This window comes from Kitasatospora sp. NPDC088779, assembly GCF_040685395.1.
Classification (GTDB): Bacteria; Actinomycetota; Actinomycetes; order Streptomycetales; family Streptomycetaceae; genus Kitasatospora.
The window spans coordinates 1-55735 of record NZ_JBFBHW010000005.1 but is presented as its reverse complement, the minus strand read 5'-3'; the positions used below and the strand labels follow the sequence as shown (position 1 = coordinate 55735).

Sequence of the window (55735 nt, the reverse complement as noted above, 5' to 3'; positions counted from 1 at the left end):
CATCTTGACGGCGGAGAAGCGGGCGAGCCGCAGGACGACCGCGAGCAGGACGGTGATCGCGATGAGCGCCGAGAGCTTGCTGTTGGAGCCCTGCGAGACCATGCCCCAGACGGCGACGAAGTAGGCCGGCGCGATGCCGAAGCTGATCAGGTCGGCCAGGTTGTCCAGTTCCGCTCCGAGGGCGGAGGAGCGGAGCTTGCGCGCCACCAGCCCGTCGAAGAGGTCGCACATGGAGCCGATGAGCAGCAGCGTGACCGCGGTGGCGGCGCTGTGCCGGTCGGGTGCGGCGTCCGGGTTGGTGATGTGCGGGACCAGGACCCCGGTGGTGATCGAGTAGATCGCCAGGAAGCCGCAGACGGCGTTCCCCAGGGTCAGGAAGTCGGCGGTGGACAGGTGCTGGGGAGAGCGCGGGGCGCGCAGCTCGCGGTCGCGGGCCCAGCGGCGACGGCGCAGGGCCGTCTCCTCGTCGTCCAGGCCGACGATTGTCTCAGGATCAGTCACGGTCAAGGCGCGTCACCCCGGCTGTGGTCTTCTGGCCGACCTCGACGCCGACCTCGACGCCGGCCGGCAGGTAGGTGTCGACCCGGGAGCCGAACCGGATCAGACCGATCCGGTCGCCCTGCTCGACCTTGGTACCGGCGGCGACGTACGGCACGATGCGACGGGCCACGGCCCCCGCGATCTGCACCATCTCGATGTCGCCGAGCTCGGTGTCGAAGTGCCAGACGACCCGCTCGTTCTGGTCGCTGTCCTTGTTGAACGCGGGGACGAAGCCGCCCGCGACGTGCTCGACCGACGTCACCGTGCCGGGCAGGGGCGCGCGGTTGACGTGGACGTTGAGCGGGCTCATGAAGATCGCGACCCGGGTGCGGCCGTCCGGCCAGGCGTCGATGCTCTGCACCACGCCGTCGGCGGGGGAGATCACTCTGCCCGCGCCGATCTCACGCTCGGGGTCGCGGAAGAACCACAGCATGCCCGCGCCGAGCGCACAGGCGGGTACCGCTGCCAGGGCCCACTTGCCGCTGCGCCGGGTGAGGGCGGTGGTCACGGCGGCCGTGGCGAGGGTGGGGACGAACCAGGGGGTGGCTCCGCGCGCGATGGTCACGCGGGGTCGCCGACCGGCCGTCGTGGCTGCGAGGGCATCGCGGTCCGTGACGGAGGTGTGAGGGGACGGGCTGATGGGCATCGAAGACCTTTGTCGCGGGGGATCATGGCCGCTGGACGGGGGCCACCGCGGGATCGGGTAATAGAGGGACGGCTTGCTGTCCCGGTGGATGCTATCGGGAGCACACGGTGGGTGGGCAACCCGCCTGCTCGTTCACGTGTCCGGTGGAAGCGCGTGTGCGCGTCCCACCTCTACGACCGTAGCTCGCCCCGGTCCGGTTCCCAAGGGACCGGACGGGGCTGGTGACACTTGTCTCAACAGGCCTGTCGGCGGAACCCGGTGGGCGGAACGGGCCGTTCGCGGTCGCCGGGGGTGCGGGACACGGCCCGTCGAGGGTGTGCGGAAGCGGCCGCGGGGCGTGTCGCCGCAGCTGTACGCCCTGCGGCCGCTTCCGGAGGGCCGTGCCGGACCCCGGCGGACCAGGCCGGGGCCGTGATGGCACGGCGGGTGGCCGGGACGGGCCCGCACGCCCGTCGACCGGCGGTTCGGAAGGGGTCGTCCAGCCGGCCCGGAGCGCCCCGGGGGCCGCTCGTCGAGCCGGGGTGACCCGGTGCTCACTCCGCGATCCGGTACTCCTCCAGGAGTCGGCGTCCGACGATCATCTTCTGGATCTCCGCAGTTCCTTCACCGATGAGCAGCATCGGGGCCTCGCGGTAGAGCCGCTCGATCTCGTACTCCTTGGAGAAGCCGTAGCCGCCGTGGATGCGGAACGCGTCCTCGACGACCTCCTTGCAGTACTCGGAGGCGAGGTACTTGGCCATGCCGGCCTCGAGGTCGTTGCGCTCGCCGCCGTCCTTCTTGCGGGCGGCCATGACCATCATCTGGTGGGCGGCCTCGACCTTGGTGGCCATCTCGGCGAGCTTGAACTGGATGGCCTGGTGCTCGGCGATCTTCTTGCCGAAGGTGGAGCGCTGCTGGGCGTAGGAGATGCCGAGTTCGAAGGCGCGGCGGGCGACGCCGCAGCCGCGGGCGGCGACGTTGACGCGGCCGACCTCGACGCCGTCCATCATCTGGTAGAAGCCGCGCCCGGGGACGCCGCCGAGGACGCGGTCGGCCGGGATCCGGACGTCCTGGAGGACCAGTTCGGTGGTGTCGACGCCCTTGTAGCCCATCTTCTCGATCTTCCCGGGCACGGTGAGGCCGGGGACGGTCGGGTTCGGGCCGAATCCGGGGGTCTTCTCGATCAGGAAGGTGGTCATGTTCTTGTACGGGGTGCTGCCGCCCTCGTCGGTCTTGCACAGGACCGCGACGAGGGTGGAGGTGCCGCCGTTGGTGAGCCACATCTTCTGGCCGTTGAGGACGTAGGACTCCCCGTCCTTGACGCCCTTGGTGGAGATGGCCGAAACGTCGGAGCCGAGGCCGGGCTCGGACATCGAGAACGCGCCGCGGATTTCCCCGGCGGCCATCCTCGGCAGGAAGTGGTCCTTCTGCTCCTGGGTGCCGTGGGCGTTGATCATGTGCGCCACGATGAAGTGGGTGTTGACGATGCCGGACACGCTCATCCAGCCGCGGGCGATCTCCTCGACCACCAGGGCGTAGGTGAGCAGCGACTCGCCGAGGCCGCCGTACTCCTCGGGGATGGTGAGGCCGAAGAGGCCGAGCTGCTTCATCCCCTCGACGATGGCGGTCGGGTACTCGTCCTGGTGTTCCAGCTCGGTCGCGACCGGAATGATCTCCTTGTCGACGAAATCCCGCACGGTGGCGAGGATGTCCCGCTGGATCTCGGTGAGGCCGTCGGTCTGTGCCAGGCGTCCCATCGTGCGGCTCCGAAAGGTTTAAGGGGGCGGGGGGGGGGGATTGCCGGGGGCCCTGCCGGCGTGGCTGCGGCGGCAGGGCCCCCGTTCCGGGTGGGGGCCGGCCGATGACGGCGGCCGGCCCCTCCGGGGTCTCAGGGGATTCGGGGCCCTAGGAGAGGGGAGTCGGGCGGCCGGGCTGCTCGCCGCCGCGCTCCTTGACGTACGTCTCGGTCGGCACCATCACCTTGCGGCGGAAGATGCAGACGACCGTGCCGTCCTGCTTGTACCCCTTGGTCTCGACGTACACGATGCCGCGGTCGTCCTTGGACTTGGACGGCCACTTGTCGAGGACGGTGGTCTCGCCGTAGAGGGTGTCGCCGTGGAAGGTCGGCGCGACGTGCCGCAGCGACTCGATCTCCAGGTTGGCGATGGCCTTGCCGGAGACGTCCGGGACGGACATGCCCAGCAGCAGCGAGTAGACGTAGTTGCCCACCACCACGTTCCTGCCGAAGTCCGTCGTCCGCTCGGCGTAGTTGGTGTCCAGGTGGAGCGGGTGGTGGTTCATGGTGAGCAGGCAGAAGAGGTGGTCGTCGTACTCGGTGACGGTCTTGCCGGGCCAGTGCTTGTAGACCGCGCCGACCTCGAACTCCTCGTAGGTGCGTCCGAACTGCATCGCGTCGGGCCTCAGCTTTCCGGGATCTCGAACTTGGTGGTGCGCTCCAGGCCGGCGGCCCGGCCCTTACCGGCGATGACCAGGGCCATCTTGCGGCTGGCCTCGTCGATCATCTCGTCGCCGAGCATCGCGGAGCCCTTGGCGCCGCCCGCCTCGGAGGTGCACCAGTCGTAGGCGTCGAGGATCAGCTCGGCGTGGTCGTAGTCCTCCTGGGAGGGCGAGAAGATCTCGTTCGCGGCGCCGACCTGGTCGGGGTGGAGCACCCACTTGCCGTCGAAGCCGAGGGCTGCGGCGCGCCGGGCGACCTCGCGGTAGCCCTCCTGGTTGCGGATCTGCAGGTACGGGCCGTCGATCGCCTGGAGGTCGTTGGCGCGGGCGGCCATCAGGATGCGCATCAGGATGTAGTGGTAGGCGTCGGCCGGGTAGCCGGCCGGCTGCTCGCCGACCACCAGGGACTTCATGTTGATGGAGGCCATGAAGTCGGCGGGGCCGAAGATGATGGTCTCCAGCCGGGGCGAGGCCTCGGCGATGGCGTCGACGTTGACCAGGCCCTTGGCGTTCTCGATCTGCGCCTCGATGCCGATCCGGCCGACCTCGAAGCCCATGGTCTTCTCGATCTGGGTGAGCAGCAGGTCGAGCGCCTTGACCTGTTCGGCGTCCTGGACCTTGGGCAGCATGATGCAGTCGAGGTTGGGGCCGGCGCCCTCGACGACGGTGATCACGTCGCGGTAGGTCCAGTGGGTGGTCCAGTCGTTGACCCGGACGACGCGGGTCTTGCCGCCCCAGTCGCCGTTGTTGAGCGCGTCGACGATGTGGTGGCGGGCGCTCTCCTTGGCCAGGGGGGCGCAGGCGTCCTCCAGGTCGAGGAAGACCTGGTCGGCGGGGAGGCCCTGGGCCTTCTCCAGGAAGCGCGGGTTGCTGCCGGGCACGGCGAGGCAGGAGCGGCGCGGGCGCAGTCGGTTGAAGGTGGCGGCGGGCGACGGGTGGGCAGACATGAGGGTGGGTCGGTTCCTTCCCAGTGGTCAGCTGGTGGGCGCGGGTGCGGGCGTCCAGGGCTGGAGCTTGTTGGCGAGCCGGATCTCGTCCACGATCCGGCCGATGATGGTGGTGATGCCGAAGTCCTTCGGGGTGAACACGGCGGCGACGCCGGCGGCCTTGAGGGCCTCGCCGTCCGCTGCCGGGATGATGCCACCCACGATCACCGGGACATCCTGCACCCCGGCCCGGCGCAGCCGGCGCAGGACGTCGGGCACCAGCTCGCAGTGGGCGCCGGAGAGGATCGACAGGCCCACGCAGTGCACGTCCTCCGCGACGGCGGCGGAGACGATCTGCTCGGGGGTCAGCCGGATGCCCTGGTAGACCACCTCGAACCCGGCGTCGCGGGCCCGGACGGCGATCTGCTCGGCGCCGTTGGAGTGCCCGTCCAGGCCGGGCTTGCCGACCAGCAGGCGCAGCTTGCCGGAGCCCAGCTCCTCGGCGGTGGCGGCGACGGCGGCGCGCACCGCGGCCAGTTCCCCGCCGGGTTCGGCGGACACCGCGACCGGGGCGCCGCCGACGCCGGTGGGCGCGCGGTACTCGCCGAAGACCTCGCGCAGGGCGAAGGCCCACTCGCCGGTGGTGACGCCGGCCCGGGCGCAGGCGAGCGTGGCCGGCACCAGGTTGGCGTCGGTGGTCGCGGTGGCCTTGAGCTCGGCCAGCGCGGTCTGGACGGCGGCCTCGTCGCGCTGTCCGCGCCAGGCCTCCAGGGCGGCGAGCACGGACTGCTCGGAGGCCGGGTCGACGACCATGATGGCGGTGTCGAGGTCGGCCGTGAGCGGGCTCTCCTCGGTGGTGTCGAAGCAGTTGACGCCGACGATCCTGTCCTCGCCGGACTCGATCCGGGCCCGCCGGGCGGCGTGCGAGGAGACCAGGTTGGACTTCAGGTAGCCGGACTCCACGGCCGGAATCACCCCGCCCATGGCCAGCACCTTGGCGATCTCCGCCTCGGCGCCGGCCAGCAGGTCGGCGGTCTTGGCCTCGACCACCTCGGAGCCGTTGAAGAGGTCGCCGTACTCCAGCAGGTCCGACTCGTAGGCCAGCACCTGCTGGATCCGCAGCGACCACTGCTGGTCCCAGGGCCGGGGCAGGCCCAGCGCCTCGTTCCAGGCCGGCAGTTGGACGGCGCGGGCGCGGGCGTCCTTGGAGAGGGTGACGGCCAGCATCTCCAGGACGATCCGCTGGACGTTGTTCTCCGGCTGGGCCTCGGTCAGGCCGAGCGAGTTGACCTGGACGCCGTAGCGGAAGCGGCGCTGCTTCGGGTCCTGGACGCCGTAGCGCTCCAGCGTGACCTTCTCCCACAGCTGGGCGAAGGCGCGCATCTTGCACATCTCCTCGACGAAGCGCACGCCGGCGTTGACGAAGAAGGAGATCCGGGCGACCACCTCGCCCATCCGCTCGGCCGGCACCTGGCCGGAGTCGCGGACGGCGTCGAGCACCGAGATGGCGGTGCACATCGCGTAGGCGATCTCCTGGACGGGCGTGGCCCCGGCCTCCTGCAGGTGGTAGCTGCAGATGTTGATCGGGTTCCACTTGGGGATGCGGCCGACGGTGTAGGCGATCATGTCGGTGATCAGGCGCACCGAGGGGCCGGGCGGGAAGACGTGCGTCCCGCGCGAGAGGTACTCCTTGACGATGTCGTTCTGGGTGGTGCCGGTGAGCTTGGCGATGTCGGCGCCCTGCTCCTCGGCGACCACCTGGTAGAGCGCCAGCAGCCACATCGCGGTGGCGTTGATCGTCATGGAGGTGTTGGTCTGTTCGAGCGGGATGCCGTCGAACAGGGTGCGCATATCGCCGACGTGGCCGACCGGGACGCCGACCCGGCCCACCTCGCCGCGGGCGAGGAGGTGGTCGGAGTCGTAGCCGGTCTGGGTCGGCAGGTCGAAGGCGACGGAGAGGCCCGTCTGGCCCTTCGCCAGGTTCCGCCGGTAGAGCGCGTTGGAGTCGCTCGCGGTGGAGTGCCCGGCGTAGGTGCGCATCAGCCAGGGGCGGTCGCGCTTGTGCTGATCGGTCATCGGATCGGCCTCAGACGTTCCGGAAGCGGTTGATCGCCGGCAGGTGCTGCTCGCGCAGCGCGTGGTCGCGCACGCCCAGGCCCTCCTCCGGCGCCAGGCAGAGCACGCCGACCTTGCCCTGGTGCTTGTTGTGGTGCACGTCGAGGGCGGCCTGACCGGTCTCCTCCAGGGAGTAGACCTTGGACAGGGTCGGGTGGATCCGGCCCTTGGCGATCAGGCGGTTGGCCTCGAAGGCCTCGCGGTAGTTGGCGAAGTGCGAGCCGACGATGCGCTTGAGCGACATCCACAGGTAGCGGTTGTCGTACTGGTGCATGAAGCCGGAGGTGGAGGCGCAGGTGACGATGGTGCCGCCCTTGCGGGTGACGTACACCGAGGCGCCGAAGGTCTCCCGGCCCGGGTGCTCGAAGACGATGTCGACGTCCTCGCCGCCGGTGAACTCGCGGATCTTCGCGCCCAGGCGCTTCCACTCGCGCGGGTCCTGGGTGTGCTCGTCCTTCCAGAACCGGTAGCCCTCGGCGGAGCGGTCGATGATCGCCTCGGCGCCCATGGCGCGGCAGATCGCGGCCTTCTGGTCGTTGGAGACCACACAGATCGGGGTGGCGCCGCCGGCCAGCGCGTACTGGGTGGCGTACGAGCCGAGGCCGCCGCTGGCTCCCCAGATCAGCACGTTGTCGCCCTGCTTCATGCCGGCGCCGTTGCGCGAGACCAGCTGGCGGTACGCGGTGGAGTTGACCAGGCCGGGGGAGGCGGCCTCCTCCCAGGTGAGGTGCTTGGGCTTGGGCAGCAGCTGGTTGGTCTTCACCAGGGCGATCTGGGCCAGCCCGCCGAAGTTGGTCTCGAAGCCCCAGATGCGCTGCTCGGGGTCCATCATCGTGTCGTTGTGGCCGTCCGGGGACTCCAGCTCGACGGAGAGGCAGTGCGCGACGACCTCGTCGCCGGGCTTCCAGGCGTTGACGCCGGCGCCGGTGCGCAGCACCACGCCCGCGAGGTCGGAGCCGAGGACGTGGTACGGCAGGTCGTGGCGCTTGGTGAGCGGCGACAGCCGGCCGTAGCGCTCCAGGAAGGAGAAGGTGGAGACCGGCTCGAAGATCGAGCTCCAGACGGTGTTGTAGTTCACCGCGCTGGCCATGACGGCGACCAGCGCCTCGCCGGGGCCCAGCTCGGGCAGGGCGACCTCGTCGAGGTGAAGGGACTTGCGGGGGTCCTTGTCGCGGCTGTCGAGGCCCGCGAACAGCTGCTCCTCGTCCTTGTGGAGCGTCACCGCTCGGTAGGACTCGGGAAGCTTGACGGCGGCGAAGTCCTCCGACGTGGCGTCGTTGCTGAGGATCGCGTCGAGGATTTCCTGCATGGCTGCCTCCGAAGGCGTACCTGTGTGAGGGCACAGGGCGTCTGGGGTAGCCGGGAGCGGACACCGGCTTCGCTGAGGTGGGTGGTGGGTGGTCGGGCTGGGCGCCCGGGGTGGACCGGGCCGAACGCGCACTGCTCCCGGGGTGTGGGAACGCCGGACGACGGCGCGCCGAGGTGGGGAGCCGCGGCGCCGCGACTGGTGAGTAACAAGGTAGTGGCACCCTGTGCCACTCGTAAAGACACCGGGTGTCACGAATTCCGGCGCGCTGGAGCGGCCCCTGAACGCGCTGCGGCGGATATCGAAAGGGCCCGCGTCGACTGCTCGACGCGGGCCCTCGATATCGCCCTGAACTGGCTAAATGATGGGCTCAGGACTCCCTGGCGCCACTCAGTGCGGCCCGGATGCTGTCCACCACCACGTCCAGCGGAGCGTCCGTCCGGGCGACTGTGATGAGTACCTCACCTCCAGGACTGGCACTCAGTGCGCTCTCGGCCAGCACGTCACCGGGAGCCCCATTGGCACCCGGTGCCACCAGGGAGCCGCGGCGTCTGGCACCCGGCGTGCTGGAGGCCCAGAAGGTCCGCCGGATCACCTCGAAGGAGTGGTCCAGCTGCGCCTCCACGTCCCCGCGCCCGCCGGCCCGCAGCCAGCGCCGCAGCACGTGGTTGTGCGCCGCGACGACCGCCGCCGCCGACACCTCGGCCAGCATCGAGTCGTCCTCGCCGCCGCGCTGCCAGCCCGACGGGATGGACTCCCCGGTGTCGAAGCGGCCCAGCAGGTACCGGGTGAACAGCCGCTCGTACCGGGCCACCACGGCGATCTCCCGCTCGCGCAGCGCCGGGACCTGACGGATCAGCTGGTACCGCGCGACCGACACCCCCGGCGTCGAGGCGTACATCCGCAGCACCTCCTTGATGCCGCGGCAGACCACGTCCAGCGGGTGCTCCTCCGGCTCGGCGCTGGCCAGCAGGTCGGCCACCCGGACGAGGGTGTCGTCGTGGTCCGGGAAGATCGCCTCCTCCTTCGACCGGAAGTACCGGAAGAAGGTCCGCCGGGCCACCCCGGCGGCGGCCGCGATCTGGTCGACCGTGGTCTCCTCGTAGCCCTGCGAGGAGAACAGCTCCATCGCGGCCGTGGCCAGGTCCTGACGCATCTGCTGGCGCTGCGCCGCCGCCCGGCGGCTGCCCGGCCCCCCTTCCGGCCCGGTGCCCCCGGTCGAGGAGCCCGTCCGGTCGGCGCCGCGCGGTCCGGCGGAGTGCTGCGGGGTGGCTGACTGAACCCGATCCATGTCCGGAACGCTACACGGCCCCGGCGGTTCGGCCGCGGCCCTTCCCCGACGGACCGGTGCGACCGGGCCGGTGACGGCCGGTCTGGGCCAGCGCGCGGACACCGTCCCCGGGCTCCAGCCCGGTCTGGCCGGGCCGGACCCGGTCCCGGGCGGCGCCGCCTCGCGCGCGGCGGCGCCCCCGGCAGCCGGCGTGGTCACCGGCGCGCGTGGTCGCGGAAGCCGCGGCCGGTCTTGCGGCCCAGGCAGCCGGCGGCGACCAGGTGCTCCAGCAGCGGCGCGGCGGCCAGGCCCGGTTCGCGGAACTCCTGGTGCAGCACCTGCTCGATGGTCAGCGAGACGTCCAGGCCGACCACGTCCAACAGCTCGAACGGGCCCATCGGGTAGCCGCAGCCCAGCTTCATCGCGGTGTCGATGTCGTCCACCGTCGCGTAGTGCTCCTGGAGCATCCGCACCGCGTCGTTCAGGTAGGGGAAGAGCAGCGCGTTGACGATGAAGCCGGCCCGGTCGCCGCACTCCACCGGGTGCTTGCGGACCTCGGCGGTCAGCTCCAGCACGGTCGCGGTGACGTCCGGCGCGGTCAGCACGGTGGAGACCACCTCGACCAGCTTCATGGCCGGCGCCGGGTTGAAGAAGTGCATGCCGATCACGTCCTGCGGCCGCGAGGTGGCCGTCGCGCAGCTGATCACCGGCAGCGAGGAGGTGGTGGTGGCGAGCACCGCTCCCGGCCTGACGATCTTGTCCAGGGTGGCGAACAGCTCGCGCTTGACCGCCAGGTCCTCGGCCACCGCCTCGATCACCAGGTCCACCTCGGCCAGCTCGGCGTACTGGCCGACCGGGGTGACCAGCGCCAGCGCGGCGTCCCGCGCCTGCGCGCTCAGCCGGCCCCGGTCGACCGCGCGCGCCAGCGACTTCGCCAGCTGCGCCTTGGCCCGGTCGGCCTTCTCCTGGCTGCGGGCGGCCAGCAGCACCGGGCGGCCGGCCTTGGCGAAGACCTCGGCGATGCCGGTCGCCATGGTGCCCGAGCCGCAGACGCCGACCGCGCGGACCTCCCGGCCCGCCACCGCGGCCCGCGCCGGGCCGGCCGCCGCGTCGACGGCCCTGGACGAGCCGGGCGCCTCGTAGGTGTAGAAGCCGCGGCCGGACTTGCGGCCCAGCAGCCCGGCCGCGACCAGCTGGCCGAGGATCGGGGCGGGCGCGTGCAGGCGGTCCCGGGACTGCTCGTACATCGCCTCCAGGACGGTCCGCGCGGTGTCCACGCCGATCAGGTCGAGCAGCGCCAGCGGGCCCATCGGCAGGCCGCAGCCGAGCCGCATCGCGGCGTCGATGTCCTCCCTGGAGGCGTACTTGGACTCGTACATCGCGGCGGCTTGGTTCAGGTACGCGAACAGCAGGCCGTTGACGACGAAGCCGGCCCGGTCGCCGGCCGCCACCGGCTCCTTGCCGAGGTCCCGGGCGAACGCGGCGGCGTCCTCGGCGACCTGCGGGGAGGTCAGCACCGTGCGGACCACCTCGACCAGCTTCATGCTGTGCACCGGGTTGAAGAAGTGCAGGCCCAGCACCCGCTCCGGGCGGGCGGTCGCGGCGGCGATCCGGGTCACCGAGAGCGCGGTGGTGCCGGTGGCCAGCACCGTCTCCGCCGGGCAGATCCGGTCCAGTTCGGCGAAGAGCTCCCGCTTCAGCTCCAGCTGCTCGGGCACCTCCTCGATCACCAGCTCGGCCCCGGCGGCGGCCGACAGCTCGTGGCCGACCGAGATCAGCGCCAGCAGCGCGGTGCGCTCCCCGGCGGTGATCCGCTCCCGGTCGACCGCGTGCGCGGTCGCCTCCTCGATCCGGGCCAGTGCCCGGGCGGCCGAGTCCTCGGTGGCCTCGATGCCGATCACCCGGCGGCCGCTCCTGGCGACGGCCACCGCGACACCGGCACCCATCGTGCCGAGGCCGACGACGGCGACCGTGGAAAAGGGACGCTCCATCTGTCCTGACTCCTAGTCCTGAAGGGCCCGCGCACGCCCCGGCGGCCGGGCCGCCGCGCCCGCGCGTGCGGCGGGGGCGGCCGCCGCCGGGGGAGGGTCCGCGCGCGGGGCTGGGGAGATGACGGGTTCCGGCACACCGCCGCGGCGGCCGGTCCGCTCCGGCCGAACTGAGGGGTGTGCCGTGGTGCTCAGGCGCTCAAGGGTGAAAGGAAGCGGCTCTGATACGAGGAAGGAGACCCGGCCCGCCGCGGTTCGCGGCGCCGGCCGGTGAATGACGCACCGCGCGCCCGCCGTGGACACGGCGACCGCAGGCCCCCGCCGGTGCGGCTCCCGTAGCCCGGCGGTGGTGCGTCCGGCCACTGTAGCGAAGCTACCCGCGAGTAGGAAGGGGTGCGGGCGTCACAAAAGGCATCGGGACGGCGGGTCAGGCGGGCGGCGGTGGTCCGAACGGGTGAACGGGCGGACGGGCGTCCACGGGGACCACTCGATAGGGGAGTTACCCGGCCGCGACGGGCGGGGCAACATGGGGGCATGACCCTCGGAACCGCCGCCGGCCCCGCCGCGTCCGCCACCGGCTCCACCGGCCCGGCCGGAGGCCTCGGTGGGCACCTCGCCGCCGTCACGCTGCCCCCGTGCGCCGCGCGCGTCGAACAGGCCGAGGCCGCCGTCGACCGGCTGCGCACCGCCGCCGTCGACGCGGTGGCCGTCACCTGGGTGGACAATGCGGGCATCACCCGGGTCAAGGCCGTCCCGCTGGGCGCCCTGGTGCACGCCGCGCAGTGGGGCGTCGGCGCCGCACCCTGCTTCGACGTCTTCCTCGCCGACGACGGCATCACCACCAGCCCGAGCACCGGCGGCCCCACCGGGGACCTGCGGCTCTACCCCGACCTCGACCGGGTCGTCCCGCTGGCCGCCCAGCCCGGCTGGGCCTGGGCCCCGGGGGACCGGCACACCCAGGCCGGCACCCCGCACCCCGGCTGCCAGCGGCTGTTCGCCCGCCGGATGGAGGCCGCCGCCGCCGAGCGCGGGCTGACCCTGCGGGCCGGCATCGAGGTCGAGTGGGTGGTCGCCCTCGCCGGCGGCCCGCAGGACGAGCCGCAGTACCCGACGCACGGCCCCGCGTACGGGATGCACCGGCTCACCGACCTCGCCGACTACCTGCGGGACGTCCTGCGCGCCCTCGGCGAGCAGGGGCTGACCGTCCTGCAGATCCACCCCGAGTACGCCCCGGGCCAGTTCGAGGTCTCGGTGGCCCCCGAGGGCCCGGTCGGCGCCGCCGACACCTCCGTCCTGGTCCGGCACACCGTGCGGGCCGTCTCCGCCCGGCACGGCCTGCGGGTCTCCTTCGCCCCCGTGGTCGAGCCCGGCGCGGTCGGCAACGGCGGGCACCTGCACCTGAGCCTCTGGCGGGACGGCCACAACCTCGGCCACGGCGGCCCCGGCCCGCACGGCCTGACCGCCGAGGCCGAGGGCTTCCTCGCCGGGGTGCTCGGCGCGCTGCCCGAACTCCTGGTGCTGGGCTGCTCCAGCCCGGCCGGTTACCTGCGGCTGGTGCCCTCGCACTGGGCCGGCGCCTACCAGTGCTGGGGCCTGGAGAACCGCGAGGCCGCGCTGCGCCTGGTGACGGGCTCCACGGGGGAGCGGGCCGCCGCCGCCAACGCCGAGGTCAAGTGCTTCGACGCCAGCGCCAATCCGTACCTGGCGGTCGGCGCGGTGCTCGCCGCCGGTCTCGTCGGTCTCGACCGACACCTCTCGCTGCCACCGGAGTTCACCGGGGACCCGGCCGCCGCCGAGCCCGGTTCGGTGCCCCGGCTGCCGACCGGCCCGGCGGAGGCGCTGGCCGCGTTCGAGCGATCGGCGGTGCTGCGCGAGGCGCTCGGCGGGCCGCTGTACGAGGCGGTGCTGGCGGTGCGCCGGGCCGAGGGCGAGCAGTACGCCGTCGCCACCCCCGAGCAGCTGGTCGCCGCCACCCGCTGGCGGTACTGACCGGTGCCCGCCGGGGCCCTGGCGTTGCCCGGGCTGGTCGACCACCACTGCCACAGCGTGGTGGCGGCCGACCTCGCCGACGACACCCTGGCCGGGCTGCTCACCGAGTCCGACCGACCGCCCGCGCCCGGCTGTTCGCCCTTCGACAGCGCGCTCGGCCTGGCCGTCCGGCGCTGGTGCCCGCCCGCCCTCGGCCTGCCCGCGCACGCCCCGGCCGCCGACTACCTGGCCCGGCGGCGCGAGCTGGGCGGCGCCGAGGCCACCCGCCGGCTGCTGGCCGCCGCCGGGCTGGACACCTGCCTGGTGGACACCGGGCTGACCACCGCCGCGGGCCTTCCGCTGCTGCCGCTCGGCGAACTGGCCGCGGCCGCCGGGGCGGTGGTGCACGAGGTGGTCCGGCTGGAGTCGGTGGCCGAGGCGGTGGCGGGCCCGGCCGAGTCCTGGCCGCAGGCCGTCGGGGAGGCGCTGGCGGCCGCCGCCGCGGGTGCGGTCGCGGTCAAGTCGGTGCTCGCCTACCGGCACGGCCTGGCCGCCCCCGCCGAACGGCCCGCGCGGGCGGCCGTGGTGGCCGCGGCCGGCGCCTGGCTGCGCGGCGGGCGGGGCCGGCTGGCCGACCCGGTGCTGCTGCACCACCTGCTCTGGACGGCCGTGGACGTCTGCGCCGGGCTGGGCCTGCCGCTCCAACTCCACACCGGCTTCGGCGATCCCGACCTCACCCTGCACCGGGCCGATCCGTCGCTGCTGACCGGTTTCGTGCGCGCGGCCGAGCCGAGCGGCGTCCCGCTGGTGCTGCTGCACTGCTACCCGTACCACCGCCAGGCCGGGTGGCTGGCCCAGGCCTTCCCGACGGTGTACACCGACCTCGGGCTGACCGCCTCCTACACCGGCCCGCGGGTGGCGGCGGTGCTGGGCGAGATGCTGGAACTGGCGCCGTTCGGCAAGCTGTTGTTCTCCACCGACGCGTACGGGCTGCCCGAGTTGTACCTGGTGGGCGCCGCCCAGTTCCGGTACGGGCTGGGGGCGGTGCTGGCCGACTGGCAGGCGGGTGGCGCCTGTTCGGCGGCGGACGCGCGGCGGCTGGCCCGGCTGGTCGCCGCGGACAACGCCCGCGCGCTGTACTCACTGCCCGGCGCACCGTAGCACGTCGGCGAACCGTCACTTTTTAACACTCTTCAACTCTGTTGACGTGTTGGGCCTCCGGACTCCTCGGTTCCGATGTTGGCCAACATGTGACGATTAGATGACTACCTCTTGCGCTTATCAGCGAATATTCATTAGCGTCCCGATCATTCCAGGCGCACCTGCCACACCGCAGCTGCCGCATGACGACTCGGGAGGGCCAACCCCTATGAGAGTTCCTCGGATCAGCCGGACCCGGTTCGCGGCGGTGGGCCTCGTGCTCGCCACCGCCGGCGCCCTCGCGCTCCCGGCCGGCACCGCCGTCGCGGCCCCCTCGGCGGGCTCGACGACCGGTCCGCTGCTCAGCTACGTCGTCAACACCAAGGCCAACCACGGCCAGGTGCAGAAGGTCGAGAAGGCGATCACCGCCCTCGGCGGCTCGGTGGTGTACTCGTACGAGCAGATCGGCGTCGTCATCGCCCGCTCGGACGACACCGCGTTCGCGCAGAAGCTGCGTCAGGCCAAGGGCGTCGACTCCGTCGGCGCCAGCCGCACCAAGGGCATCACCGCCGCCGACCAGGCCAAGGCCGAGGTCGCCGCCGAGCCCGCCGGCGCGCCCGCCGCCGGTCAGGAGCCGTACGAGGCCAACCAGTGGGACATGCGTCAGATCGGTGTCGACAAGGCGCACAAGCTCTCGCTCGGCAACCGCAACGTCACCGTCGGTGTGCTGGACTCCGGCATCGACGCGACGCACGAGGACCTGGCCGCCAACGTGGACGCCTCGCAGTCGGTCTCCTGCATCGACGGCGGCAAGCCGAACACCGACTGGAAGTCCTGGCAGCCCACCACCAGCGACCACGGCACCCACGTGGCCGGCACGATCGGCGCCGCCAAGAACGGCAAGGGCGTCGTCGGCATCGCCCCGAACGTGAAGCTGGCCGCGGTCAAGGTCGTCGACGACGGCGGGTTCATCTACCCGGAGTACGCGATCTGCGGCTTCGTGTGGGCCGGTGAGCACCAGTTCAAGGTGACCAACAACAGCTACTACGTCGACCCGTGGATGTTCAACTGCCCGAACGACAAGGACCAGGCCGCGATCAGCGCCGCCGTCCGCAAGGCGGTCTCGTTCTCGCAGCGCAAGGGCGTCCTCAACGTCGCCGCGGCGGGCAACGAGAACATCGACCTGGCGCACAAGACCGTTGACGTCGCCAGCCCGGACGACACCACCAAGGTGACCCGCCCGGTCACCAACGACTGCCTGTCGCTGCCGACCGAGCTGCCCGGCGTCATCGCCGTCTCCTCGGTGGGCGTCAAGGGCGACAAGGCGTACTACTCCAGCTACGGCAAGGGCGTCGTGACCGTCGCCGCGCCGGGTGGCGACGCCCGCTACCAGATCCCGGACACCCCGGACAAGAACGGCCGGATCCTCTCCACCATCCCGGGCAACAAGTACGGCTACATGCAGGGCACCTCGATGGCCACCCCGCACGTCGTCGGCGTGGTCGCGCTGCTCGCCAGCACCTTCCCGTGGGCCAACCCGGACGAGCTGACCGAGCTGCTCACCAACCAGGCGGAGTCGCACCCCTGCCCGACCGGCGAGTACAACCCGGGCGGCACCGGCGCGTACAAGGCCACCTGCGAGGGCGGCGCGGACGACAACGGCTTCTACGGCGCGGGCATCATCAACGCCGAGAAGGCGGTCCAGTGGTGGCGCTGACGCGCTGACCACGGCGACACCTGAACACTGAGCCGGGGAGCGGGCCCATCCGGGTCCGCTCCCCGGTCGCTTCCTGCCCGGGCCCCGCCCGGCCGACCTCTCCGGGCGAGCCCCGGCCCGCTCACTCGACGTGCTGGTCCCAGCCGGTCTCCACCGACGGCTTGCCGTGCAGGTCCGGGACTTCCTGGAGCCAGGCGGGCCGGCCGGCCCGGGTCCGGGCCTCCCGGCGGCGTTCGGCCTCGCGCAGCTGCTCGGGGGTGGCGAAGCCCTCCGGGAGCCACTGCGCGGAGAGCACCACCCGGGCGGCCAGGTGGGACACGTAGGCGTGCCGGACGGCGGCCGCCGAGTCGAAGCCGGGCTCGTCGGCCAGCCACTCGTCCGGGACGAGCGCCAGCACTTCCTCCAGCAGGCCGACGGTGACCAGCGGGCCGAGCTCCTCGTCGGCCAGCCGGACGTCCGGGGCCGAGCCGCCCAGCGCGTGCGCGCTGAGGTCGTAGCGCCTGCCGACCGCCGCCTCGGCGGTGGTCCAGCGGTGGTGGAAGATCAGCGCGGCGCCGTTGTCGATCAGCCAGAGCCGTCCGTGCCAGACCACCAGGTTGGGGTTGTGGACGGTGCGGTCGACGTTGCCGGTGAGGGCGTCCAGCCAGACCATCCGCCCGGCCTCGGCGGAGTCCACCGGGATCATGCCCGGCCGGTAGTCCCGCGCGCCGGGCAGCAGGTCCATCCCGAGGTTGAGGCCGCCGCTGGCCTTGAGCATGTCCTGGATCTCGGTGTCGGGCTCGTCCGCGGCGACGGCCGGATCGAAGTCCACCAGCCGCAGCTCGGGGACGCGCAGGCCGAGCCGCCGGGCCAGCTCGCCGACGATCACCTCCGCGACCAGCGCCTTGCGGCCCTGCGCGGCGCCGGTGAACTTGACCACGTAGGTTCCCAGGTCGTCGGTCTCCACCACACCGGGGACGGAGCCGCCGGACCGCAGCGGGTCGACGTAGCGCACTGCTGTCACCAGATCGAGCACACCGGCCACCCTATCCCGCCGCCCCGCCACCGCAGCGGCCCGTCCGGTCGGCCTCCGCCCCCGGCGCTGTGATTGGCTTGCCGGTGAGAATCGGAAGACCAGAAGACCACCGGACGAGGAGAGCAAGGCCATGGGACAGGTGCAGGCCACCACCGAGCGGGACTACGACGCCGCCCCCGAGCGGGTGTACGAGGCGCTGGCCGACTACCGGGTGACCCGTCCGAAGCTGCTGCCCCCGCAGTACAGCGAGTACGAGGTCCGGGTCGGCGGCACCGGCGCCGGCACCCAGGTGCACTGGAAGCTCCAGGCCACCGAGAAGCGCGTGCGGGACTGCCTGTTCACCGTCTCGGCGCCCTCGCCCGACCAGCTGGTGGAGAAGGACGCCAACTCCAGCATGGTGATCACCTGGACCGTCTCGGCGGCCGGTGAGGGCCGGTCGAAGGTCGTCGTCTCGGCCACCTGGCAGGGCGCGAGCGGCATCGGCGGCTTCTTCGAGCGCACCTTCGCGCCGAAGGGCCTGAACCGGATCCACGACCAGGTGCTGGCCAACCTGGCCGCCGAGGTCCGCTGAGTCCGCGAGCTCACTGAGTCCGCGAGCTCACTGAGTCCGCCGAGCTCACTGAGCTCGCCGAGTTCGTCGAGTTCGCCTTTCCCGCGGCAATTCGCCCGGGAATTCGAGCGGCCCGCCCACCCGTACGAGCGGAAAGCCGTACGGGTGGACGGCCCGCCACCTCCGGGTGACGAGGGCCGCCCGGCGCGGGGGAGCCACCCTAGGCTCGCCGCCGTGCATATGACGATCCTTCACATTTCACAGCCCGTGGACGGCGGAGTCGCCCGCGTCGTCGCCGATCTGGTCCGGGGGCAGCGCGAGGCCGGTCACCGGGTGCTGGTCGCCTGCCCGGGCGGCGGCCGGCTGGCCGAGGAGGCCGCCGCCGTGGGCGCGCTGGTCCATGACTGGCCCGCCGGGCGCTCGCCGGGCCCGGGCACCGCCGCCGAGGCGTGGCGGCTGCGCCGGATCGTCCGGGCGGCCGCGCCCGACGTGGTCCACCTGCACAGCGCCAAGGCCGGGCTGGCAGGCCGACTGGCGGTGCGCGGCGCGGTGCCGACCGTCTTCCAGCCGCACGCCTGGTCCTTCGCCGCCGTCGAGGGCCCGATGGCCACCGCCACCCTGCACTGGGAGCGCTTCGCCGGCCGCTGGGCGCACCGCCTGCTCTGCGTCAGCGTCCAGGAGCGGGCCGACGGCGTCGCCGCCGGGGTGAGCGCGGACTGGGCGGTGGTGCCCAACGGCGTGGACGTGCGCCACTACGCACCCGCCGACCGCCGGGCGGCCCGGATCGCGCTGGGCCTGGACCTGGACGCTCCGCTCGCGGTCTGCGTCGGCCGGCTGTGCCGCCAGAAGGGCCAGGACGTGCTGCTGGCGGCCTGGCCGGAGGTGCTGCGGGCGGTGCCGCAGGCCCGGCTGGCGCTGGTCGGCGGCGGCCCCGAGGAGAACCGGCTGGCGGACCTGGTCCGGGAGTCGGCCGAGCCGTCCCGGGTCCGGCTGGTCGGGGACGTGCCGGACCCGAGGCCGTGGCTGGCGGCGGCCGACCTGGTGGTGCTGCCCTCGCGCTGGGAGGGCATGGCGTTGGCCCCGCTGGAGGCGATGGCGGTGGCCCGTCCGGTGCTGTTGACCGACGTGCCGGGCGCCCGGGAGTGCCTGCCCCAGGCCGAGCGGGGGCGGGCGGTGGTGCCGCCCGAGGACGTGACCGCGCTCGCCACCCGAATGGCGGAAGCGCTGTCCGATTCGATCGAGTGTGAGCGACGCGGGGCGAGGCTGCGCGATCACGTGGTCGCCCGGCACGACGTCCGCACGGTGGTCGAACAGGTGGACGCGCTGTACCGCCATCTGCTGGGTGCCGGTCCGGAGGCCGGGCGGCGCCGGGCCCGTGTCCCAGAGCGGATCTGATCGTTTCACATGCCGTGAATGCCCGCCGATCCGGCGCCGTCGTATTCGCACCCTCAACCGGATAGGGACGAGGCGTCAAATCCGAAATACCTATTAATGGGCGGCTGGAATGAAACGGCAAGTCAACTTCCAGCCTACGCAGCCAGGTTATGTATTGTCGGATTTCGCCTGCTTCGTTTCGATTTCACGCCGGGAATTCGCGACTGAGCCCTTCATGGTCGCGCCTCGCGCGGCCGGGCCCGGTGCGAGAGGACCGAAAGCCGCCAGCGGTAGCAGGTGCTGTCAGGACCGCGCCCACCGGGCCGGGACGGCCGCTCCGCGCCATCCGGTGCCGGGGCGCCGTCACCCCGGGCACACAGCAGGGGAGTTCGTGCGCTGATGACTATTGACCACGACAGCGTGCCGCGATCCGGTCGGTCCCTGTCCGGCCCGCGGCGGCCCGGCACCGGGCTGCTCGACCGCCCGGCCGGATCCGCCCAGACCCGGACGGTGCCGCCGCCCCGCCGGCACCGCGGGGCGGTCCGATCCCGGCTCGCCCTGCCGCTCGCGCTGGTCCAGGTCGACGCGATCGCGCTGTGCACCGCCACCGGCCTCGCCAACCGGGCCGTCGACCCGGCCGTCCCGCTCGCGCCGCTGCTCGGTGCCGCCGCCGTCCTGCCCCTGCTGCTCGTGCTCAACCTGGTCGGCGGCCTCTACCGCACCCGGCTCACCCTCTCCGTCCTGGACGAACTGCCCGCGCTGGCCGTCCGGGCCGTCGTCGCCACCGCCTTCGCCGTCACCCTGGCCGGTTGCCTGGACGGCCGCTGGCCCGACTGCGGCCCGGCCACCCCGGCCCGGCTCACCGTCCTGCTCGGCGTCCAACTGCTGATCGCCGCCGTCGGCCGCGCCGTGCTCTACCACCTGGTCCGGCGGATCCGCCGCAGCCGCCCCAACCCCGTCCTGGTGCTCGGCGCCGGCCGGCTCGGCCGCCGGGTCGCCGCCGCCCTCAGCGAGCGCGGCGAGTACGGGATGCGCCCGGTCGGCTTCCTCGACGCCGACCCGCCGCTGCTCGCCGGCGACACCGACCTGCCCGTCCTCGGCGGCCGCGAGGTACTGGAGCGCGAGGTCCGCCGGCACCGGATCCACCACGTGGTCGCCACCGCCGGCGCCGCCGACGAGGCCGAGACCGCCGCCGCCCTGCGCGACGCCGCCCGGCTCGGCTGCCAGGTCTGGCTGGTGCCCGCGCTGCGAGAGCACGGCTCGCTGCCCGCCGGCCCGCTGGCCGGAGCCGACCACCTGTGGGGCTTCCCCTGCCTGCGGGTCGGCAGCCCGGCGATGCGCCGCCCCGGCTGGGCCGCCAAGCGCGCCTTGGACGTCACCGCCGCCGGGCTCGGCCTGCTGCTGCTCGCCCCCGTCCTGGTGCTCTGCGCGCTGGCCGTCCGCTTCGACACCGGCCCCGGCGTGCTCTTCCGCCAGCAGCGCACCGGGCTCGACGGCAAGGTCTTCACCGTCCTCAAGTTCCGCACCCTGCGCCCGAGCAACGAACACGAGTCGGCGACCCGCTGGAACATCTCCCAGGACCACCGGATGGGCGCCGTCGGCCGACTGCTGCGCCGCAGCTCGCTGGACGAGCTGCCGCAGCTGTGGAACGTGCTGTGCGGAGACATGAGCCTGGTCGGCCCGCGCCCGGAACGCCCCTACTTCGTCATGCGGTTCGGCCAGGCCTACCCCGAGTACGCCGACCGCCACCGCGTCCCGGTCGGCCTGACCGGCCTCGCCCAGGTCAACGGCCTGCGCGGGGACACCTCGATCGAGGACCGGGCCCGGTTCGACAACCGCTACATCGAGAGCTGGAGCCTCTGGCAGGACGTCAAGATCCTGTGCCGCACCGCGGTCCTGATGCTCCACCCGGACGGGAGCTGACCCGCGTGGCCCTGACCCTTCCCGCCGTCCCGCGGCTCGCGTTACGCAAGGCGCTGCCCGCGCTCGCGGACCGGCCCAGCCCGCTCGCCGCGGCGACCGTCCTGCTGGTCTGCGTGCCCACCGGTGAGAAGGACGTCGCCGCCGCCGTCCACGTCACCGCCGCCGACGTGGCCTCGCTGGCCCTGGTCGCCCTCACCGCGCTCAACCTGCTGCGCGGGCGGCTGCCCGCCGTCAGCCGCGCCACCTGCGTGCTGTTCGGCGGCATCGTGGTCGCCGCCGCCGTCGCCACCGTCGGCTCGATCGACCCGGCCACCAGCCTCACCGGCTTCGTCCGGCTCACCCAGGTGTTCGTCCTGGTACCGGCCGGGGTGCTCTGCTCGCTGCGCGACCGCGTCGACCAGCGGCTGGTCCTCGGCTCCTTCGTGCTCGCCGCGCTGATCCAGGGCGTGGTCGGCGCGCACCAGTACCTCACCCGGACCGGCGCCTCCTACACCGGCCAGCCGATCCGGGCCGTCGGCACCTTCGGCGCCCTCGACATCATGGCGATGTCCACGGTCGTCAGCTACGGCCTGCTCGCCGCCCTGGCCCTGGCGCTCGCCGAGCGCCGCCCCGGCGGCGACGTCCGGCTGCGCCGCGCCATGTTCGCGGCCGCCGCCTTCCTGGCCTTCCCGCTCGCCGTCTCGTTCAGCCGCGGCAGCTGGATCGCCACCGCCGCCGCGGCCACCGTGCTGCTGCTGCGCGCCGACGCCCGGCTCGCCGTCCGCGGCGCCGTCCTCGGCCTGGCCGCCGCGGTCGTCCTGGTCGGCGGCCTCGGCCTCGGCGCCTCCGGCGTCACCGAGCGTCTCAGCTCGATCGGTTCCGTCTCCGCCGCCCCCGACCAGTCCGTCTCCGACCGCTACGACCTGTGGTCCACCGCCGGGCGGATCTGGCAGGACCACCCCGTCCACGGCGCCGGCCCCAAGGCCTTCCAGCAACTGCGCGACAGCCACGCCCCGCTGCGGCTCTCCTCCGGCAGCGACGCCGCCGACCCCACCATCGGCTTCCAGCGCGAACCGCTGCTCTCCCCGCACAACATGTACTTCCTGGTGCTCAGCGAGCAGGGTCTGATCGGCATCGTCGCCTACGCCGCGCTCTTCCTCGGTCTGCTGCTCGGCTGCCTGCGCCACTCCCGCGGCCCGGCCCTCGCCGCCCTGGCCCTGCTCACCTGGGTGCTGGTCGACTTCCTGTACGCGGACATCGGTGGCACCACCACCGTGCTGACCTCCGTCGTCCTCGGCCTCGCGGCCCGGGCCTGCGTCGCGGAGGCCGACCCGCGATGACCACCGACCAGCCGGCCCTCGCCTCCGCCGTGCCCGCCCCGCGCGGCGCCGCCGACGGCCCGCCGTCCGGGCCCGACCCGGCCCCCCGGCGCGGCTTCCTCGCCAAGGCCTTCGGCATCACCGCCGTCCTCAGCGCCGCCGGATCCGGCCTCGGCCTGCTGCGCGACCTCCTGCTGGCCCGCTACTTCGGCGCCAACCAGGGCACCGACGCCTTCCTGGTCGCCTGGACCGTCCCGGAGACGGCCGCGCCGCTGCTGATCGAGGACGCCATGTCCTTCCTCATGGTGCCCGCCTTCGCGCTCGCCCTGGTGCTGCGCGAGGAGGACCCGGACGCCCCCGACCCGGTCCGCCAACTGGTCCGCGCCACCCTGCCCTGGCTGCTGCTCGCGCTCAGCGGGCTCGCGCTGGCCGCCGCCCTCGGCGCCCCGCAGCTGGTCGAGCTGCTCGCCCCCGGCCTGGCCAACCCCGGCCTCGCCGTCACCTGCACCCGGATCACCGCGATCACCGTGCTGCCGTTCGGCGTGGCCGGCTACCTCGCCGCCGCGCTGCGCGCCCACCACCGCTTCACCGCGCCGGCCGGCATCTACGTCGCCTACAACGTCGGCATCCTCGCCGTGCTGCTCGGCTGCCAGTCCTTCCTGGGCGTGCGCTCCGCCGCCCTGGGCGTCGCGCTCGGCAGCCTGCTGATGGCCGGCCTGCTGGTCGCCCCGTTCCTGCGCCGGCTGCGCCAGGGCGCGGGCCCGGGATCGCACCCCGGCGCGGGCCGCGCCAGCCGCTCCCGCAAGGCGCTGGTGCTGATGCCGTTCGCCCTGCTGCCGGTGGCCGCGTTCACCCTGACCCGCCAGTCGCAGGTCTTCGTCGAGCGCTACCTCGGCTCGGCGCTGCCGCCCGGTACCATCTCGCACCTCAACTACGCCGCCAAGGTCTCCCAACTGGCCATGACGGCCGGCATCCTGATCTGCACCGTCACCTTCCCGCTGGTCGCCCGGGCGCTGGCGGCCGGGGACCTCGCCGCCGCCCGGGACCGGGTCGAGAAGGACCTCGGCCAGGCCGCGGCGGTCGTCCTGGGCGGCACCGCCTTCCTGATGGCCTGCGCCCCCTCGGTGGTCTCGCTGCTCTTCCAGCGCGGCGCCTTCGGCCCGCAGGACACCGCCGCCACCGCCGCCGTCATCCGGGTCTACAGTTTCGGCCTGCCCGCCCAGGCGCTGATCGGCGTGATGATCCGCCCGTACTTCTCGCTGCGCCCGGTGGTCCGCCGGGCCGACGATCCGGGCACCGAGGACGGCGGCCGCCGGCTGCTGGACTGGTTCCCGGTCGCCGCGATGCTGCTCGGCCTCGGCGTCACCGTCGTGGTCAGCCTGCTCGCCACCCCCCGCTTCGGCGCCCTCGGGCTCGCCGCCGGGAACGCGGCCGGCATCACCGCCACCGCCGCACTGCTGCTGCACGGCCTGGTGCTGCGCGGCATCCCGCTGCGGCTGCGCCGGGTGCTCGGCGGCCACGCCCGGCTGGTGGCCGCCGCCGGCGGCGCCACCGCCCTCGGCGCCGCCGTCGCCGGGCTGGCCGCCGGCCCCCTGCTCTCCACCCTCCTCGGGGGCCTCACCGTGGCGCTGGCCTTCGCCGTCCTCGGCACCGGCCTCGGCGCGCGTGAGGTGCGCGGTCCGGTCCTCGCCGTGGCCCGGGCCCTGAACCCGCCAACCGTCGCCGATGAAGGGAAGCTTCCCCATGGACAATGAACGGGGAACCGTCCGTTCGGCCCAGGCGGGCGTCCGCCGCCAGGCCGTACCGGCCGCAGCCGCACCACGTGGCGACCTCCCGTACACCGACCCCGCCGGGCCGAAGGCGCAGCTGCCCAGGAGCCGCCGCCCGCTCGGCGAACCGTCCGGCCCCGGTTCCTCCTCGCCGTGGATCCTGATGTACCACTCGGTGGCGGTCGAGAAGGAGGACCCGTACCAGCTGACCGTCAGCCCCGAGCGGTTCGCCGAGCAGGTCGCCTGGCTGCACCGGCGCGGGCGGCGCGGCGTCTCCGTGCGCGAGCTGATGCGGGCCCGGGCCGTCGGCCGGGACGGCGGACTGGTCGGGCTGAGCTTCGACGACGGCTACGCGGACTTCGCGCGCCACGCCGTGCCGATCCTCCAGGCGTACGGCTTCACCGCCACCGCGTACGTGGTCGCCGACCTGCTCGGCCAGGACAACGGCTGGGACGCGAAGGGGCCGCGCAAGCAGCTGCTCACCGTCCAGGAGGTCACCGAACTCGCCGCCGCCGGTTGGGAGATCGGCTCGCACGGCCTCGGCCACCAGGCGCTGCCCGGCCTGCCGGCCGATGTCCTGGCGGTGCAGACCCGGGAGAGCCGGCGCCTCCTGGAGGAGGTGGTCGGCGGCCCGGTCACCGGCTTCTGCTATCCGTACGGCGCCGTCGACCTGCCCGCCACCGAGGCCGTGCGCGACGCCGGCTACGACTACGCCTGCGCCATCGCGCACTCCCCGCTCACCGGCCGCTTCGCGCTGCCCCGCTGCTACGTCGGCGACCGCGACGGCGCCTGGCGGCTGCGCGCCAAACGTGGCCGGCAGCGGCTGCGCGACGCCGTCACCGAGCTGCGCCGAAGCCCCCTGGCCGCCCGGCGGGGGGCCCGGCCGTGAGGGTCCTGCACATCGTCACCGGCCTCGCCTCGGGCGGCGCCGAGCGCCAACTCCACCTGCTGCTGAGGCACTTGCCCGCACACCAGCAGTGCGAGGTGGTCGCACTGACCAACCCCGGCACGGTCGCCGCCGCGCTGCGCGCCGACGGGGTGACCGTCCACCACCTCGGCATGCGCGGCAACCGCGACCTGGGCGCGCTGCCCCGGCTGGTCCGGCTGGTCCGCTCCGGCCGCTACGACCTGGTGCACACCCACCTGTACCGGGCGCAGCTGTACGGCCGGCTGGCGGCCCGGCTCGCCGGGGTCCGCACGGTGGTCTCCACCGAGCACTCGCTGCACGCCGGGGTGATCGAGGGCCGCCCGGTCACCCGCGGCGTCAAGGGCCTCTACCTGGCGGCCGAGCGACTCGGCAGCACCACCGTCGCGGTCTCCCGGCAGGTCGCCCAGACGCTGCACTCCTGGGGCGTCCCACCGGCCCGGGTCGAGCTGATCCCCAACGGCATCGACTCCGCCCGCTACCGCCGCCCGGCCGCAGACCGGGCCGCCACCCGCCGCCGGCTGCGGGCCGAACTCGGCCTGCCGGAGGGGAGCTGGGTGGTCGGCGGAGTCGGCCGGCTGGTCCCCGGCAAGCGCTTCGAGGTGCTGCTGGAGGCCCTCGCCGCTCTCGACCCGGCCGCCCGGCTGGTGCTGGTCGGCGCGGGCCCGGAGCGCGCCGCGCTGGAGCACCGGGCCGCCGAACTCGGCGTCCGGGAAAGGCTGGTGCTCACCGGCGAGCGCGACGACGTGCCCGACCTGCTGACCGCCCTGGACGTGCTGGCCGCCCCCTCCACCGCGGAGACCTTCGGCCTCGGCATCCTGGAGGGCCTCGCGGCCGGCCTGCCGGTGCGGCACAGCGCCTGCCCGGCGCTCGACGAACTGCCGCCCAGCGCCGCCCCGCAGGCCCGCCGGATCCCGTCCGAGGGCGCCGCGTACGCCGCCGCGCTGCGCGACCTGCGGCACCTGAACGACCACAACTCCGATCCGCTGCCGCACCCCCCGGCGGTCGGCCACTACGACATCGCCCGGGTCGCCGCAGACCTGGGCGCCCTCTACGACCGGCTGGCCCGCGCTTGACCGCCCGCCGCCGCCGGAACCGCCGTCACATACCCAAGGAGTCACACCCATGACCACACCGCGCCGAAGGGCCCGCCACCTGGTCCGCCGCTGGTGGCCGGTGGCGCTCGCGGTGCCGCTGGGCGCCGCGGCCGGCGCCGGGTACGCCGTCGTCTCGCACCCCTCGTACGCCGCCAGCGCCTACGTCCTCGTGGTGCCGCAGAACCCGGGGGAGGCCGCCACCGCGACCAACTTCGCCCAGGCGTACGGGCGGTTGGCGGGCCAGCCGCAGGTGCTCGCGGTGGCGGCCGCCGAGACCGGCCACACCCGTGCCGAGCTGGAGTCCCTGGTGCACGGGACCACCTCCCCGGACGCCCCGATGATCGAGATCACCGGCACCGGGACGCGCCCCCAGGAGGCGGCCCAGACCGCCGACGCGGTGGCCCGCTCGCTGGTCTCCTTCGCGAACACCAGCAGCAGGGACACCAGCGTCCGGCTGGTGACGCTGGCCCCGGCCGCCGAGCCGGACAAGCCGACCACCCCGTCCGCCACGCTGGACGTCGCGGTCGGTGGCGCGGCCGGGCTGCTGGTGGGGGCCCTGGTGATGATGACCCGCCGCCGGGGCGAGGCCGCCCTGCCGGAGGCCGCCGAGCCCGCCGAGGCCGCCGGGGCCCCGGTGGAGCCGACGACGCCGGCCACCCCCCGCCCGCGCGGCGAGGAGCCGCCCGCCGCCGACCAGGCCGGCAAGACCGGCCAGGCGGAGGAGACCGAGAAGGCCGAGAAGGCCGAGAAGGCGGAAGAGAAGCCCGGGAAGGCCGCTGCCGCGAAGAAGAGCGCCGAGGAGCCCCCGGCCAAGGAGAAGGCCGCGGCCGGGAGCGGGCGATGAGCACTGAGACCCGGCACGCCGGCCTCCCCGCCCAGCCGGCTGCGCCGGGCTGGACCACCGAGCTGCGCCGTGAGGACGACGCTCTGGACACCCTCGCCGAGGAGTGGGACGACCTGGCCGCCCGCTGCCGGACCGCCACCTTCTTCCAGGCCGCCGACTGGCAGCGCTCCTGGTGGCGCCACTACGGCAGCCCGGGCCGCCTGCTGGTGGTGCTCGTCCGCCGGGACGGCCTGCTGGTCGGCGCGGGTGCCTTCAGACGCCGCGGCGGCCCGCTCGGTGGGCTGACCGCCCTGGGCGCCGGGCTGGTCGACTACTCCGACGTGCTGCTCGACGACGACTGCGCCGACCGGGCCGCCGCCGAGTTCGCCGCCGCCCTCCCGCTCACCCGCCCGTGGCACTCCCTGGAGCTGCGCGAGGTGCACCCCGAGGCGGCGGTGCAGCGGGTGTACGAGCACTGGCACGGCCGACGCCGCCGCTACCAGGACTCGCTCTGCCAGTACCTGCCGGCCGTCCCGATGGACCGGCTGCTGAAGCGGGTGCCCGGCAAGACCGCGCAGCGCAGCCGGGTGAAGCTGCGCAAGATCGCCGAGGCCGGGGTGCAGGTCAGCTCGACGCCGGCGGCCGAGGTGCCGGCGGCGCTGGAGGGCCTGCTGCGGCTGCACTTCCTGCAGTGGCAGGAGCGCGGCGTCACCCCGGAGCACCGCACCGAGCGCTTCGCCCGCCACCTGACCGAGTCCACCGTCGGCCTGGTCGCCACCGGCAGGGCGGCCGTCCACCAGTTCCGGCTGAACGGCGAACTGGTCGCGGTGAACCTGCTGCTGCTCTGCCCCTCCTTCGGTGGCCTGTACATGTACGGCGCGCACCCGGTGCTGCGCGAGCGGCTGGACATCGCCGGGCTGCTGTTCAGCGCCGCCCTGGACGAGACGGTCGGCGCGGGCGTCCCGCTGCTCGGCCTGCTGCGCGGCCAGGAGCCCTACAAGCAGCGCTGGCGGCCGGACCAGCTGTCCAACCAGCGCCTGCTGTTCGGTCCGCCCGGGCCGGCGCCGGCGGCCGTCGCCCGGTCCGGCGCGGTGCGCGTCCGCCAGCAGGCGGCGCACGTGCTGCGGACCCGCTTCCCGCGGCTCAAGGAGGCCCTGCTGGCCCGCCGCCGCGGCTGACCGCCCCCGCCCGGGCTCAGCGCCGGGCGGGCGTCCGGGCCGTCGACGGGCTCGCGGACGGGCTCGCCGAGGGGCTTGCCGACGTGGTGGCCGAGGGGCCCGGCGACGGGCTCGCGGACGGGCCGGGCACCACGCTCGGGGCCCCGGGCACGGCCGAGGGCGTGGGCGGGCGCGGCGGGACGATCGGCGGGACGGGGGCCTGGGGCGCCGTCGGCACCACCGCCGGCGCCCCCTTCGACCCGGACATCAGCTGCTTGAACCGGGCGGCGGAGCGCGGGTTGCGGTCGCACTCGAAGAAGCCGTGCGGGCAGTAGTCGGTGACGGTCTGGTAGGCGGTGTCGTGGGTGCGCATCCACTCGACCATCCGCTGCACGAACTCCGGGTTGTCGCCGTTGCGGAACAGCCCCCACTCCGGGTAGGAGACCGGCTTGCCGCGCTTGGCGGCGAACTCCACCTGGTCCTGAAGCCCGTACGGCTCGCGCACGTAGTCGTCGAAGGTGCCCCCGGCGGGCTGGTCGTAGTTGTCCATGCCGATGATGTCGACCACGTCGTCGCCGGGGTAGCACTTGGTCCACGGGATGGCGTCCAGGCCCCGGTTCGGGGTGAAGTCGAAGCGGAACCGCTGCCCCGGCACCGAGCGCATCACGCCGACGATCCGTCGCCAGTACGCCTTCCACGCGGACGGGTCGGGCTTGCAGCGGTGCGTGTAGGTGACGCCGTTCATCTCCCAGCCGAGCGTGAGCACGGTGTCCGCGCCGCCGAGGGACACCAGCCGGTGGGCGAGCCGCAGGAAGTGCCGGTCGAAGTCCCCGCGCGCGCCCTGGGCGAGCAGCTTGGCGACCTCGCCGTCCGGCACGTTCGCCTCGTTGGGCACCAGCATCGGCACGCCGAGGACGAGCGTCCGGGACGGGTCGGCCAGCCGCCACTGCGACCACATGCCGAGCACCATCAGCTCGCCCTCGACGTCGGCCCAGCTGTTGCCCGCCAGGTAGGTGTGGCCGACTTGCAGGTTGGCGTCGCCCAGCCACTGCGCGTACCGGCCGATCTGCGGGATGTAGTCGTCCCAGGAACCGACGAAGGCGCCGAACGGCGGCTCGTGCTTGGGCCGCTGGACGGGCGGGCGGGGGGCGGCGCCGCGCGGCTCGAAGGCGTCCGAGGAGAGGGTGTGCCGTTCGGTCTGGCTGAGCGGCGACCCGGCCGGGACGCTGGCCGTGGCCATCAGCAGCAGGGCGGCGGCGGCCAGCGTCAGGCGGCCGATTCGCATGGTCTCTCCTCCGGGCGTCGCGGGGCGGGGGCGCGCTGGACGGACCGTGGCGCTCCGCTCGCCGACAGTAGGCCCGGCGGGCGTCGGAAAAGCCGAATGTCACCCTAAAGTGGGCGGTATTCGAACGCCGTCTGCCGCAACGCCCGGCCGGGCCTCGCCGCGTGTATCAGCTCTGTAACGGTCCGGCCGGGCCCCGGCGCCGGGCCCCGGAGCGGGCGGCGGCCCGGCCTCGGCACCGACGGTGCAGGTGGGCGGGCGGGTGCGCGGGGAGGGCGCGCGCGGCCGGACGCGCGGTCCGAGGGGTGGGGCGGGGGCGATTCCAGGCTGACTCGCGGGCCCGGTGAAAGGTACGCTCCGGCCGTGTCCTGGAAGCCGCTGCGTGTACTGACCCCCCGCTCGATCCTGCCTGCCCTGGCGGTGATGCTGGTCCTTGCGGCCGGTGCGGCGGCGCACGCCAACAAGCCGGTGCCGTTCGGCGACCGGGTGGCGGGGCCGGGCGAGGCGGAGGCCACGCCGGTCAGCACGCAGTCGCTGAGCACGGCCGACCTGGATCTGAAGGTCGGCCCCGGACTGGAGGCCTTCCACCGGCAGAGCGGCGAGCAGGCCTGGTCCTACCGCCGCGAGGGCGCCACCGCGCTGTACCTGTCGATGGCGGGGGACAACGCCATCGTGGTCTGGGACGACGGCCTGGTCACCTCGGTGCGCCCGGGCGACCACGAGGTGCGCTGGCACCGGGCGGTGCCCGGCCTGGCGGACTGGCTGCGCGGCGACGGTGAGCCCGGCGCCGACAAGCGCACCGACGCGCAGCGCAAGGAGCTGGCCCAGGAGCGGGCCGCGGCGGCCCTGCACACCGTCCCGCAGGGCGGCTCCGCCTGGGTGGCCGTGGTGACCCCGAACCTGACCATGGGCCTGCGCGACGCCGACGGTGACCTGCGCTACAACTCCAAGCCGCCCGGCAGCTGCGTCTACGACCCGCTGCGCACGGTCGGCACCGAGTACGCCGTGCTCGTCCCGCGCAGCTGCACCAACAGCGCCGGGCAGGCCGTCTCCGGCGGCATCAACGGGTACCGGCTGGACAGCACCGGCTGGCAGCTGAACACCGGCCCGAGCGCCTCGGTCAAGGCGCTGGACGGCAGCCGGGTGCTGATCACCGACGGCCCGATCGTTCCGGCCCGGGTGTTCGACACCAAGGCGGCCGCCCCCGAGGCGGCCTGCGGCAGCCCGTCCGCGCCGTTCGCGGCGGTCCGTCCGCAGGGCGGTTGCACCGACCCGGCGGCGAGCCCGGCCCAGGACGCCCCGGTGGGTCAGGACGCCCCGGTGGGCGACCAGGTGCCCATGCAGCTCCAGGCGCAGCAGCCTCAGCAGTCCCAGCAGTAACGCCGCCCGCCGGTACCCCTGGGCGGTAGCCCCGGGGGTTTCCGCGCGGCCCGGTAGACTTGCCGTCATGGCTGACTTCTCCGGGCAATAGCGGGCGCGCGGCACCGCCTCGTGCGCTGTGCCGACCACCGACGACGCCCCTTCCCGCTGCCCGGCCCCGGGCCCCGTCCGGCCGCCCGCCCACGTCCCAGGAGTAGTTTCCGCCATGATTTCCGCCAACGCCCTTGAGCTGCGCGCCGGTGCCCGAATCCTGATCGAGTCCGCGAACTTCAAGGTCGCCGCCGGCGACCGGATCGGCCTGGTCGGGCGCAACGGCGCCGGCAAGACCACGCTGACCAAGGTGCTGGCCGGCGAGGGCATGCCGGCCTCGGGCACGGTGACCCGCTCCGGTGAGGTCGGCTACCTCCCGCAGGACCCGCGCACCGGCGACCTGGACGTCCTCGCCAAGGACCGCATCCTCTCCGCCCGCGGCCTCGACACCGTGCTCAAGAAGATGCGCGAGAACGAGGACCGGATGGCCAACGGCCAGGGCGCCACCCGGGACAACGCGATGAAGAAGTACGCGCGCCTGGAGACCGAGTTCCTCACCAAGGGCGGGTACGCCGCTGAGGCCGAGGCCGCCACCATCGCGGCCGCCCTGGGCCTGCCGGACCGCATCCTGAACCAGGAGCTGCACACTCTCTCCGGTGGTCAGCGCCGCCGCGTCGAGCTGGCCCGGATCCTGTTCTCGGACTCCGACGTGCTGCTGCTCGACGAGCCCACCAACCACCTCGACGCCGACTCGATCGTCTGGCTGCGGGACTTCCTGAAGACCTACAAGGGTGGCTTCATCGTCATCTCGCACGACGTCGAGCTGGTCGAGACGGTCGTCAACAAGGTCTTCTACCTGGACGCCAACCGCTCCGCCATCGACGTCTACAACATGGGCTGGAAGCAGTACCAGCAGCAGCGTGAGGACGACGAGAAGCGCCGCAAGCGCGAGCGGGCCAACGCCGAGAAGAAGGCCGCGACCCTCAACTCCCAGGCCGACAAGATGCGGGCCAAGGCGACCAAGACGGTGGCCGCGCAGAACATGGCCCGCCGTGCCGAGAAGCTGCTCTCCGGCCTGGAGCAGGTGCGCCAGAACGACAAGGTCGCCAAGCTGCGCTTCCCGGACCCGGCGCCCTGCGGCAAGACCCCGCTGACGGCCAGCGGGCTCTCCAAGTCCTACGGTTCGCTGGAGATCTTCACCGACGTCGGCCTGGCCATCGACCGCGGTTCGCGGGTCGTCATCCTCGGCTTCAACGGCGCGGGCAAGACCACCCTGCTGCGGATGCTCGCCGGGGTGGAGCAGCCGGACACCGGCGAGGTGATCCCGGGCCACGGCCTGAAGATCGGCTACTACGCCCAGGAGCACGAGACCCTGGACCCGGACCGCACGGTGCTGGAGAACATGCGTTCCTCCGCGCCGGACACCGACCTGGTGCAGATCCGCAAGATCCTCGGTTCCTTCCTGTTCTCCGGCGACGACGTCGACAAGCCGGCCGGGGTGCTCTCCGGCGGTGAGAAGACCCGGCTCGCGCTGGCCTCGCTGGTGGTCTCCAGCGCCAACGTGCTGCTGCTCGACGAGCCCACCAACAACCTCGACCCGGCCAGCCGCGAGGAGATCCTCGGCGCACTGCGGGAGTTCTCCGGCGCGGTCGTGCTGGTCACCCACGACGAGGGCGCCGTGGAGGCGCTCCAGCCGGAGCGGATCATCCTGCTGCCGGACGGGGTCGAGGACCTCTGGAGCCCGGCGTACGCCGATCTGGTCTCGCTGGCCTGACCGGGTGTAGACGCGATCTCCGCTTTTAGGACCAGAAAAACTAGTACTTACGGCGTGTCCGGGAATGAAGAAAGCCTGGATTCCGTTTAAGGACTTCCTGTCGGCCCGCCACTCGATCGTGGTCGGGCCGACACTGCTGATCAGCCCTTTCTCGGCGGATGGCGGAATCCGCCCGGGGGCGCGCACTCTACGTGAGCGCCCTGATGCGCTCGGATCACCACCGCAGGACCACGCATTCCCGACATCGACCTTGCCGAATGGGTGGCCAGGACGCGGTGGATGGGTGATCATGGGAATCTGACCGAGCAACGCTACGAGGAGGCACGGGTGGCCGAGACTCTGAAAAAGGGCAGCCGGGTGACCGGTGCCGCGCGTGAGAAGCTCGCGGCCGATCTCAAGAAGAAGTACGACTCCGGGGCGAGCATTCGCGCTCTCGCGGAGGAGACCGGTCGTTCGTACGGCTTTGTGCACCGGATGCTGAGCGAGTCCGGAGTCATTCTCCGGGGCCGCGGTGGTGCCACGCGTGGCAAGAACAAGGCGACTGCCGGGGCCGGTTCCTGACGGTCCGTCAGCTCATGGCTGGATGGCGCGGCGGCAGGGCGCCGACCGGGGAGACGAGAACCGATCGTCCGCCCTCGGGTCGAGTGGACCGGCCGCCGATCGTCATGTCCGGGGTGTCGTCCGCCCCCGGGCGCGCTCCTTCCGTCGATCTTTCCGGGCCGGCGCCCTGCCGGCGCGCGCCCAGGTTTGTTACTCTCCGGTAGCCAAGCCCCTCGCCACCGGAGGTCCCCGCATGACCGCCCCCGTCACCGACCCGCAGGCCCCGAGCTGGGAGCAGGACGGCGTCCGCCTGGAGATCGACGGCGAGCTCGCCGTCGTCACCCTGTGTCAGCCCAAGCGGCGCAACGCCCAGTCGCCCGCCCTGTGGCGCGCCCTCGCCGCCGCGGGCCGTGACCTGCCCGGCGGCGTCCGGGTGGTCCTGCTGCGTGCGGAGGGCGTCTCCTTCTCGGCGGGCCTGGACCGGGCCATGTTCACCCCCGAGGGCATCCCCGGCGAGCCCACCTTCCTCCAGCTCGCCAGCGCCCCCGACCAGGAGCTCGACGACACCATCGCCTCCTACCAGCAGGCCTTCACCTGGTGGCGCCGCCCCGACCTGGTCTCCATCGCCGCCGTCCAGGGCCATGCCGTCGGCGCCGGCTTCCAGCTCGCCCTCGGCTGTGACCTGCGCGTCGTCGCCGACGACGTCCAGTTCGCCATGAAGGAGACCTCGCTCGGCCTCGTCCCCGACCTGGCCGGCACCAAGCCGCTCACCGAACTCGTCGGCTACGCGCGGGCGCTGGAGATCTGCGTCACCGGCCGCTGGGTCGGCGCCGAGGAGGCCGCCGCCATCGGGCTGGCCAACCTGGCCGTCCCCGGTGCGGAACTGGACGCCGCCGCCCGCGACCTCGCCGCCGCCCTGCTGGGCGCGCCGCGCAACGCCGTCATCGAGACCAAGGCCCTGCTCCAGGGCGCCGCCGGCCGCTCCTTCGACGAGCAGCGCTCGGCCGAACGGGCGGCGCAGGCCCGCCGCCTGCGGGACCTCGCCGGGATCGGCGACTAGCCAGGCTGCGTCGTGTGAACGGGCCCGGCCCGGGGAGTGCTCCCCGGGCCGGGCCCTCGGCGTTCCGGAGGCATCCCGGTGGCCCTCCCGGCGGGCGCGGAACGTGGCGAAATGTCAGAGTTATGGGGATTTGCGATATAGCTGGAGCCGTACGACGGGAGATGCGCCCCCATGCCTGACACTCCGACCCCCGCCACCATGCACAAGAACCCCGGCCACGCCGCGGCCGCCGGCTCCGCCGCCCACGCGCCGTCCTCGCCGTCCTCGGCCTCCGCCGCGACCGACGCCGGCAAGCCGACCGGCGAGCGCGGCCGCACGGCGCTGGCCGTCGGCGTGGTCGAGAAGATCGCCGGGATGGCCGCCCGCGAGGTCAACGGCATCCACGCCCTCGGCTCTGGCCTCGCCCGCACCTTCGGCGCGATGCGCGACCGGGTGCCGGGCGGCAAGTCCGGCGTCGGGCGCGGCATCAAGGCCGAGGTCGGCGAGAAGCAGACCGCCATCGACATCGCCCTGGTCGTCGAGTACGGCGTGGTCATCCCCGAACTCGCCCGGCAGGTACGGGAGAACATCATCGACGCGGTCGAGCGGATGACCGGCCTGGAAGTCGTCGAGGTCAACATCGCGGTCAACGACGTCCATCTCCCCGACGAGCCGGACGTCGAGGAGGAGGAAGAGGAGACGGTCGTCGCGGGGCAGCGGCCCAAACTCAAGTAGCGAGCCCACGAAGCGCCCGGCGGCGGGCGGCAGCGAGGACGAGGAGTAGCGGATGAACCTGGCCATCGTCGGCCTGGTGGTGGGCATGGCCCTCGGCTTCGCCGGGTACTTCGGCGGTTTCGCGGCGTTCCTGCTGGTCGCCGCGCTCGGGCTGGTCGGCTTCGTGGCCGGCCGCCTGCTGGAGGGCGACATCGAGCTGGGCGACCTCGGCGACCTGCTCCGCGGCCGCGACCGGCGCCGTTGATGGCGGCTCCCACCACCAGTGCCCGCCGCGAACCCGCGGCCCGGGGCCGACTCCGGATCGCCGACCGCGTCTACGCCCGCATCGCCGCCCGGGCCGCCCGCGAGGCCCTCGCCGACGCCTGGACCGGCCGCACCGCCAAGGGCGCACCGCCCACTGTCTCGGTGGCCGTGCCCGGCAGCACCGTGACCGTCCGGGTCGCCGTCGCACTGCCCTTCCCCGCCGACCTCGCGGCGCTCGCCCGGGCCGTCCGCGAACGCGTCGCCGCGCAGGTCGCCGGGTTCACCGGGACCAGGGTGTCCGAGGTGGTCGTCGTCGTGGAGCGGCTGGTGACCGGGGGAGTGTCATGAGTACGGGGGTCGAACCGGTGCCCGGCGAGGAGGCGACGGCGGTCGGGGACGGGCCCCCGCCGGAGAAGGTGCGGCGGCCGCGGGCGCCGCGGGCCGTCGTCGCGGCGCTCGTCGCCACCGTGCTGCTGGTGCTCGCGGGCGCGCTGCTGTACGACGTGGTCGCCGTCCGCGCCGGGTACCCGACCCGCCGGTGGCGCGCCCGGATCGCCGACGAACTGGCCACCCGTCACCTCGACGACCTGTGGGTGCTGGTGGGTGCCGGCGCCGCCGTCCTCCTCGGCGGGGTGCTGCTCTGGCTGGCCCTCGCCCCCGGTCTCGGCCGCTGGCTCCCGCTGCGCCCGCACGGCGACACCGGCGCCGCCATCGACCGGGCCGGCATCGGGCACCTGCTCGCCGACCGCGCCGCCGGACTCCAGGGCATCGACGAGCTGCGGATCCGGATCAGCCGCCGGCGCGTCCGGGTCACCCTCATCGGGGCGGCGGACCCGGTGTCGGTCCAGTGCCAACTGCGGGACGAGCTGGCACGGGTGACGCTGGCCCGGCCGCTGCGCCTCGACGTGCGGGCGGCGCCCGGGGCGGGGGCGACGGGATGAGGCGGACGGGCGTCAACCGGCTGCTGCTGGGGGTGGTCGGGGCGGTGCTGCTGGCCGTCGGCGTGCTGGTGCTGGCCGGCGGGCTCGACCTGTACCGGCGGCTCGGCGCCGACCCGCCGGGCTGGTGGCCGCTCACCTCCCCGGACCAGCCGGTGCTCAGTGCCCGCTCGCGCACCCGCTGGGCGGATTCGACCTGGTGGTGGCCCACCGTCATCGGCGGGCTGGCCGTGGTGATCGCGGGCACCGCCTGGTGGCTGGTGGCGCAGCTGCGGCGCAGCGGCCCGGCCGGCCTCGTCGTGCCGACGCCCGGTGCCACCGGACTCCGGCTGCGGGTCCGCACCCGGGCGCTGGAAGAGGCACTGGAGAACGGGACGGCCACGCTCCCCGAAGTCGAGCGCGCGGGCGTACGCCTGGTGCGCGCACCTGGGCATCCGCGGCTGCGGGGCGCTGTCCGGCTCACCCCCGGTGGCGATCCGGCGGCCCTGGTGGAGCACTTCGACACCGGCCCGCGAACCGACGCCCGGACCAGCCTGGGCCTCCCGGAACTCCCCGCCGACCTGCGGATCCGGGTCCTCCAGGCCGCCCGGCCCGAGTCGCGACGGCGCCGAGGGCGGCGCAGGCCCCCGCGGGTGGAGTGAACCGGGGGCGGGCGGAGTCGGACGCCCGCCCCCGTGTGTGTCCTAGAGGGGACGCAGGGCGCCGCCGTCGACGGGGATCATCACACCGGTCAGGTAGGAGGCGGCGGGGGAGAGCAGGAAGGCCGCGACCTTGCCGAACTCCTCGGGGGTGCCGTAGCGGCCGAGCGGGATGGTCGCGGCGGCCTGGGCGCGGGCGCCGTCCGGGTCGCCGCCCAGGGAGTCCAGCTCGCGCACCCGGTCGGTGTCGATCCGGGCCGGGAGCAGGCCCACCACCCGGATGCCGCGCGGGCCGAGCTCGTCGGCGAGGGACTTGGCGGCCATCGCCAGCCCCGGGCGCAGGCCGTTGGAGATGCCCAGGCCGGGGATCGGCTGGCGCACCGAACCGGAGAGCACGAAGCCGATCACGCCGCCCTCGCCGAGGGCTGCGGCGGCGGCGCGGGCGAGCCGCAGCGCGCCGAGGAAGACCGACTCGAACGCGTCGCGCCAGGCCTCCTCGGGGGCGGTGGCCACCGGGCCGGCCTGGGGGCCGCCGACGCTGATCAGTACGCCGTCGAGCCGGCCGAAGTGCCCGGTCGCCTCGGCGATCAGCCGTTCGGCGGTCGCCGGGTCGGCGTTGTCGGCGGCCAGGCCGTGGGCCGTCCCGGCGCCGCCGATGGCGTCCAGCTCGGCGACGGCGGCGGCCACGGACTCCTTGCCGCGCCCGCTGACCAGCACCCGGGCTCCGTCGGCGGCCAGCTCCCGGGCGGCGGCGAAGCCGAGGCCCCGGGTGGCGCCGGTGGCCACGTACACCTTGTCCTTCAGTCCAAGATCCATGGGGCCATCCTGCCGGGTGGCGGGCGCGAGGGGGAGGGCTGGGGGCGGGTGGCGGGGTGGCGTGGCGCCGGGGGCGGTGGAGGGGGCCGGGGTGAGGTGGGGCCGGGGGCGGGCTGGCGTTGACGTCCGGGTCAAGGTCTACCGTCGGTCCCGGCGGCGTGCGGAGGCGGGCCGGGAGAGCGGGTGCGGGGATGCGGATCGGGGAGCTGGCGGAGCGGGCGGGGACGACCACCCGGGCGCTGCGGTACTACGAGCAGCTCGGCCTGCTGCCGGCCCGCCGGGCGGGCAACGGCTACCGGGCGTACGACGAGGAGGACCTGCGGCTGCTGCGGCAGATCCGGACGCTGCAGGACTTCGGGTTCGGCCTGGAGGAGACCCGTCCGTTCGTGGAGTGCCTCCAGGCGGGCCACCCCGAGGGCGACTCCTGCCCGGCCTCGCTGGAGGTGTACCGGCGCAAGCTCGCCGAACTGGACGAGTGCATCGCCCGGCTCCAGGACGTCCGGGCCCGGGTGGCCGGGCAGTTCGACCGGGCGGTACGGGCCCGGGACGGGCTGGCGGCCGAGCCCTCCGGACAGCCGCCGCGCTGTGAACTGGCGAACGAATGGGCGAAGGAGTAGACGATGGTGCAGATCCCAGGGGTGCCCGCGGTGACGGACGACACGTTCGCCGCGGAGGTGCTGGCGGCCGAAGGTCCGGTGCTGGTGGACTTCACGGCGGACTGGTGCCCGCCGTGCCGGATGATGGCGCCGGTGCTGGCGGACGTCGCCCGCGAGGAGGCGCACCGGCTGCGGGTGGTCAGCGTGGACGTGGACCGCAATCCGCGCACCCAGGCCGCGTACGGGGTGCTGTCGATGCCGACGCTGATGGTGTTCCGCGGCGGCGAGCCGGTGCGCTCGGTGGTCGGAGCCCGGGCCAAGGCGCGGCTGCTGCGCGAGCTGGAGGACGTGCTGTAGGCGGTTCTCCGGGGCGTTTGCGGGGCCGTCCTTCCGGGCCGGGGCCTCAGGCCGCCGGTACGGCCTCGACCGGCACCTCGGCCTCGGCGGCCTGCTTGGCCCGGTCCTTGGCCTCGCGGCGGGCCAGCACCCCGACCCCGACCGGGATCATCGCGGTGAACAGCCACCACTGGATCGCGTACGCCATGTGCGGGCCGATGTCGGAGTGGTTGGGCTCGGGGATCAGCTCGGGCTGGTCGGCGGGGGCCGGGGTGGTGGCGGTGAGCTCCAGGTAGCCGCCGAGCACGGTGGTGACGCCGGTCTCCTTGGCCTGCTGCTCGGTGTTGATCAGGTTGAACTGCCGGTCGGGCAGGCCGGCGCGGTCCTTGATACCGCTGCTGCCCGTGGTCTCGTCGGCGCGCATCCGACCGGTGAGGGAGACCTCGCCGGTCGGGGCGGCCGGGACCGTCGGGTAGGCGGTGGCGCCGCCGTCGCCGGCCACCCAGCCGCGGTTGACCAGGATGCTGCCCCTGCCGTCGGAGAGCTTGAGCGGGGTGATGACGAAGTAGCCGATCGTGTCCCCGCTGGAGTCGGTCCGCTTGCGGACGACGAACTCGTGCGCCGTGTCGTACTGCCCGGTGGCCGTCACCGGATGCCAGATGAGGTCCTTGGGCACCGTGAAGCCGGGGGTCGACGACACCGTGTCGAACGGCACCGGGGCGACGGTGAGGGCCTTGCCGATCAGGTCGTTCCGGGCCACCCGCGCCTCGTGGCGGTGCAGCTGCCAGAAGCCCAGCTCGATCGTCGCGGGGATCAGCAGCAGCGCGATCAGCATGGTGATCAGCCACTGGCGGGTCAGCAGAAAACGGTACACATGGGCACGGTACGCCGACCTCACATCCGGCTCACGCACCGGGGTGCGGCGCGACTTCGCGGAGCAGTTGGAGGAAGGCGTCCTCGCCGACCACCGGCGTGCCGACCTCGCGGGCCCGGCGGGCCTTGCCGCTCCAGCTGTTCGGCTCGTTGGTGACCAGCAGGCTGGTGAGCCGGCTCACCGAGGTGGCGATGTGCAGGCCGGCCTCGGCGGCGCGGTCCTCCAGCAGCTCCCGGTCGGTGGCGGTGTCGCCGGTGAAGGCCACCCGCATACCCTGCACCAGCGGCTTGCCGTCCTCCCAGCGTCCGGGGTTGGGGTACGGGCAGGGCGGGCGCTTCTTGGCCTGGCGGTAGGCGGCGCCGGTCCAGGAGGCGCGGCCGGGCGTGGCGGGCTCGTCCTCGCCGAGGTCGGTGACCGCCACGCAGGCCTGCACCGGCAGCGGGACGCCGCCCTGGCGCGCCAGGTGCAGGCTGGGGCGGAACGCCTCGGCGAGCACCCGGGCGTCGTCCAGGGCGTTGTGCGCGTGCTGCTGGCGGACGCCGAAGTGGGCGGCGAGCGAGGACAGCTTGCCGTTGGGCAGCGGCAGCCGCAGGTCGCGGGAGAGCACCATGGTGCAGATCCGCTGCTCGACCGGGGCGCGCAGGCCGGCCCGGGAGAACTCGCGCGAGATCATGTTCCAGTCGAAGAGCGCGTTGTGGGCGACCAGGACCCGGCCGTTCAGCCGGTCGGCGAACTCGTCGGCGATCTGCGGGAAGGTCGGGGCGCCCGAGAGCAGCTCCGCCGTGAGGCCGTGGATCCAGACCGGCCCCGGGTCCCGCTGGGGGTTGACCAGGGTGTACCAGTGGTCGGTGACCTCGCCGTCCGGGTCCAGCTGGTAGACGCCCGCCGAGATGACGCGGTCCGAGCGGCCGAGGCCGGTGGTCTCGACGTCGACCACCGCGAAGCCCTCGGCGGGGGCGGCGGTGCGCTGGGCGGGGACCGGGACGGTCCGCGGCGCGCCGTACGTCTCGGGCTGGATCGGTTGCATGGTCCAACAGGATAAGCGCCGCCGGGCCCGTGTCCGGTCGAAATGTTCCGGCCGAGCGACCGGAATAGAGTATTCCGCATAGGCGTCGCCTATCCGGTCGACGCCATCCACCGGCTGTCGACACCCTCCGACGGCCGACTCCGTAAGGACGAACTCCCATGCGCGCCACCGTGATCCACGGCCCCAATGACATCCGGATCGAAGAGGTCCCGGACCCGGTGATCCAGCACCCGACGGACGTCGTGGTGCGGGTGGTGAACGCCTGCATCTGCGGCAGCGACCTGTGGGCGTACCGCGGGGTGGCCCAGCGGGTGGCCGGGCAGCGGATCGGGCACGAGTTCCTGGGCGTGGTCGAGGAGGCGGGCGCCGAGGTGCGCGGCTTCGCGCCGGGCGACCTGGTGGTGGCGCCGTTCGTCTGGTCGGACGGCAGCTGCGACTTCTGCCGGGAGGGCCTGCAGACCTCCTGCCCGCACGGCGGGTTCTGGGGCCAGGTCGGCTCCGACGGCGGCCAGGGCGAGGCGGTGCGGGTGCCGTTCGCGGACGGCACGCTGGTGAAGCTGCCGAAGGAGGCCGCGGGCGACGAGAAGCTGCTGCCGGGGCTGCTGGCGCTGTCCGACGTGATGGCCACCGGGCACCATGCCGCCGTGTCGGCCCGGGTGCGCCCGGGCGTGACGGTCGCCGTGGTCGGCGACGGCGCGGTGGGCCTGTGCGGCGTGCTGGCGGCGCACCGGCTGGGCGCGGACCGCATCATCGCGCTGGGCCGGCACACCGCCCGCACCGACCTGGCCCGGCGCTTCGGCGCGACCGACGTGGTGGCCGAGCGCGGCGAGGCCGCGATCGAGGCGGTCAAGGAGCTGACCGGCGGCCAGGGCGCGCACGCCGTCCTGGAGGCCGTCGGGACCGAGGAGTCGATGCGCACGGCCGTCTCGATCGCCCGGGACGGCGGCGCGGTGGGCTACGTCGGCGTTCCGCACGGCGGCAGTGCGGGCGTCGACATCGGTCAGATGTTCGGCCGAAACGTTTCGCTCAATGGCGGCGTCGCCCCGGCCCGTGCCTACATCCCCGACCTGCTGCCGGACGTCCTCTCCGGGGCCATCGAGCCCGGTCTGGTGTTCGACCGCACGGTGGGCCTGGACGGTGTCCCGGACGGCTACCGGGCAATGGACGACCGCTCGGCGCTGAAGGTCCGGATCGCCTTCTGACGATGCGTCAGAAGGGGCGGTACTGCTGGACGGTGCCGCCCCTTCGGCATGTGGCGGCGGTGTTGTGAAGTGGCGTGAGTGGTGGTTTTCGGCCAATTGGATAGTGCGAGAGGGTGAACGACTGGCTGATCGCGGTCAACCCCTTTCGGGGCGGGCGCGACGCTCCTAGCATTGCGCGGCGCGCACACGGATTGTGACGCCCCTCACGTCCGATCGTTCCCCGTGTGCGACCGCTACGCCGAAGGAGTGAGGAGAGACAGAGTGGATTCGCCGCCGATCACCACTACCCCTACGGAAGTCCAACTCATCGATGAGAGCGAGGAGTTCCGTACCCTGAGGCGCTCGTTCCGGAGCTTCGCCTTCCCGGTCACCATCGGCTTCGTGCTCTGGTACCTGCTCTACGTGCTGCTCTCCTGCTACGCGCCCGGCCTGATGGGTGCCAAGGTCGTCGGGCACATCAACGTGGCCCTGGTGCTGGGGCTGCTGCAGTTCGTCACCACCTTCGCCATCGCCGCCTGGTACGCCCGCTACGCCGACCGGCGGATCGACCCGACCGCCGCCGCGATCCGCGAGGCCCACGGCGCCGTCGTCCACGCTCCCCGGGAGTCCGCCGAATGAGCCTGCTCGCCAGCTCCGCCACGGAGCACCGCGGCATCACGATGACCCTCTTCGGGCTGTTCGTGCTGGCCACCCTCGCGATCACCGTCTGGGCTGGGCGGCAGACCAAGGACGCGGCCGACTTCTACGCCGGCGGCCGCGGCTTCACCGGATTCCAGAACGGCCTGGCCATCTCCGGCGACTACATGTCCGCCGCGTCCTTCCTCGGCATCGCCGGCGCCATCGCGCTGTCCGGCTACGACGGCTTCCTCTACTCGATCGGCTTCCTGGTCGCCTGGCTGGTCGCGCTGCTGCTGATCGCCGAACCGCTGCGCAACTCCGGCCGCTTCACCATGGCGGACGTCCTCGCGTTCCGGATGCGCCAGCGCCCGGTGCGCACCGCGGCGGGCGTCTCCACCATCGTGGTGTCGATCTTCTACCTGCTCGCCCAGATGGTCGGCGCCGGGACGCTGGTCGCCCTGCTGCTGGGGGTCAACGGGGACGCCGCCAAGCGCTGGACCATCGTCGCGGTCGGCGCGCTGATGGTCGTCTACGTGGTGATAGGGGGCATGAAGGGCACCACCTGGGTGCAGATCGTCAAGGCCGTGCTGCTGATCGCCGGCACCGCGCTGATGACCGTCCTGGTGCTCGCCAAGTACCACTTCAACCCCTCGGAACTGCTCGGCGCCGCCGCCAGCGCGAGCGGCAAGGGCGCGGCCTTCCTCGAACCGGGGCTGAAGTACGGGGCCAGCGACACCAGCAAACTCGACTTCATCAGCCTCGGGATCGCGCTGGTGCTCGGCACCGCCGGCCTGCCGCACATCCTGGTCCGCTTCTACACCGTGCCCACCGCCAAGGCGGCCCGGAAGTCGGTGCTCTGGGCGATCGGCATCATCGGCGTCTTCTACCTGATGACCCTGGCGCTCGGCTTCGGCGCGGCGGCGCTGGTCGGCCCCAAGGCGATCAAGGCGGCCAACGCCTCCGGCAACACGGCGGCCCCGCAGCTGGCCGAGGTGCTCGGCGGAGGCTCCGGCACCACCGGCGGCGCGATCCTGCTCGCGGTGATCTCCGCCGTCGCCTTCGCCACCATCCTGGCCGTGGTCGCCGGACTCACCCTGGCGTCCTCCGCCTCCTTCGCGCACGACCTGTACGCCAACGTGATCCGGCGCGGCAAGGCCACCGAGAAGCAGGAGGTGCTCTCGGCGAAGTGGGCCGCCGTCGCGATCGGCGCGGTGGCCATCGTGCTCAGCCTCTTCGCGGGCAAGCTCAACACCGCCGCCCTGGTCGCCCTGGCCTTCGCGGTGGCCGCCTCGGCGAACCTGCCCACCCTGCTCTACTCGCTGTTCTGGAAGCGCTTCACCACCTCCGGCGCGGTCAGCTCGGTCTACGCCGGCCTGATCAGCTCGGTCGTGCTGGTGGTCTTCTCCCCGGTGGTCTCCGGCGCGAAGACCTCGCTGTTCCCGGACACCGACTTCCACTGGTTCCCGCTGGAGAACCCGGGCCTGGTCTCCATCCCGATCGGCTTCCTGGCCGGGTGGATCGCCACCCTGCTCTCCAAGGACCGACCCGACCCGGCGAAGTACGCTGAACTGGAGGTCCGGGCGCTGACCGGGCTGGGCGCCCACTGACCGGGCGCCCACTCACCGACCGGCGATGACTATGCTGGCCCGGCCCGCCGTGACGGTGGCCGGGCCGGCCGCATTCTCGGGAAGGGACGCACGTGCTGCTCGACACCTTCGGACGCCAGGCCGTCGACCTGCGGGTATCTCTGACCGACCGGTGCAACCTCCGCTGCACCTACTGCATGCCGGAAGAGGGCCTGCGCTGGCTGGCCAAGCCCGAGCTGCTGACCGACGAGGAGATCGTCCGGCTGGTCACCCTCGCGGTGCGCGAGCTGGGCGTCCGGGAGGTCCGCTTCACCGGGGGCGAGCCGCTGCTGCGCCCCGGCCTGGTCGCCATCGTCGCCGCCTGCTCGGAGCTGGAGCCGCGCCCCGAGCTGTCCCTCACCACCAACGGCATCGGGCTGGCCCGTACCGCGACGGCGCTGCGCGAGGCCGGGCTCGACCGGGTCAACGTCTCGCTGGACACCCTCGACCCCGAGGTGTTCCACACCCTCACCCGCCGCCACCGCCACCAGGACGTGCTGGCCGGGCTGGCCGCCGCCGAGGCCGCCGGACTGACGCCGGTCAAGCTGAACGCGGTGCTGATGCGCGGGGTCAACGGCCACGAGGCTCCCGACCTGCTGGCCTGGTGCCTGGAGCACGGCTACGAGCTGCGCTTCATCGAGCAGATGCCGCTGGACGCCCAGCACGGCTGGGACCGCTCCGCGATGGTCACCGCCGAGGAGATCCTCGACCTGCTCGGTGCGCGGTTCACGCTCACCCCGGAGCCGTCCGCCCGCCGGGGCGCGGCGCCCGCCGAACGCTGGCTGGTGGACGGCGGCCCGGCCCGGGTCGGCGTGATCGCCTCCGTCACCCGCCCGTTCTGCCGGGCCTGCGACCGGACCCGGCTGACCGCCGACGGGCAGGTGCGCAACTGCCTGTTCGCGACCGGGGAGACCGACCTGCGCACCGCCCTGCGCTCGGGCGCGGACGACGCCGAGCTGGGCGCGCTGTGGCGGGCGGCGATGTGGGGCAAGAAGGCCGGGGCCGGGATCGACGACCCGGAGTTCCACCAGCCCGAGCGGCCGATGTCGGCGATCGGCGGCTAGCGGGTCCCGCGAGGTCAGGGCGACTCGGCCGACTCGGACGACCCGGACGGCTAGGACGTCTCCGGGGTCCAGTCGGCGAAGGCGACGACCTCCTTGAGGAAGCCGCGCACGCCGAGGAACTGGGACAGGTGCTCGCGGTGCTCGTCGCAGGCGAGCCAGGTCTTGCGGCGGTCCGGGGTGTGCAGCTTGGGGTTGTTCCACACCAGCACCCAACGGGCGTCCGCCCGGCAGCCCTTGGCGGAGCAGATCGGCGTCTGCGGGGTGTCCATCGGGCCGTCCTCAGCGCTAGGCGGGTGGTCTGCACCGCCAGTGTTTCACGCGCTCCGCGCGGCCCGGAGGGAGCCCGCCCGGATCCGGGCATGGCGACGCCGGGCAGCCACGGGGGGAGCCGCCCGGCGTCGGTCCGTCGCTCCGACGGGGGATGCGGAGCGCGTACGCAGTATGTCACGCCAGGGGCCTCGGTTGGGGAGGTCTTGCATGATTAATCTGAGCTTCTTCTGAGCTTTCTTCGAGCCGGATTTTCTCGAAACGTCTCGAAACGGACGGTCAGTTCGGGCCCTGTGAAGGATCGGTGGCAGCGGTCTTTGCCCCGCCTGTACCGGGGGCCCCGTCCGCCCCACCCCTCCCACCCGTCCCACCGGGACCGAGCATCAGCGGGGTGTCCAGCGGGATGTCGAAGGTGCTCGGCAGCCCCGGCGCCCGCTCCCGGCCCGCGTTGGCGATCAGGACGGCGAAGTACGGCAGCAGTACGGCGCCGGCCAGCGCCGCGAACGCCAGCCACCGCTGGACGTCCCACAGCACCACGGCGAGCAGCACGCAGACCGTCCGGAGCAGCATCGAGACCACGTAGCGGCGCTGCCGCCCGCGGACGTCCTCGGTGAGGCTGCTCCGCGCTCCCGTGATCCGGTGGACCTGTCCACCGTCGGCGCTCTTGCCCATGTCCTACCGCCCTCGTCCACGCTCCCGCGCGACTCGCCGCGCGGCCTCCTCACGGTACGCCTGGGCAGCGGGGACGACGAGACCGGGTGGGGCGGACCCACCCGGTCGGGTGTGCGAGGGGACTGTCCGGCCGATCGGGACGGCCGATCGGGACGGCCGATCGGGACGGCCGATCGGGGCGGGTCATCGGAACGGGTAGTCGGAACGGCGGGGCGAGGGGCCTCACGACCGCCGGGAGAGGAACTGCGGCGGGACGGCGTCGGTGAGCCAGACGCCGTTGTCGCTGATCCGGAACTCGTGGCCGGCCGCCGCCATCGCGGCCGCGTTCACGGTGAGCACCACCGGGCGGCCGTGCCGGGCGCCGACCCGCACCGCGGTCTCGGTGTCCGCGGACAGGTGGACGTCCTGCCTGGCCATCGGGCGCAGGCCCTCCCGGAAGATCGACGCCAGGTGGCGGTCGGCGGTGCCGTGGTAGAGCACCGGGGGCGGCACGGTGGCGGCCAGGCCGAGGTCGACCGCCACCGTGTGGCCCTGGTTGGCGCGGATCGAGAGACCGTCCGCGGAGTAGCCGAAGCGGCGCTTGTTGTTGGTCGCCACCACGTGGTCCAGATCGGCCCTGGTCAGCCGGTTGCCCTTGGCCGCGAGGGCGGTGAGGAGCACGTCGATCCGGATCCAGCCGGACTCGTCCAGCGTGACGCCCACCCGCTCCGGCTCGTGCCGCAGGATGCGCGACAGCATCTTGCTCGTCTTGACCAGCCGCTTCTCGTCCATCATGTCTCTCGTATCCCCCCGTTGGTCAGTGGCTATGAGGCCTGGCTGACCGAACTCATGTTGAAGTCCGCGACACGCACGGGTGGCATCGCGGTGCGGGTGAAGTAGTCGCTCCACTCGCGGGGCAGGCAGCGCTCGGTGCGGCCCGCCTCGGTGATCCGGTCCAGCAGGTCCACCGGGGACTCGTTGAACCGGAAGTTGTTGACCGCGCCGACGACTTCGCCGTTCTCGACCAGGTAGACGCCGTCCCGGGTCAGGCCGGTGAGCAGCATCGTCGCCGGGTCCACCTCGCGGATGTACCAGAGGCAGGTGAGCAGCAGGCCGCGCTCGGTGCGGGCGATCATCTCGTCCAAGGTCGGCGCGCTGTCCTGGTCGGCCGTCTCCAGCACCAGGTTGTCGCCGAACGGGCGCAGCGGCAGGCCGGTGAGGCCGGCGGAGTGGCGGCTGGTGACCAGGTCGGTCAGCACGCCCTCGCGGATCCACTCGGTGGCGTCGATCGGCAGGCCGTTGTCGAAGACCGAGATGTCCCCGCCGGTCGAGTGCGCGAGGACGAACGGCGCCGACTCCAGGCCGGGTTCGGCCGGGTCCGTGCGCAGCGTGAGCGGCAGCCCGGCGAGCTTGTCGCCGATCCGGGTGCCGCCGCCGGGCTTGGAGAAGACGGTGCGGCCCTCGTGGGCGTCGCGGCCGACGGCGGACCAGGCGAGGCAGAGCATCAGGTCGGCGACGGCCGAGGGCGGCAGCAGCGTCTCGTACCGGCCGGCGGGCAGGTCCACCTTGCGGGCGCCCCAGCCGAGGCGCTTGGTCAGCTCGGTGTGCAGGGCGGTGACGTCCACGTCGGAGAAGTCCCGGGTGGCGGCGCCGGCCCAGGCGGAGCCGGACAGGTCGGTGGTCTTGGCGTTGATCTCGACCATGCCGGTCGGCTGGTCGTGGCGCAGCCGCAGGCCGGTGGAGGTGCCCAGGTAGCTGCTGACCACCTCGTGCCGGGCGAAGCCGTACAGCAGTTCGCCCTGCGCGGCGGCCCGGGCGAAGGCCTCGCCGAGGGCCGGGCCGAAGGCGTCGAACACCGCGATCGAGGTCTCGGCGGGCGGCCGGGTGAAGTCCGGGGAGGACGGCCGGTCGGCCACCAGCGGCTGGGCGTCCTCGGCCGGGCCGGCCGCGCGGGCGGCCTCCTCGGCGGCGCGGACCAGGCCCTCCACCTCGTCCGGGGTGACGGCCTCGCGGGAGACCACGCCGGAGGCGGTGCCGTCGGCCCCGGCCACGGTGGCGATCACGGTGAGGCGGCGGCCGCGGGTGACGCCGTTGGTGGTCAGCGAGTTGCCGGCCCAGCGCAGGTTGGCGGTGGACTCCTCGTCGGCGATCACCACGCAGCCGTCGGCGCGGGCGAGGCCGAGTGCCAGCTCGACCAGTTCGTGGGGCTGCATCGCGGTCATCAGTGACCCGCCTCCTGCTGGGTGTTGAGCACGTTGACGTTGCGGAACAGCGCCGACGGGCAGCCGTGGCTGACCGCCGCGATCTGGCCGGGCTGCGCCTTGCCGCAGTTGAAGGCGCCGCCGAGGACGTAGGTCTGCGGGCCGCCGACCGCCGTCATCGAGCCCCAGAAGTCGGTGGTGGTCGCCTGGTAGGCGAAGTCCTTGACCTGGCCGGCGAGTTCGCCGTTCCTGATGGCGTAGGCGCGCTGGCCGGTGAACTGGAAGTTGTAGCGCTGCATGTCGATCGACCAGGAGCGGTCGCCGACGATGTACAGGCCGTTCTCCACCCCGGCGAACAGGCCCTCGGTGTCCGGGCCGTCGGCGGCGGGCTGGAGCGAGACGTTGGCCATCCGCTGCACCGGCACGTGCGCCGGGGAGTCCGCGAAGGCACAGCCGTTGGAACGCTCGAAGCCCTTCAGCTCGGCCATGCCGCGGTCGAGTTGGTACCCGACCAGGGTGCCGTCCTTGACCAGGTCCCAGGACTGGGTGGCGACGCCCTCGTCGTCGTAGCCGATCGTGGACAGGCCGTGCTCGGCGGTGCGGTCGCCGGTGACGTGCATCAGCTCGGAGCCGTACCTGAGCGAGCCGAGCTGGTCGAAGGTGGCGAAGGAGGTGCCGGCGTAGGCGGCCTCGTAGCCGAGGGCGCGGTCCAGCTCGGTGGCGTGGCCGATCGACTCGTGGATGGTCAGCCAGAGGTTGGACGGGTCGATGACCAGGTCGTAGCGGCCGGCCCGGACGCTCGGCGCCTTCATCTTCTCGGCCAGCAGGGTGGGCAGTTCGGCGAGTTCGGCGTCCCAGTCCCAGCCCGTTGCGGGCAGGCCCCGGCCGTCGGGGGACGGCCCCCGGACCCCCGTGAGGTACTCGAAGCCACGCCCGACCGGCGGGGCCAGCGTGCGCATCGAGTCGAAGGCCCCGGTGCGCTCGTCCACCGAGGTGGCCTCCAGCGTGGGGTGCAGCCGGATCCGCTGCTGGGTGGTGACGGTGCCCGCGGTGTCCGCGTAGAACTTGTTCTCCTGGACGGTCAGCAGGCTCGCCTGGACGTGCGAGACGCCCTCGGCGGCCAGCAGCCGCGAACTCCACTCGGCGAGCAGCGCGGTCTTCTCCGCGTCCGGCACCTCGAAAGGGTTCACCTCGTACGAGGAGACCCAGGTGACGTCCCGGTACACCGGCTCGTCGGCCAGCTCGACCCGCTCGGCGGAGCCGGCGGCCCGGCTGATCCCGCCGGACAGGCGGGCCACCGCGACGGCCTGCTCGGCGACCCGCGCCGCCGCGTCGGTGGTGAGGTCCACCCCGGCGGCGAAGCCCCAGGCGCCGTCCAGCAGCACCCGGACGGCGAAGCCGAGTTGCACGCTGTCGGAGGTGCCGGCCGGGCGGGCGTCGCGCAGCCGCCAGGAGGCGCTGCGGACCCGCTCCAGACGGAAGTCGGCGTGGGCGGCGCCGAGTTCGCGCGCCCGGGTGAGGGCGGCGTCGGCGAGGGTGCGCAGCGGGAAGGCGAGGAACAGCGGGTCGACGGCGCGCCCGTGCGGGGCGCCGACGCTGTCGGCCGGAGGGATCGGAGGCAATCGTGCTCCCTGGTCGCGGAGGGTGGCGGTGCGGCGCCGCACAGGGGCGCCCGCACCGCATCATGGCCGGTCCAGGGGGTTTCGGCCAGCGCATTTCGGCCGGTGCGCCGCCGTGGTGGCCGGTCGGTCAGCCGACGATCTCCCACCAGCCGTCCAGCTCCGGCGGGTTGTCCACGTCGACCCGCTCGCCGGGGCGCGGCACGGCCAGCGGGACGGCCTGCGCCTTGGCCTCGACCAGCAGTCGCTCGATCGGCTCGGCCCACGGGTGCAGGCCCAGGTTGAAGGTGCACCAGTGCACCGGCACCAGCAGGCCCGCCTGGAGGTCGCGGTGGGCGCGCACGGCGTCCTCGGGGGTCATGTGGATGTCGGCCCAGGCGGCGTCGTAGGCGCCGATCTGCACCAGCGCGGCGTCGAAGGGGCCGTGGCGGTCGCCGATCCGGGCGTAGCCCTCGAAGTAGCCGGAGTCACCGGTGTAGAAGACCTTGCGGTCGGGGCCGGCGATCACCCAGGAGCCCCACAGGGTGGTGTTGCGGGTCAGGCCGCGGCCGGAGAAGTGGTGCGCCGAGGTGAGGGTGAGCACCAGGTCGCCGAGGGTGCAGGTCTCGTCCCAGTCCAGTTCGATGATGCGGTGCTCCGGGACGCCCCAGCGGCGCAGGTGGCCGCCGATGCCCAGCGGCACCGCGAACGGCGCGGACTGGCTGCGCACCAGGCGCTTGACCGTCGCCATGTCCAGGTGGTCGTAGTGGTCGTGCGAGATCAGCACGGCGTCGACCTGCGGCAGCTCCTCCAGTTCCACCGGCACCGGGTGCAGCCGCTTGGGGCCGACGTGCGCGGCGGGGGAGCAGCGCTCGCTCCAGATCGGGTCGAGCAGCACCCGGGAGCCCTCGATCTCCACCAGCGCGGAGGCGTGCCCGTACCAGGTGATCGCCACGCCCTCGGCGGCCGGGCCGGGGCCGCCGGCGGGGCGGACGGTCGGCACGGGGTGGGCGGGGACGCGGCCCTCGCGGTCGAACAGCATCCGGCGGATGGTGCCGCGGTCGATGTCCGGGGCGGTGGTGGCCCGGGCCAGGGTGGAGGGGGCGTTGTGGAAGACGCCGTCGCGGTACTGCGGCGAGTCGCGCACCCGCTCCTCGTGCTCGCCGTCCGGCCGTCGGCCGAACGCCGCCGGCAGGTCGCGCAGCGACCAGGCGGCCGCTCCCAGGCCGGCCGCGAGGGCGGTCAGGGCCAGCAGCCGTCCGTTTCGGTGGGTGCTCCTGGGCCGTGCCTTGGTCATGCGCCCTGCCTTCGTTCCTCGCGGGACCCTTCGGGGATCGGTACGGCCGGTCCCGGGTCGGCCCGCACCACGGGGGCAACGGGTGCGCGGGGCCGTGTTGTTCCCGTACGGCGGCGTCGGCTCGGCTCCGGCGGTGGTTCGGTCAGGGCGGCTGAGCAGGTGCGGGGCGCTGCGGGTACGGATTGTCGGATTGCGACAGTTCCTCCGGTGCGGCGCTGTGGGAGCCCGATGCGCCGACACCGCCGACCGCCCGATAGCGTCACACTGCGTACGCGTTCCGACGTACGTCCGCACACACGGAGAGAGGTGGATCGTTGAGCCGCTCGGTTCTCGTCACCGGAGGAAACCGGGGCATCGGCCTCGCGATCGCCCAGGCCTTCGCCGAGGCGGGTGACAAGGTCGCCATCACCAGCCGCTCGGGCGAGGTGCCCGAGGCCCTGGAGAAGTACGACGTCCTCGCGGTGCGCTGCGACATCACGGACGCCGCGCAGGTCGACGCCGCCTTCACCGAGATCGAGGAGAAGCACGGCGCGGTCCAGGTGCTGGTCGCCAACGCGGGCATCACCAACGACACCCTGCTGCTGCGCATGTCCGAGGAGGACTTCACCTCCGTCCTGGACACCAACCTGACCGGCGCCTTCCGGGTGGTCAAGCGCGCCTCGAAGCTGATGATGCGGGCCCGCAAGGGCCGCGTCGTGCTGATCTCGTCCGTGGTGGGCCTGTCCGGTTCGCCGGGCCAGTCGAACTACGCCGCGTCCAAGGCGGGCCTGGTCGGCTTCGCCCGGTCGCTGGCGCGTGAGCTGGGCCCGCGCAACATCACCGTCAACGTGGTCGCCCCCGGCTTCGTCGACACCGACATGACCGCTGTGCTCAGCGACGAGCGCCGCGCGGAGATCGTCTCGGGCGTGCCGCTGGGCCGCTACGCGTCGCCCGCCGAGGTCGCGTCCACCGTGCGGTTCCTCGGTTCGGACGAGGCCGCGTACATCACCGGAGCCGTCATTCCCGTCGACGGCGGATTGGGCATGGGTCACTGAGCATGACTGGAATCCTTGAGGGCAAGCGCATCCTGATCACGGGTGTGCTGATGGAGTCCTCCATCGCCTTCCACGCCGCCAAGCTGGCCCAGGAGCAGGGTGCGGAGATCATCCTCACCGCGTTCCCGCGCCCGAGCCTGACCGAGCGGATCGCCAAGAAGCTGCCGAAGCCGGTCACCGTGCTGCCGCTGGACGTCTCCAGCGAGGAGGAGCTGGCGGGCATCGCCGACACGGTCCGCGAGCACCTGCCGACCCTGGACGGCATCGTCCACTCGATCGGCTTCGCCCCGCAGGACGCCCTGGGCGGCAACTTCCTGGACACCCCGTGGGAGTCCGTGGCCACCGCGGTGAACGTCTCGGCCTTCTCGCTGAAGTCGCTGACCATGGCGCTGCTGCCGCTGATGCAGGACGGCGGCTCGGTCGTCGGCCTCACCTTCGACGCGCAGTTCGCCTGGCCGCAGTACGACTGGATGGGCCCGGCCAAGGCCGCCCTGGAGTCGACCAACCGCTACCTGGCGCGCTACCTGGGCGAGCGGGACATCCGCTGCAACCTGATCTCGGCCGGCCCGCTCGGCTCGATGGCCGCCAAGTCCATCCCGGGCTTCGGCGACCTCGCGGACACCTGGAACCACCGTTCCCCGCTGAAGTGGGACCTGACCGACCCGGAGCCGGCCGGCCGCGGCATCGTCGCGCTGCTCTCGGACTGGTTCCCGAAGACCACCGGCGAGATCATCCACGTCGACGGCGGGCTGCACGCCATCGGCGCCTGACCGCTTCGCCGCACACCGCTGCCCGGCACCCTCGTGGGGGGTGCCGGGCAGCGGCGTTCCAGGGCGTTCGGGGGCGCCTCAGGCGTCGGCGGGGGTGCACGCGCCGATGGCGCGGCCGGCCTCGACGGAGGCGCGCTGGGCGTCGCCGGCCCGGATGGCGTCGAGGATGGTGGCGTGGCCGATGTAGCGCTCGGCGATCAGCTCGGGGCCGACGTCGTGCCGCAGGTGGGCGCGGGTGACCTCGCCGAGGTCGGCGTAGACGGCGGCCAGCACGTCGTTGTGGGCGGCGGCGACGACGGCCTGGTGGAACGCGGCGTCGGCCTGGATGAAGTCCTCGGCGTCGCCGGAGTGCCAGGCGCTCTCGCGGCGGCCCAGCGCGGCGTCCAGCAGGCCGAGGTCGCGGTCGGTGCGGCGGGCCGCGGCGAGGCCGGCCGCAGAGGTCTCCAGGGCGGCCCGCAGCTCGGCGACCTGCGCCTGGTCGGCGTCGGCGAAGCGGCGGTGCATGACCCCGGCCAGCTCGCTGGTGGCGAGCACGTAGGTGCCGGAGCCCTGGCGGATGTCGAGCAGCCCGTTGTGGGCGAGGGCGCGGACGGCCTCGCGGACGGTGTTGCGGGCGACGCCGAGCTGTTCGACGAGTGCGGCCTCGGTGGGGATGCGTGAGCCGACGGGCCACTCTCCGGAGGTGATCTGGGCGCGCAGCTGCGCGATCACCTGGTCGGACAGCGGGGTGCGCCTCGGCGAGGACAGCGCCACGGGTACTCCTTGCGGCTACGGTTCGATGGACGGGGCCGGCGGGTGGGAGGGCCGGCGTCCGGTGGGGGAGCGGGTCGGCACATCATGCCAATTCGAAGGTGCGCCAATTCATCCCATCATTCTATGATGGTGCCCATGCCTCCCGCAGCAGACACCACCGCCTCCCCACGAACCGAGGCCCGGCCGCAGACCGAGCGGCCCTCCACGCCCTCCTCCGGCAAGTACCTGGGCTGGTTGTTCGCCATCGCGATCGCCGCCGCCGCCTTCAACCTGCGCCCCGTGGTCACCAGCCTCGGGCCGCTGCTCGACCAGGTCCGCGCCGACCTCGGGATGAACCCGACGCTCGCCGGGCTGCTCACCGCCGTCCCGTCGCTCTGCTTCGGCCTGTTCGGCTTCGCCGCGCCCTCGATGGCCCGGCGGATCGGCCCGATCGCCGTGATCACCGCCGGCATGGGCGCGATCACCCTGGGCGTGCTCTCCCGCTCCTTCGCCGGCGGCACCGCGGTGTTCCTGCTGCTGACGGCGCTCGCGCTGGCCGGTGTGGCGGTCTCCAACGTGCTGATCCCGGTGGTGATCAAGCGCTACTTCCCGGACAAGGTCGGTCCGATGATCGGCCTGTACTCGATGGCGCTGTCGGCCGGCACCGCGCTGGCCGCCGCCGTCACCGTGCCGATGACCAGCGCGCTCGGCGGCGACTGGCGCTACGGCCTGGGCGTCTGGGCCGGTCTCGCCGCGCTGGCCCTGCTGCTCTGGCTCCCGGTGCTGCTGACCAAGCGCGAGCGCGGCGAGCGCGCGGGCGGGGCGGCCGCCGCCAGGCTGCCGATCACCCGCAGCCGGACGGCCTGGGCGATGGCCTGCTTCTTCGGCCTCCAGGCCACCGGCGCCTACGTGGTGATGGGCTGGCTGCCGAAGATCTTCCAGGACGCCGGCGTCGACAAGGGCACCTCCGGGGTGCTGCTCGCGGTGACCATGGTGATCGGCGTGCCGGTCTCCTTCGTGCTGCCCAACCTGGCCGCCCGCCGCGGCGACCAGCGGCTGTTCGTCGTCGTGCTGGCCGCCTGCGGCATCGCCGGGTACGCCGGGCTGGCGCTGGCCCCGGCCGGCGCGTCGTGGCTCTGGGCGGTCCTGGTGGGCCTGTCCAACTGCGCCTTCCCGCTGGTGCTGACGATGATCGGGCTGCGTGCCCGCACCGCCGGCGGGGTCGCCCAGCTCTCCGCCTTCGCCCAGGGTGTCGGCTACCTGATCTCCATCCCCGGCCCGATCCTGATCGGCCGGATCTACCAGATGACCGGCGAGTGGTACGGCCCGCTGGGCTTCCTGGCGCTGCTGCTGGTGCCGCAGATGCTGTTCGGCCTGCGGGCCGCGATGGCCCGGCACATCGAGGACGAGGCGGTCCACCCCGTGGCGCAGGTCAAGGCCTGACCAAGGGACGGCCAACCCCGAGGGGTCGGTGACCGACGGGCGTGTTCGGGGTGGAAGAATCCCGGACATGCCCGTTCTCGATCCCAACCCGACCGACGGCCGCAAGCAGCTCGGCCAGATCGCCCTGGCGATCGCCGGCATCGTGGTGCTGGTGGCGATCATCGCCTCCGTCGCCGCCGCCATAGGCTGATCCGGTCCATCCCCCCCCCCGCGTAGCACCGCCGTTCACCGGCCACCCCCGTTTATCGGAAGGCCGGACGAACGGCGGATGATGACACCCGCCACCCCTGCGAGTGGCGGCATCCGGGAGCACCGCGCCCCGGAGCGGCTTTTCTGCCAAGCTTGCTGGGTATGAGCGCCGACACGTCCCGCAGGATCATCGTTCTCCGCCATGCCAAGGCCGACTGGCCCAACGGCGTGGACGACCACGAGCGGCCGCTGGCCGACCGGGGCCGTCACCAGGCCCCGGACGCCGGCCGCTGGCTGGTCGACTCCGGCATCAACCCCGAGTACGTGCTCTGCTCCACCGCGCTGCGCACCCGCGAGACGTGGAAGCTGGCGGCGCACGAGCTGCCGAAGCGGGCCCGCAAGACCGTGTACGAGGACCGCATCTACGAGGCCAGCCCCGGCGAGATCATCGCCGTCCTCCAGGAGACCCCGGAGGAGTACGCGGACGTGGTGCTGGTCGGGCACAACCCCGGCGTGCTGGGCCTGACCCAGGTGCTGGCCGGGGACGCGGGCGACCGGGACGCGCTGGAGCGGCTGCGGCTCGGCGGCTTCCCGACGGCGGCGATCGCGGTGCTCAGCTTCAGCGGCTCGTGGAAGGGCGTCGAGCCGGGCGCGGCCGCGCTGGTCTCGTACTACACGCCGCAGGACTGACCCGGTACGGAGCTCCGAGTTCCGTACGGGCTCCGGGGGCTGCTCCGGCAGATGCCAGGCCGCCTCGCGCACCGCGAGCGGCGCGGCGGCGCCGCCCGTCCTCGTCGTCACCATGCCGTGTCC

Annotated in this window: 53 protein-coding genes (1 of these 53 cut by a window edge); 32 read left to right on the top strand and 21 right to left on the bottom strand. The window is 73.5% G+C overall.

What is annotated here, in order from left to right; all coding sequences use genetic code 11:
• The 9 genes from AB0P03_RS05870 to AB0P03_RS05830 form a co-directional block, all read right to left on the bottom strand.
• Positions 1–453 carry the 5' portion of a CDP-alcohol phosphatidyltransferase family protein gene (locus tag AB0P03_RS05870; RefSeq protein ID WP_051710986.1) on the bottom strand. Its footprint begins 372 nt before the window's first position, so only the first 453 of its 825 coding nucleotides appear in the window; the start codon lies at positions 451–453; the stop codon falls past the left edge of the window.
• Between the two features lie 40 nt (positions 454–493).
• Entirely contained in the window at positions 494–1186 is a 693-nt protein-coding gene (locus tag AB0P03_RS05865; RefSeq protein WP_363580583.1) for a phosphatidylserine decarboxylase, read from the bottom strand.
• A 533-nt stretch (positions 1187–1719) separates the two neighbouring features.
• A complete protein-coding gene (locus tag AB0P03_RS05860) occupies positions 1720–2922 on the bottom strand; it encodes an acyl-CoA dehydrogenase family protein (protein ID WP_363580585.1) in 1203 nt (400 codons plus the stop codon).
• 148 nt (positions 2923–3070) lie between these two features.
• The gene (locus tag AB0P03_RS05855; RefSeq protein WP_363580587.1) at positions 3071–3574 is read right to left on the bottom strand and encodes a MaoC family dehydratase; all 504 of its coding nucleotides are present in this window, start codon (positions 3572–3574) and stop codon (positions 3071–3073) included.
• Between the two features lie 11 nt (positions 3575–3585).
• Positions 3586–4569: a CoA ester lyase gene (locus tag AB0P03_RS05850; RefSeq protein WP_363580589.1), complete on the bottom strand. Its 984-nt coding sequence runs from the start codon at positions 4567–4569 to the stop codon at positions 3586–3588.
• Positions 4570–4596: 27 nt separating this feature from the next.
• A complete protein-coding gene (locus tag AB0P03_RS05845) occupies positions 4597–6624 on the bottom strand; it encodes a protein meaA (protein WP_363627918.1) in 2028 nt (675 codons plus the stop codon).
• 10 nt (positions 6625–6634) lie between these two features.
• A complete protein-coding gene (gene ccrA / locus AB0P03_RS05840) occupies positions 6635–7972 on the bottom strand; it encodes a crotonyl-CoA carboxylase/reductase (protein ID WP_363580593.1) in 1338 nt (445 codons plus the stop codon).
• 367 nt (positions 7973–8339) lie between these two features.
• Positions 8340–9260: a TetR family transcriptional regulator gene (locus AB0P03_RS05835; RefSeq protein ID WP_363580595.1), complete on the bottom strand. Its 921-nt coding sequence runs from the start codon at positions 9258–9260 to the stop codon at positions 8340–8342.
• Positions 9261–9454: 194 nt separating this feature from the next.
• Entirely contained in the window at positions 9455–11230 is a 1776-nt protein-coding gene (locus AB0P03_RS05830) for a 3-hydroxybutyryl-CoA dehydrogenase (protein ID WP_363580597.1), read from the bottom strand.
• Positions 11231–11761: 531 nt separating this feature from the next.
• Here AB0P03_RS05830 and AB0P03_RS05825 point away from each other — a divergent pair.
• The 3 genes from AB0P03_RS05825 (at position 11762) to AB0P03_RS05815 (ending at position 16052) form a co-directional block, all read left to right on the top strand.
• Positions 11762–13216 (top strand): glutamine synthetase family protein, encoded by a 1455-nt coding sequence (locus AB0P03_RS05825; RefSeq protein WP_363627917.1) that lies wholly within the window; start codon positions 11762–11764, stop codon positions 13214–13216.
• Positions 13217–13219: 3 nt separating this feature from the next.
• Positions 13220–14356 (top strand): amidohydrolase family protein, encoded by a 1137-nt coding sequence (locus AB0P03_RS05820; protein WP_363627916.1) that lies wholly within the window; start codon positions 13220–13222, stop codon positions 14354–14356.
• Positions 14357–14564: 208 nt separating this feature from the next.
• Positions 14565–16052: a S8 family serine peptidase gene (locus AB0P03_RS05815; RefSeq protein ID WP_363580603.1), complete on the top strand. Its 1488-nt coding sequence runs from the start codon at positions 14565–14567 to the stop codon at positions 16050–16052.
• A 121-nt stretch (positions 16053–16173) separates the two neighbouring features.
• On the opposite strand, the gene AB0P03_RS05810 is transcribed toward AB0P03_RS05815, so the two are convergent.
• Positions 16174–17067: a HipA family kinase gene (locus AB0P03_RS05810; protein ID WP_363627915.1), complete on the bottom strand. Its 894-nt coding sequence runs from the start codon at positions 17065–17067 to the stop codon at positions 16174–16176.
• A gap of 130 nt (positions 17068–17197) precedes the next feature.
• Here AB0P03_RS05810 and AB0P03_RS05805 point away from each other — a divergent pair, with 130 nt between their 5' ends.
• From AB0P03_RS05805 to AB0P03_RS05765, 9 genes are all read left to right on the top strand, one after another.
• A complete protein-coding gene (locus AB0P03_RS05805; RefSeq protein WP_363580607.1) occupies positions 17198–17638 on the top strand; it encodes an SRPBCC family protein in 441 nt (146 codons plus the stop codon).
• A 219-nt stretch (positions 17639–17857) separates the two neighbouring features.
• Complete coding sequence (locus tag AB0P03_RS05800) at positions 17858–19012, top strand: glycosyltransferase (RefSeq protein WP_363627914.1); 1155 nt, start codon at positions 17858–17860, stop codon at positions 19010–19012.
• Positions 19013–19390: 378 nt separating this feature from the next.
• The gene (locus AB0P03_RS05795; protein ID WP_363618561.1) at positions 19391–20914 is read left to right on the top strand and encodes a sugar transferase; all 1524 of its coding nucleotides are present in this window, start codon (positions 19391–19393) and stop codon (positions 20912–20914) included.
• A 5-nt stretch (positions 20915–20919) separates the two neighbouring features.
• Entirely contained in the window at positions 20920–22233 is a 1314-nt protein-coding gene (locus AB0P03_RS05790; RefSeq protein WP_363580613.1) for an O-antigen ligase family protein, read from the top strand.
• Complete coding sequence (locus AB0P03_RS05785) at positions 22230–23966, top strand: lipid II flippase MurJ (RefSeq protein WP_363627913.1); 1737 nt, start codon at positions 22230–22232, stop codon at positions 23964–23966. The genes AB0P03_RS05790 and AB0P03_RS05785 overlap by 4 nt, the downstream gene beginning before the upstream one ends.
• The gene (locus AB0P03_RS05780) at positions 23956–24870 is read left to right on the top strand and encodes a polysaccharide deacetylase family protein (RefSeq protein ID WP_363580617.1); all 915 of its coding nucleotides are present in this window, start codon (positions 23956–23958) and stop codon (positions 24868–24870) included. Before AB0P03_RS05785 ends, AB0P03_RS05780 begins: the two co-directional genes overlap by 11 nt.
• On the top strand, positions 24867–25982 hold the full coding sequence (locus AB0P03_RS05775; protein WP_363627912.1) for a glycosyltransferase: 1116 nt from the start codon (positions 24867–24869) through the stop codon (positions 25980–25982). Before AB0P03_RS05780 ends, AB0P03_RS05775 begins: the two co-directional genes overlap by 4 nt.
• Before the next feature lie 49 nt (positions 25983–26031).
• Entirely contained in the window at positions 26032–26847 is an 816-nt protein-coding gene (locus tag AB0P03_RS05770; RefSeq protein WP_363627911.1) for a Wzz/FepE/Etk N-terminal domain-containing protein, read from the top strand.
• Entirely contained in the window at positions 26844–28004 is a 1161-nt protein-coding gene (locus tag AB0P03_RS05765; protein WP_363627910.1) for a GNAT family N-acetyltransferase, read from the top strand. Before AB0P03_RS05770 ends, AB0P03_RS05765 begins: the two co-directional genes overlap by 4 nt.
• A gap of 16 nt (positions 28005–28020) precedes the next feature.
• On the opposite strand, the gene AB0P03_RS05760 is transcribed toward AB0P03_RS05765, so the two are convergent.
• The gene (locus tag AB0P03_RS05760) at positions 28021–29268 is read right to left on the bottom strand and encodes a glycosyl hydrolase (RefSeq protein WP_363627909.1); all 1248 of its coding nucleotides are present in this window, start codon (positions 29266–29268) and stop codon (positions 28021–28023) included.
• A gap of 360 nt (positions 29269–29628) precedes the next feature.
• Between AB0P03_RS05760 and AB0P03_RS05755 the strand changes: the two genes are divergently transcribed.
• From AB0P03_RS05755 to AB0P03_RS05715, 9 genes are all read left to right on the top strand, one after another.
• On the top strand, positions 29629–30645 hold the full coding sequence (locus AB0P03_RS05755) for a hypothetical protein (RefSeq protein WP_363580627.1): 1017 nt from the start codon (positions 29629–29631) through the stop codon (positions 30643–30645).
• A gap of 205 nt (positions 30646–30850) precedes the next feature.
• Positions 30851–32449, top strand: a complete 1599-nt coding sequence (abc-f, locus tag AB0P03_RS05750; RefSeq protein WP_363580629.1) for a ribosomal protection-like ABC-F family protein — start codon at positions 30851–30853, stop codon at positions 32447–32449.
• Between the two features lie 327 nt (positions 32450–32776).
• A complete protein-coding gene (locus AB0P03_RS05745; RefSeq protein ID WP_030059940.1) occupies positions 32777–33010 on the top strand; it encodes a helix-turn-helix domain-containing protein in 234 nt (77 codons plus the stop codon).
• Between the two features lie 232 nt (positions 33011–33242).
• Positions 33243–34049, top strand: coding sequence for an enoyl-CoA hydratase/isomerase family protein (locus AB0P03_RS05740; RefSeq protein ID WP_363627908.1), 807 nt, complete (start codon positions 33243–33245; stop codon positions 34047–34049).
• A 171-nt stretch (positions 34050–34220) separates the two neighbouring features.
• Entirely contained in the window at positions 34221–34763 is a 543-nt protein-coding gene (locus AB0P03_RS05735) for an Asp23/Gls24 family envelope stress response protein (protein ID WP_363580633.1), read from the top strand.
• Between the two features lie 52 nt (positions 34764–34815).
• A complete protein-coding gene (locus tag AB0P03_RS05730) occupies positions 34816–35007 on the top strand; it encodes a hypothetical protein (protein WP_063349611.1) in 192 nt (63 codons plus the stop codon).
• A complete protein-coding gene (locus AB0P03_RS05725) occupies positions 35007–35354 on the top strand; it encodes an Asp23/Gls24 family envelope stress response protein (protein WP_363580635.1) in 348 nt (115 codons plus the stop codon). The genes AB0P03_RS05730 and AB0P03_RS05725 overlap by 1 nt, the downstream gene beginning before the upstream one ends.
• Positions 35351–35947 carry a DUF6286 domain-containing protein gene (locus AB0P03_RS05720; protein WP_363627907.1) on the top strand — a complete coding sequence of 199 codons (597 nt, stop codon included), beginning with the start codon at positions 35351–35353 and terminating at the stop codon, positions 35945–35947. Before AB0P03_RS05725 ends, AB0P03_RS05720 begins: the two co-directional genes overlap by 4 nt.
• The gene (locus AB0P03_RS05715; protein ID WP_363580639.1) at positions 35944–36585 is read left to right on the top strand and encodes an alkaline shock response membrane anchor protein AmaP; all 642 of its coding nucleotides are present in this window, start codon (positions 35944–35946) and stop codon (positions 36583–36585) included. The genes AB0P03_RS05720 and AB0P03_RS05715 overlap by 4 nt, the downstream gene beginning before the upstream one ends.
• Positions 36586–36627: 42 nt before the next feature.
• On the opposite strand, the gene AB0P03_RS05710 is transcribed toward AB0P03_RS05715, so the two are convergent.
• Entirely contained in the window at positions 36628–37398 is a 771-nt protein-coding gene (locus AB0P03_RS05710; protein WP_363618537.1) for an SDR family oxidoreductase, read from the bottom strand.
• A 191-nt stretch (positions 37399–37589) separates the two neighbouring features.
• On the opposite strand from AB0P03_RS05710, the gene AB0P03_RS05705 reads away from it, so the two are divergent.
• Together AB0P03_RS05705 and trxA are read left to right on the top strand one after the other, a co-directional pair.
• A complete protein-coding gene (locus tag AB0P03_RS05705) occupies positions 37590–38015 on the top strand; it encodes a MerR family transcriptional regulator (protein WP_350880255.1) in 426 nt (141 codons plus the stop codon).
• Between the two features lie 3 nt (positions 38016–38018).
• On the top strand, positions 38019–38351 hold the full coding sequence (trxA, locus tag AB0P03_RS05700; protein WP_063349617.1) for a thioredoxin: 333 nt from the start codon (positions 38019–38021) through the stop codon (positions 38349–38351).
• 46 nt (positions 38352–38397) lie between these two features.
• Here the strand turns inward: trxA and AB0P03_RS05695 are convergent, their stop codons facing one another.
• Together AB0P03_RS05695 and AB0P03_RS05690 are read right to left on the bottom strand one after the other, a co-directional pair.
• A complete protein-coding gene (locus tag AB0P03_RS05695) occupies positions 38398–39204 on the bottom strand; it encodes an SURF1 family cytochrome oxidase biogenesis protein (RefSeq protein ID WP_363627906.1) in 807 nt (268 codons plus the stop codon).
• Positions 39205–39235: 31 nt separating this feature from the next.
• Entirely contained in the window at positions 39236–40231 is a 996-nt protein-coding gene (locus tag AB0P03_RS05690) for a DEDDh family exonuclease (protein WP_363580645.1), read from the bottom strand.
• Between the two features lie 158 nt (positions 40232–40389).
• On the opposite strand from AB0P03_RS05690, the gene AB0P03_RS05685 reads away from it, so the two are divergent.
• From AB0P03_RS05685 to moaA, 4 genes are all read left to right on the top strand, one after another.
• Complete coding sequence (locus AB0P03_RS05685; RefSeq protein WP_363580647.1) at positions 40390–41433, top strand: zinc-dependent alcohol dehydrogenase family protein; 1044 nt, start codon at positions 40390–40392, stop codon at positions 41431–41433.
• A gap of 261 nt (positions 41434–41694) precedes the next feature.
• The gene (locus AB0P03_RS05680) at positions 41695–42051 is read left to right on the top strand and encodes a DUF485 domain-containing protein (protein WP_063349620.1); all 357 of its coding nucleotides are present in this window, start codon (positions 41695–41697) and stop codon (positions 42049–42051) included.
• Positions 42048–43658: a cation acetate symporter gene (locus AB0P03_RS05675; RefSeq protein WP_350880245.1), complete on the top strand. Its 1611-nt coding sequence runs from the start codon at positions 42048–42050 to the stop codon at positions 43656–43658. Before AB0P03_RS05680 ends, AB0P03_RS05675 begins: the two co-directional genes overlap by 4 nt.
• A 92-nt stretch (positions 43659–43750) precedes the next feature.
• Positions 43751–44740 (top strand): GTP 3',8-cyclase MoaA, encoded by a 990-nt coding sequence (moaA, locus tag AB0P03_RS05670; protein ID WP_363627905.1) that lies wholly within the window; start codon positions 43751–43753, stop codon positions 44738–44740.
• Positions 44741–44790: 50 nt separating this feature from the next.
• On the opposite strand, the gene AB0P03_RS05665 is transcribed toward moaA, so the two are convergent.
• The 6 genes from AB0P03_RS05665 to AB0P03_RS05640 all read right to left on the bottom strand — a co-directional run bounded on the left by AB0P03_RS05665 (position 44791) and on the right by AB0P03_RS05640 (position 50754).
• On the bottom strand, positions 44791–45009 hold the full coding sequence (locus AB0P03_RS05665; protein ID WP_363580651.1) for a hypothetical protein: 219 nt from the start codon (positions 45007–45009) through the stop codon (positions 44791–44793).
• 277 nt (positions 45010–45286) lie between these two features.
• On the bottom strand, positions 45287–45679 hold the full coding sequence (locus tag AB0P03_RS05660) for a DUF3099 domain-containing protein (RefSeq protein WP_363618529.1): 393 nt from the start codon (positions 45677–45679) through the stop codon (positions 45287–45289).
• Positions 45680–45901: 222 nt separating this feature from the next.
• Positions 45902–46450: an RNA 2'-phosphotransferase gene (locus AB0P03_RS05655; protein WP_063351459.1), complete on the bottom strand. Its 549-nt coding sequence runs from the start codon at positions 46448–46450 to the stop codon at positions 45902–45904.
• Between the two features lie 32 nt (positions 46451–46482).
• A complete protein-coding gene (locus AB0P03_RS05650) occupies positions 46483–47880 on the bottom strand; it encodes a metallopeptidase TldD-related protein (RefSeq protein WP_363627904.1) in 1398 nt (465 codons plus the stop codon).
• Positions 47880–49481 (bottom strand): TldD/PmbA family protein, encoded by a 1602-nt coding sequence (locus tag AB0P03_RS05645; protein WP_363580657.1) that lies wholly within the window; start codon positions 49479–49481, stop codon positions 47880–47882. Before AB0P03_RS05645 ends, AB0P03_RS05650 begins: the two co-directional genes overlap by 1 nt.
• A 127-nt stretch (positions 49482–49608) precedes the next feature.
• Positions 49609–50754, bottom strand: coding sequence for an MBL fold metallo-hydrolase (locus AB0P03_RS05640; RefSeq protein WP_363580659.1), 1146 nt, complete (start codon positions 50752–50754; stop codon positions 49609–49611).
• A gap of 314 nt (positions 50755–51068) precedes the next feature.
• On the opposite strand from AB0P03_RS05640, the gene fabG reads away from it, so the two are divergent.
• Complete coding sequence (gene fabG / locus AB0P03_RS05635) at positions 51069–51788, top strand: 3-oxoacyl-[acyl-carrier-protein] reductase (RefSeq protein WP_350887665.1); 720 nt, start codon at positions 51069–51071, stop codon at positions 51786–51788.
• A gap of 2 nt (positions 51789–51790) precedes the next feature.
• A complete protein-coding gene (fabI, locus tag AB0P03_RS05630) occupies positions 51791–52558 on the top strand; it encodes an enoyl-ACP reductase FabI (RefSeq protein ID WP_363627903.1) in 768 nt (255 codons plus the stop codon).
• 78 nt (positions 52559–52636) lie between these two features.
• Here fabI and AB0P03_RS05625 read toward each other — a convergent pair whose 3' ends face one another.
• Positions 52637–53311 carry a FadR/GntR family transcriptional regulator gene (locus AB0P03_RS05625; RefSeq protein ID WP_350887659.1) on the bottom strand — a complete coding sequence of 225 codons (675 nt, stop codon included), beginning with the start codon at positions 53309–53311 and terminating at the stop codon, positions 52637–52639.
• Positions 53312–53446: 135 nt separating this feature from the next.
• Here AB0P03_RS05625 and AB0P03_RS05620 point away from each other — a divergent pair, with 135 nt between their 5' ends.
• The 3 genes from AB0P03_RS05620 to AB0P03_RS05610 all read left to right on the top strand — a co-directional run bounded on the left by AB0P03_RS05620 (position 53447) and on the right by AB0P03_RS05610 (position 55612).
• On the top strand, positions 53447–54733 hold the full coding sequence (locus tag AB0P03_RS05620) for an MFS transporter (protein WP_363580661.1): 1287 nt from the start codon (positions 53447–53449) through the stop codon (positions 54731–54733).
• 67 nt (positions 54734–54800) lie between these two features.
• Positions 54801–54923, top strand: coding sequence for an SGM_5486 family transporter-associated protein (locus AB0P03_RS05615; RefSeq protein ID WP_279634939.1), 123 nt, complete (start codon positions 54801–54803; stop codon positions 54921–54923).
• 161 nt (positions 54924–55084) lie between these two features.
• Entirely contained in the window at positions 55085–55612 is a 528-nt protein-coding gene (locus AB0P03_RS05610; protein ID WP_063349631.1) for a histidine phosphatase family protein, read from the top strand.
• Positions 55613–55735 lie beyond the last annotated feature (123 nt).

Coding starts and splice junctions, on each gene's coding strand:
- AB0P03_RS05620 (WP_363580661.1), top strand. CDS start 53,447: ATGCCTCCCGCAGCAGACACCACCGCCTCCCCACGAACCGAGGCCCGG.
- abc-f (WP_363580629.1), top strand. CDS start 30,851: ATGATTTCCGCCAACGCCCTTGAGCTGCGCGCCGGTGCCCGAATCCTG.
- AB0P03_RS05865 (WP_363580583.1), bottom strand. CDS start 1,186: ATGCCCATCAGCCCGTCCCCTCACACCTCCGTCACGGACCGCGATGCC.
- AB0P03_RS05735 (WP_363580633.1), top strand. CDS start 34,221: ATGCCTGACACTCCGACCCCCGCCACCATGCACAAGAACCCCGGCCAC.
- AB0P03_RS05850 (WP_363580589.1), bottom strand. CDS start 4,569: ATGTCTGCCCACCCGTCGCCCGCCGCCACCTTCAACCGACTGCGCCCG.
- AB0P03_RS05825 (WP_363627917.1), top strand. CDS start 11,762: ATGACCCTCGGAACCGCCGCCGGCCCCGCCGCGTCCGCCACCGGCTCC.
- AB0P03_RS05830 (WP_363580597.1), bottom strand. CDS start 11,230: ATGGAGCGTCCCTTTTCCACGGTCGCCGTCGTCGGCCTCGGCACGATG.
- AB0P03_RS05650 (WP_363627904.1), bottom strand. CDS start 47,880: ATGACCGCGATGCAGCCCCACGAACTGGTCGAGCTGGCACTCGGCCTC.
- AB0P03_RS05715 (WP_363580639.1), top strand. CDS start 35,944: ATGAGGCGGACGGGCGTCAACCGGCTGCTGCTGGGGGTGGTCGGGGCG.
- AB0P03_RS05860 (WP_363580585.1), bottom strand. CDS start 2,922: ATGGGACGCCTGGCACAGACCGACGGCCTCACCGAGATCCAGCGGGAC.
- AB0P03_RS05685 (WP_363580647.1), top strand. CDS start 40,390: ATGCGCGCCACCGTGATCCACGGCCCCAATGACATCCGGATCGAAGAG.
- AB0P03_RS05710 (WP_363618537.1), bottom strand. CDS start 37,398: ATGGATCTTGGACTGAAGGACAAGGTGTACGTGGCCACCGGCGCCACC.
- AB0P03_RS05800 (WP_363627914.1), top strand. CDS start 17,858: ATGACGATCCTTCACATTTCACAGCCCGTGGACGGCGGAGTCGCCCGC.
- AB0P03_RS05765 (WP_363627910.1), top strand. CDS start 26,844: ATGAGCACTGAGACCCGGCACGCCGGCCTCCCCGCCCAGCCGGCTGCG.
- AB0P03_RS05720 (WP_363627907.1), top strand. CDS start 35,351: ATGAGTACGGGGGTCGAACCGGTGCCCGGCGAGGAGGCGACGGCGGTC.
- AB0P03_RS05705 (WP_350880255.1), top strand. CDS start 37,590: ATGCGGATCGGGGAGCTGGCGGAGCGGGCGGGGACGACCACCCGGGCG.
- ccrA (WP_363580593.1), bottom strand. CDS start 7,972: ATGCAGGAAATCCTCGACGCGATCCTCAGCAACGACGCCACGTCGGAG.
- AB0P03_RS05660 (WP_363618529.1), bottom strand. CDS start 45,679: ATGGGCAAGAGCGCCGACGGTGGACAGGTCCACCGGATCACGGGAGCG.
- AB0P03_RS05725 (WP_363580635.1), top strand. CDS start 35,007: ATGGCGGCTCCCACCACCAGTGCCCGCCGCGAACCCGCGGCCCGGGGC.
- AB0P03_RS05615 (WP_279634939.1), top strand. CDS start 54,801: ATGCCCGTTCTCGATCCCAACCCGACCGACGGCCGCAAGCAGCTCGGC.
- AB0P03_RS05855 (WP_363580587.1), bottom strand. CDS start 3,574: ATGCAGTTCGGACGCACCTACGAGGAGTTCGAGGTCGGCGCGGTCTAC.
- AB0P03_RS05785 (WP_363627913.1), top strand. CDS start 22,230: ATGACCACCGACCAGCCGGCCCTCGCCTCCGCCGTGCCCGCCCCGCGC.
- AB0P03_RS05815 (WP_363580603.1), top strand. CDS start 14,565: ATGAGAGTTCCTCGGATCAGCCGGACCCGGTTCGCGGCGGTGGGCCTC.
- AB0P03_RS05730 (WP_063349611.1), top strand. CDS start 34,816: ATGAACCTGGCCATCGTCGGCCTGGTGGTGGGCATGGCCCTCGGCTTC.
- AB0P03_RS05795 (WP_363618561.1), top strand. CDS start 19,391: ATGACTATTGACCACGACAGCGTGCCGCGATCCGGTCGGTCCCTGTCC.
- fabI (WP_363627903.1), top strand. CDS start 51,791: ATGACTGGAATCCTTGAGGGCAAGCGCATCCTGATCACGGGTGTGCTG.
- AB0P03_RS05740 (WP_363627908.1), top strand. CDS start 33,243: ATGACCGCCCCCGTCACCGACCCGCAGGCCCCGAGCTGGGAGCAGGAC.
- AB0P03_RS05770 (WP_363627911.1), top strand. CDS start 26,032: ATGACCACACCGCGCCGAAGGGCCCGCCACCTGGTCCGCCGCTGGTGG.
- AB0P03_RS05690 (WP_363580645.1), bottom strand. CDS start 40,231: ATGCAACCGATCCAGCCCGAGACGTACGGCGCGCCGCGGACCGTCCCG.
- AB0P03_RS05780 (WP_363580617.1), top strand. CDS start 23,956: ATGGACAATGAACGGGGAACCGTCCGTTCGGCCCAGGCGGGCGTCCGC.
- AB0P03_RS05610 (WP_063349631.1), top strand. CDS start 55,085: ATGAGCGCCGACACGTCCCGCAGGATCATCGTTCTCCGCCATGCCAAG.
- AB0P03_RS05640 (WP_363580659.1), bottom strand. CDS start 50,754: ATGACCAAGGCACGGCCCAGGAGCACCCACCGAAACGGACGGCTGCTG.
- AB0P03_RS05845 (WP_363627918.1), bottom strand. CDS start 6,624: ATGACCGATCAGCACAAGCGCGACCGCCCCTGGCTGATGCGCACCTAC.
- AB0P03_RS05805 (WP_363580607.1), top strand. CDS start 17,198: ATGGGACAGGTGCAGGCCACCACCGAGCGGGACTACGACGCCGCCCCC.
- AB0P03_RS05655 (WP_063351459.1), bottom strand. CDS start 46,450: ATGGACGAGAAGCGGCTGGTCAAGACGAGCAAGATGCTGTCGCGCATC.
- trxA (WP_063349617.1), top strand. CDS start 38,019: ATGGTGCAGATCCCAGGGGTGCCCGCGGTGACGGACGACACGTTCGCC.
- AB0P03_RS05665 (WP_363580651.1), bottom strand. CDS start 45,009: ATGGACACCCCGCAGACGCCGATCTGCTCCGCCAAGGGCTGCCGGGCG.
- AB0P03_RS05835 (WP_363580595.1), bottom strand. CDS start 9,260: ATGGATCGGGTTCAGTCAGCCACCCCGCAGCACTCCGCCGGACCGCGC.
- AB0P03_RS05760 (WP_363627909.1), bottom strand. CDS start 29,268: ATGCGAATCGGCCGCCTGACGCTGGCCGCCGCCGCCCTGCTGCTGATG.
- AB0P03_RS05675 (WP_350880245.1), top strand. CDS start 42,048: ATGAGCCTGCTCGCCAGCTCCGCCACGGAGCACCGCGGCATCACGATG.